The 51,793-nt window shown below is 70.8% G+C and carries 43 protein-coding genes, 1 tRNA gene and 3 pseudogenes; 25 read left to right on the top strand and 22 right to left on the bottom strand.

The features are described from left to right. The 4 genes from ACHFIV_RS18640 to ACHFIV_RS18625 all read right to left on the bottom strand — a co-directional run. Window positions 1–703 (bottom strand): ABC transporter transmembrane domain-containing protein (locus ACHFIV_RS18640; protein WP_398970026.1); only part of this gene is annotated, 703 nt, incomplete at its 3' end. Next, on the bottom strand, window positions 700–2,538 hold the full coding sequence (locus ACHFIV_RS18635) for an ABC transporter transmembrane domain-containing protein (RefSeq protein ID WP_398970024.1): 1,839 nt from the start codon (window positions 2,536–2,538) through the stop codon (window positions 700–702). The genes ACHFIV_RS18635 and ACHFIV_RS18640, both read right to left, overlap by 4 nt. 175 nt (window positions 2,539–2,713) lie before the next feature. Then, entirely contained in the window at window positions 2,714–5,656 is a 2,943-nt protein-coding gene (locus ACHFIV_RS18630) for an FAD-binding and (Fe-S)-binding domain-containing protein (RefSeq protein WP_398970022.1), read from the bottom strand. A gap of 46 nt (window positions 5,657–5,702) precedes the next feature. Next, the gene (locus tag ACHFIV_RS18625) at window positions 5,703–6,149 is read right to left on the bottom strand and encodes a MarR family winged helix-turn-helix transcriptional regulator (protein ID WP_398970020.1); all 447 of its coding nucleotides are present in this window, start codon (window positions 6,147–6,149) and stop codon (window positions 5,703–5,705) included. Between the two features lie 189 nt (window positions 6,150–6,338). Between ACHFIV_RS18625 and ACHFIV_RS18620 the strand changes: the two genes are divergently transcribed. Together ACHFIV_RS18620 and ACHFIV_RS18615 are read left to right on the top strand one after the other, a co-directional pair. Next, window positions 6,339–8,144, top strand: a complete 1,806-nt coding sequence (locus ACHFIV_RS18620; RefSeq protein WP_398970017.1) for an ABC transporter ATP-binding protein — start codon at window positions 6,339–6,341, stop codon at window positions 8,142–8,144. Between the two features lie 188 nt (window positions 8,145–8,332). After that, window positions 8,333–8,980, top strand: a complete 648-nt coding sequence (locus tag ACHFIV_RS18615; protein WP_398970016.1) for a hypothetical protein — start codon at window positions 8,333–8,335, stop codon at window positions 8,978–8,980. Between the two features lie 342 nt (window positions 8,981–9,322). Here ACHFIV_RS18615 and ACHFIV_RS18610 read toward each other — a convergent pair whose 3' ends face one another. After that, entirely contained in the window at window positions 9,323–10,399 is a 1,077-nt protein-coding gene (locus tag ACHFIV_RS18610; protein WP_398970013.1) for an NAD(P)-binding domain-containing protein, read from the bottom strand. A 74-nt stretch (window positions 10,400–10,473) separates the two neighbouring features. On the opposite strand from ACHFIV_RS18610, the gene ACHFIV_RS18605 reads away from it, so the two are divergent. Next, window positions 10,474–10,893 carry a YjbQ family protein gene (locus tag ACHFIV_RS18605; RefSeq protein WP_398970010.1) on the top strand — a complete coding sequence of 140 codons (420 nt, stop codon included), beginning with the start codon at window positions 10,474–10,476 and terminating at the stop codon, window positions 10,891–10,893. A 543-nt stretch (window positions 10,894–11,436) separates the two neighbouring features. Then, window positions 11,437–11,994 carry a hypothetical protein gene (locus ACHFIV_RS18600; RefSeq protein ID WP_398970008.1) on the top strand — a complete coding sequence of 186 codons (558 nt, stop codon included), beginning with the start codon at window positions 11,437–11,439 and terminating at the stop codon, window positions 11,992–11,994. Between the two features lie 1,035 nt (window positions 11,995–13,029). Here the strand turns inward: ACHFIV_RS18600 and ACHFIV_RS18590 are convergent. The 3 genes and pseudogenes from ACHFIV_RS18590 to ACHFIV_RS18580 all read right to left on the bottom strand — a co-directional run. Beyond that, window positions 13,030–13,251: pseudogene (locus tag ACHFIV_RS18590) on the bottom strand (MarR family transcriptional regulator); the annotation flags it as partial. Between the two features lie 270 nt (window positions 13,252–13,521). Beyond that, entirely contained in the window at window positions 13,522–14,877 is a 1,356-nt protein-coding gene (locus tag ACHFIV_RS18585) for a hypothetical protein (RefSeq protein ID WP_398970004.1), read from the bottom strand. Between the two features lie 55 nt (window positions 14,878–14,932). Then, a pseudogene (locus ACHFIV_RS18580) lies at window positions 14,933–15,193 on the bottom strand (helix-turn-helix transcriptional regulator); the annotation flags it as partial. A gap of 20 nt (window positions 15,194–15,213) precedes the next feature. Between ACHFIV_RS18580 and ACHFIV_RS18575 the strand changes: the two are divergent. Together ACHFIV_RS18575 and ACHFIV_RS18570 are read left to right on the top strand one after the other, a co-directional pair. Continuing rightward, window positions 15,214–15,525 carry a hypothetical protein gene (locus tag ACHFIV_RS18575; protein WP_398970002.1) on the top strand — a complete coding sequence of 104 codons (312 nt, stop codon included), beginning with the start codon at window positions 15,214–15,216 and terminating at the stop codon, window positions 15,523–15,525. A 141-nt stretch (window positions 15,526–15,666) separates the two neighbouring features. Next, window positions 15,667–18,918 (top strand): GH92 family glycosyl hydrolase, encoded by a 3,252-nt coding sequence (locus ACHFIV_RS18570; RefSeq protein ID WP_398969999.1) that lies wholly within the window; start codon window positions 15,667–15,669, stop codon window positions 18,916–18,918. Window positions 18,919–19,491: 573 nt separating this feature from the next. Here the strand turns inward: ACHFIV_RS18570 and ACHFIV_RS18565 are convergent. Further along, window positions 19,492–20,757, bottom strand: a complete 1,266-nt coding sequence (locus tag ACHFIV_RS18565; protein WP_398969996.1) for a DUF6357 family protein — start codon at window positions 20,755–20,757, stop codon at window positions 19,492–19,494. Between the two features lie 116 nt (window positions 20,758–20,873). Then, window positions 20,874–21,527: a hypothetical protein gene (locus tag ACHFIV_RS18560; RefSeq protein ID WP_398969995.1), complete on the bottom strand. Its 654-nt coding sequence runs from the start codon at window positions 21,525–21,527 to the stop codon at window positions 20,874–20,876. A 288-nt stretch (window positions 21,528–21,815) separates the two neighbouring features. Between ACHFIV_RS18560 and ACHFIV_RS18555 the strand changes: the two genes are divergently transcribed. Beyond that, window positions 21,816–22,226, top strand: coding sequence for an FKBP-type peptidyl-prolyl cis-trans isomerase (locus tag ACHFIV_RS18555; protein WP_398969992.1), 411 nt, complete (start codon window positions 21,816–21,818; stop codon window positions 22,224–22,226). A gap of 18 nt (window positions 22,227–22,244) precedes the next feature. Here ACHFIV_RS18555 and ACHFIV_RS18550 read toward each other — a convergent pair whose 3' ends face one another. The 5 genes from ACHFIV_RS18550 to ACHFIV_RS18530 form a co-directional block, all read right to left on the bottom strand. Then, window positions 22,245–22,685 carry a hypothetical protein gene (locus tag ACHFIV_RS18550; RefSeq protein ID WP_398969990.1) on the bottom strand — a complete coding sequence of 147 codons (441 nt, stop codon included), beginning with the start codon at window positions 22,683–22,685 and terminating at the stop codon, window positions 22,245–22,247. Between the two features lie 277 nt (window positions 22,686–22,962). Further along, window positions 22,963–24,183, bottom strand: a complete 1,221-nt coding sequence (locus ACHFIV_RS18545) for a metallophosphoesterase (RefSeq protein ID WP_398969987.1) — start codon at window positions 24,181–24,183, stop codon at window positions 22,963–22,965. Between the two features lie 252 nt (window positions 24,184–24,435). Continuing rightward, complete coding sequence (locus ACHFIV_RS18540) at window positions 24,436–25,332, bottom strand: sucrase ferredoxin (RefSeq protein ID WP_398969985.1); 897 nt, start codon at window positions 25,330–25,332, stop codon at window positions 24,436–24,438. A gap of 23 nt (window positions 25,333–25,355) precedes the next feature. Next, a complete protein-coding gene (locus ACHFIV_RS18535; RefSeq protein ID WP_398969982.1) occupies window positions 25,356–26,567 on the bottom strand; it encodes a cupin domain-containing protein in 1,212 nt (403 codons plus the stop codon). Between the two features lie 2 nt (window positions 26,568–26,569). After that, window positions 26,570–26,881, bottom strand: coding sequence for a hypothetical protein (locus tag ACHFIV_RS18530; RefSeq protein WP_398969980.1), 312 nt, complete (start codon window positions 26,879–26,881; stop codon window positions 26,570–26,572). 387 nt (window positions 26,882–27,268) lie between these two features. Here ACHFIV_RS18530 and ACHFIV_RS18525 point away from each other — a divergent pair, with 387 nt between their 5' ends. From ACHFIV_RS18525 to ACHFIV_RS18485, 9 genes are all read left to right on the top strand, one after another. Further along, entirely contained in the window at window positions 27,269–27,970 is a 702-nt protein-coding gene (locus ACHFIV_RS18525) for a hypothetical protein (protein WP_398969978.1), read from the top strand. A gap of 7 nt (window positions 27,971–27,977) precedes the next feature. Next, window positions 27,978–28,613 (top strand): MauE/DoxX family redox-associated membrane protein, encoded by a 636-nt coding sequence (locus ACHFIV_RS18520; protein ID WP_398969976.1) that lies wholly within the window; start codon window positions 27,978–27,980, stop codon window positions 28,611–28,613. After that, a complete protein-coding gene (locus ACHFIV_RS18515) occupies window positions 28,589–29,137 on the top strand; it encodes a hypothetical protein (RefSeq protein WP_398969973.1) in 549 nt (182 codons plus the stop codon). The genes ACHFIV_RS18520 and ACHFIV_RS18515 overlap by 25 nt, the downstream gene beginning before the upstream one ends. After that, window positions 29,134–30,051 carry a peptidoglycan-binding protein gene (locus ACHFIV_RS18510; RefSeq protein WP_398969970.1) on the top strand — a complete coding sequence of 306 codons (918 nt, stop codon included), beginning with the start codon at window positions 29,134–29,136 and terminating at the stop codon, window positions 30,049–30,051. Before ACHFIV_RS18515 ends, ACHFIV_RS18510 begins: the two co-directional genes overlap by 4 nt. Beyond that, window positions 30,052–30,243 carry a hypothetical protein gene (locus tag ACHFIV_RS18505; protein WP_398969967.1) on the top strand — a complete coding sequence of 64 codons (192 nt, stop codon included), beginning with the start codon at window positions 30,052–30,054 and terminating at the stop codon, window positions 30,241–30,243. A gap of 72 nt (window positions 30,244–30,315) precedes the next feature. Beyond that, window positions 30,316–30,819: a hypothetical protein gene (locus ACHFIV_RS18500; protein ID WP_398969964.1), complete on the top strand. Its 504-nt coding sequence runs from the start codon at window positions 30,316–30,318 to the stop codon at window positions 30,817–30,819. 258 nt (window positions 30,820–31,077) lie between these two features. After that, window positions 31,078–31,341, top strand: coding sequence for a hypothetical protein (locus ACHFIV_RS18495; protein ID WP_398969961.1), 264 nt, complete (start codon window positions 31,078–31,080; stop codon window positions 31,339–31,341). A 195-nt stretch (window positions 31,342–31,536) separates the two neighbouring features. Further along, complete coding sequence (locus tag ACHFIV_RS18490) at window positions 31,537–33,285, top strand: glycoside hydrolase domain-containing protein (RefSeq protein ID WP_398969959.1); 1,749 nt, start codon at window positions 31,537–31,539, stop codon at window positions 33,283–33,285. Between the two features lie 165 nt (window positions 33,286–33,450). Beyond that, a complete protein-coding gene (locus tag ACHFIV_RS18485; protein WP_398969956.1) occupies window positions 33,451–33,675 on the top strand; it encodes a hypothetical protein in 225 nt (74 codons plus the stop codon). A gap of 55 nt (window positions 33,676–33,730) precedes the next feature. On the opposite strand, the gene selD is transcribed toward ACHFIV_RS18485, so the two are convergent. Beyond that, complete coding sequence (gene selD / locus ACHFIV_RS18480; protein ID WP_398969954.1) at window positions 33,731–34,774, bottom strand: selenide, water dikinase SelD; 1,044 nt, start codon at window positions 34,772–34,774, stop codon at window positions 33,731–33,733. Window positions 34,775–34,830: 56 nt separating this feature from the next. Between selD and ACHFIV_RS18475 the strand changes: the two genes are divergently transcribed. From ACHFIV_RS18475 to selB, 3 genes are all read left to right on the top strand, one after another. After that, window positions 34,831–34,924: transfer RNA gene (locus tag ACHFIV_RS18475), tRNA-Sec, on the top strand. A gap of 23 nt (window positions 34,925–34,947) precedes the next feature. Beyond that, on the top strand, window positions 34,948–36,267 hold the full coding sequence (gene selA / locus ACHFIV_RS18470; protein ID WP_398969952.1) for an L-seryl-tRNA(Sec) selenium transferase: 1,320 nt from the start codon (window positions 34,948–34,950) through the stop codon (window positions 36,265–36,267). 2 nt (window positions 36,268–36,269) lie between these two features. After that, window positions 36,270–38,117, top strand: a complete 1,848-nt coding sequence (gene selB, locus ACHFIV_RS18465) for a selenocysteine-specific translation elongation factor (RefSeq protein ID WP_398969950.1) — start codon at window positions 36,270–36,272, stop codon at window positions 38,115–38,117. A gap of 88 nt (window positions 38,118–38,205) precedes the next feature. On the opposite strand, the gene ACHFIV_RS18460 is transcribed toward selB, so the two are convergent. Further along, window positions 38,206–38,376, bottom strand: a complete 171-nt coding sequence (locus tag ACHFIV_RS18460) for a hypothetical protein (RefSeq protein WP_398969948.1) — start codon at window positions 38,374–38,376, stop codon at window positions 38,206–38,208. A 167-nt stretch (window positions 38,377–38,543) separates the two neighbouring features. Between ACHFIV_RS18460 and ACHFIV_RS18455 the strand changes: the two genes are divergently transcribed. Together ACHFIV_RS18455 and ACHFIV_RS18450 are read left to right on the top strand one after the other, a co-directional pair. After that, window positions 38,544–38,984 carry an ATP-binding protein gene (locus ACHFIV_RS18455; RefSeq protein ID WP_398969945.1) on the top strand — a complete coding sequence of 147 codons (441 nt, stop codon included), beginning with the start codon at window positions 38,544–38,546 and terminating at the stop codon, window positions 38,982–38,984. A gap of 579 nt (window positions 38,985–39,563) precedes the next feature. Then, complete coding sequence (locus ACHFIV_RS18450; RefSeq protein ID WP_398969943.1) at window positions 39,564–40,991, top strand: non-reducing end alpha-L-arabinofuranosidase family hydrolase; 1,428 nt, start codon at window positions 39,564–39,566, stop codon at window positions 40,989–40,991. 242 nt (window positions 40,992–41,233) lie between these two features. Here ACHFIV_RS18450 and ACHFIV_RS18445 read toward each other — a convergent pair. After that, window positions 41,234–41,556: pseudogene (locus tag ACHFIV_RS18445) on the bottom strand (MerR family transcriptional regulator); the annotation flags it as partial. Window positions 41,557–42,406: 850 nt separating this feature from the next. Between ACHFIV_RS18445 and ACHFIV_RS18440 the strand changes: the two are divergent. Next, window positions 42,407–44,368, top strand: coding sequence for an acyl-CoA dehydrogenase family protein (locus ACHFIV_RS18440; protein WP_398969940.1), 1,962 nt, complete (start codon window positions 42,407–42,409; stop codon window positions 44,366–44,368). Window positions 44,369–44,636: 268 nt separating this feature from the next. Here the strand turns inward: ACHFIV_RS18440 and ACHFIV_RS18435 are convergent, their stop codons facing one another. The 4 genes from ACHFIV_RS18435 to ACHFIV_RS18420 all read right to left on the bottom strand — a co-directional run bounded on the left by ACHFIV_RS18435 (window position 44,637) and on the right by ACHFIV_RS18420 (window position 48,743). Next, complete coding sequence (locus tag ACHFIV_RS18435; protein ID WP_398969938.1) at window positions 44,637–44,828, bottom strand: DUF2795 domain-containing protein; 192 nt, start codon at window positions 44,826–44,828, stop codon at window positions 44,637–44,639. A 189-nt stretch (window positions 44,829–45,017) separates the two neighbouring features. Then, window positions 45,018–45,899, bottom strand: a complete 882-nt coding sequence (locus ACHFIV_RS18430; RefSeq protein ID WP_398969935.1) for a geranyl diphosphate 2-C-methyltransferase — start codon at window positions 45,897–45,899, stop codon at window positions 45,018–45,020. 16 nt (window positions 45,900–45,915) lie between these two features. Then, window positions 45,916–47,226: a family 2 encapsulin nanocompartment cargo protein terpene cyclase gene (locus tag ACHFIV_RS18425; RefSeq protein ID WP_398969932.1), complete on the bottom strand. Its 1,311-nt coding sequence runs from the start codon at window positions 47,224–47,226 to the stop codon at window positions 45,916–45,918. Window positions 47,227–47,330: 104 nt separating this feature from the next. Beyond that, window positions 47,331–48,743 (bottom strand): family 2B encapsulin nanocompartment shell protein, encoded by a 1,413-nt coding sequence (locus tag ACHFIV_RS18420; protein ID WP_398969929.1) that lies wholly within the window; start codon window positions 48,741–48,743, stop codon window positions 47,331–47,333. A 309-nt stretch (window positions 48,744–49,052) separates the two neighbouring features. Between ACHFIV_RS18420 and ACHFIV_RS18415 the strand changes: the two genes are divergently transcribed. The 3 genes from ACHFIV_RS18415 (at window position 49,053) to ectA (ending at window position 51,701) form a co-directional block, all read left to right on the top strand. Then, a complete protein-coding gene (locus ACHFIV_RS18415; RefSeq protein WP_398969926.1) occupies window positions 49,053–49,553 on the top strand; it encodes a hypothetical protein in 501 nt (166 codons plus the stop codon). Between the two features lie 467 nt (window positions 49,554–50,020). After that, entirely contained in the window at window positions 50,021–50,419 is a 399-nt protein-coding gene (locus ACHFIV_RS18410; RefSeq protein WP_398969923.1) for a hypothetical protein, read from the top strand. A 724-nt stretch (window positions 50,420–51,143) separates the two neighbouring features. Beyond that, window positions 51,144–51,701 carry a diaminobutyrate acetyltransferase gene (gene ectA, locus ACHFIV_RS18405; RefSeq protein ID WP_398969920.1) on the top strand — a complete coding sequence of 186 codons (558 nt, stop codon included), beginning with the start codon at window positions 51,144–51,146 and terminating at the stop codon, window positions 51,699–51,701. Window positions 51,702–51,793: the final 92 nt, after the last annotated feature.

Below are 51,793 nucleotides of genomic sequence, written 5' to 3'. Positions count from 1 at the left end.
ACTCCACGGTCCGTCCGGCGTCCACGGTCTCCGCGAGCACGGCGGCGACGGCCGCGTAACCGGCCGCCTCGGAACGGTAGGCGGAGGGCGCCCGCCGGAAGTACCAGCGGCAGCCGGCGACCAGCACGGGAAGCGCGATGAGTACCGCCAGAGCCAGCGGCGGGGCGGTGACGGTCAGCGCGCCGAGCAGCAGCCCGGCCCACACCACGCCGATCACCAGCTGCGGTACCGCCTCGCGCATCGCGTTGGCGAGGCGGTCGATGTCCGTCGTGATCCTGGACAGCAGGTCACCGGTACCGGCCCGCTCCAGGACGCCGGGAGGCAGCCCGACCGACCGCACGAGGAAGTCCTCCCGCAGATCGGCCAGCATCTCCTCCCCGAGCATGGCGCCGCGCAGCCGCATCGTCCGGGTGAACACCGTCTGCACGACCAGTGCCAGCGCGAACACGGCGGCCGTGCGTTCCAGATGGAGCTCGGTGACGCCGTTCGACAGGTCCTCGACCAGCCCGCCCAGCAGGTAGGGGCCGGTGATCGACGCGATCACCGCGACCGCGTTGACGGCGATCAGCACCGCGAAGGGCCTGCGGTGACGCCGCAGCAGAGCGCGTACGTACGCCCGTACGGTCGTCGGCGTACCGACCGGCAGGGTCGTCGCCGACTCCGGGGCGGCCGGATCGTACTCCGGTGGTGCCAGGCCGATCATGCTGTCTCCTCGACTTCCTCGACCGCCCGGACCTGCCGGAGGCCGTCGATCGCGGTGATCCCGTCCTGTCCGGGCGGCGCCACGGACTCGTCCTGGGTCTCTCGTGTCACGACCGCCCGGTACAGCGGTTCGTCCCGCAGCAGTTCGCGGTGCGTGCCCACCGCGACGACCGTGCCCCCGCGAAGGAGGACGACGCGGTCGGCGAGGTCCAGCAGCAGGGGGGAGGAGGCGAACGCCACTGTCGTACGTCCCCGGCGCAGCTCCTCGACACCGGCGGCGACCCTCGCCTCCGTGTGCGAGTCCACGGCGGACGTCGGCTCGTCGAGTACGAGCGTCCCCGGGTCGGTGACCAGCGAGCGGGCCAACGCGAGCCGCTGACGCTGGCCGCCGGACAACGACCTTCCGCGTTCGGTGATACGGGTGTTCATCGGGTCGCCGTCGGCGTCGACGGATGCCTGGGCCAGCGCGTCCAGCACGTCACCGCACCGGGCGGCGGCGAGCGCGTCCCCGACCGTCACGGCGCCGGAGGAGGGGACGTCCATCAGCTCCCGGAGCGTCCCGGAGAGCAACACCGGGTCCTTGTCCTGCACCAGTACCGCGGCCCGCGCCGTGTCGAGCGGCAGCTCGTCCAGCGGCACACCGCCGAGCAGCACCGAAGGGGCCGGTCCGGAGTCCTCTTCCGGCTCGGCGTGGCCACCGAGCCGTTCCGCCAGCCGCCCCGCCTCGTCGGGGTCCCCGCAGACCACGGCGGTGAACAGGCCCTGCGGAGCCATCAGGCCGGTCACCGGGTCGTAGAGGTCGCCCCGGGGCGTGGCGGTGTCCGCCGTCGGGGGACGCGTGGTGCGGCGCAGGGACAGCACCCGGACCGCGCGCTGGGCGGAGGGCCGGGAGAAGGAGTACGCCATGGCGATCTCCTCGACATTGCGCAGGGGGAACAGCATCAGGGTCGCCGCGCTGTACACGGTGACCAGCTGACCGACGTCGATCCGGCCGTCCCGGGCCAGTGCGGCGCCGTACCAGACCAGCGAGATCAGCAGCACCCCCGGCAGGAAGACCTGGATCGCGGAGATGAGCGCCCACATACGGGCACTGCGCACAGCGGCCTTGCGAACCTCCTGGGACGCACGCCGGTAGCGGTCGAGGAACAGCTCCTCGCCGCCGATGCCGCGGAGCACGCGCAGCCCGGCGACCGTGTCGGAGGCCAGTTCCGTGGCCCGGCCCGCCTTCTCGCGCTGCTGATCCGCCCGGCGGGTCGCCCGGGGGAGCAGCGGCAGGACGGCAAGTGCGAGTACGGGGGTCGCGATCGCGACCAGCACACCGAGTGAGGGCAGGTAGAGGACCAGCCCGACGCAGATCAGCACGAGGGCGGTCGCGGCGGCCACGAAACGTGACAGCGCCTCGACGAACCAGCCGATCTTCTCGACATCGCCCGTACTCACGGCCACCACTTCACCCGCCGCCACCCTCCGGGTCAGCGCGGAGCCCAGCTCGGCGGTCCTGCGAGCCAGGAGCTGCTGCACCCGTGCCGCGGCGGTGATCCAGTTGGTGACCGCCGTCCGGTGGAGCATGGTGTCGCCCACGGCGATGAGGACACCGAGGACGACCAGGAGGGCCCCGGCCATGGCGAGATCCCGGCCGGAGCGGTCGATGACGGCCTGCACCGCCAGGCCGACGGCCAGCGGGAGGCCCGCGATCGCACAGTGGTGGAGCAGCCCCCAGGACAGGGACTTCAGCTGGCCGGTGAGCTGACTGCGCCCGAGCCAGAACAGGAACCGGGGGCCTGACCGTACGTCGGGATCGCCGGGATCCGTATACGGAAGATCTCGAATCTGCATGACGTCCCAAGGATCGGAAGCAGAGATCCGTGGCGGATCTCGTGGCACAGTGGGGGGACCAAACCGTGCAAGGTTCGCTTCCTGACCCCGTCCGGGGCAACCGATTATTTCGGGGGGCGCCGGGGCCGTCGGCTCGTACGGGTGCCCGGGGCGCCGCCACGCCGGGGGCTTGAGATCAGAGGACGGGCCTCGTCGCCCGCTCGAGCTCGATGAGCGCCGAGCGGTAGCGGTGGCCGGTCGCCCGGTCCATCCCGATCTCGCACATCCGGTTCGCCGACAGATAGGCGTCGTACTCCCGGGAGTTGACCTCCGCGGCCTCCCTGGCGGTCGCCGAGTCGGTGAGCTCCTTGTGCAGCATGCCGCGGTCGCCCGCGAACCCGCAGCAGCCGTAGTCGTCCGGCACGACGACCTCCTCGGCGCAGGCCTCGGCCAGCGCGCGCAGCTCTGCCACGTCGCCCAGATGCTCCATCGAGCAGGTCGGGTGCAGGACGGCGGAACCCGTCCGGCGGAATACGGTCAGCGAGGGGAGCAGTTCGTCGGCGGCCCACACGAGCGAGTCGAGCACGGTCAGTTCCCGGTGCAGCGCCCTGTTCTCCTCGGTGAGGTACGGCACCACCTCGTGCGCGAGGCCCAGCGTGCACGACGACGCGTCGACGACCAGCGGCAGGACCCCACCGGCGGTCCAGCCCCAGGCGGCCTCCACGACGCGGTTGGCCATGACCGCGTTGGCGACGTCGTACCCCTTGGAGTGCCAGATCGTCGCGCAGCAGGTACCCGCGACGTCCTCCGGGATCCACACGGGGCTGCCGGCCCGCGCGGACAGGGAGACGACGGAATCGGCGAGCGACAAGGCCCCCTCGTCAGCCGGACCGGCGAAGATGCGGTTGACGCAGGCCGGGTAGTAGACCGCGCTCGCACCGGCCCGGGAGGTGGGCGGCAGGGTGCGGGGGGCGGCGCCGGGGATCTCCGGCAGCCACTCCGGCACGAGATCAGGGTGGACGGCCTTGCGGGCGAGCCGGGTCACGGTCCCGAGCAGCCGGTCACCGCCACGGCGGGTGACGGCGCCGGCCACCCCGACGGCGATCCGCGCCGAGGCCTCGACGACCCCGAAGTGCCGTGCGGTCAGCGCCGCGACCCGCTCCTCACGCGGGGAATGCCGATGATGGCGGAAGTCCCTCATCATGGCCCCGGTGTCGATGCCGACCGGACACGCCAGCTTGCAGGTGGAGTCGCCCGCGCAGGTCTCCACCGCGTCGTAGCCGTAATCGTCCAGCAGCCCCGCCTCCACCGGCGAACCGCCCGGCTGCCGCATCATCTCCCGGCGCAGCACGATCCTCTGACGCGGTGTGGTGGTGAGGTCCTCACTGGGACAGGTCGGTTCGCAGAACCCGCACTCGATGCACGGGTCGGCGACCGGCTCGACCCCGGGGATGGTCTTGAGCCCGCGCAGGTGTGCCCGCGGATCCCGGTCGAGGACGATCCGGGGGGCCAGGACGCCGTCCGGATCGATGGCCTTCTTCGTACGCCACATCAGGTCGGTGGCTGCGGCACCCCATTCCCGCTCGAGGAAGGGCGCGATGTTGCGGCCCGTGGCGTGCTCAGCCTTCAGCGACCCGTCGAACCGGTCGACGACGAGCGTGCAGAACTCCTCCATGAAGGCGGCGTACCGGTCGACGTCGGCCCGCCTCGCGGCGTCGAACGCGAGCAGGAAGTGCAGATTGCCGTGCGCCGCGTGGCCCGCGACAGCGGCGTCGAACCCGTGGACGGACTGGAGGGTGAGCAGGGCCTCGCAGGCCTCCGAGAGCCGGGAGGGCGGGACGGCGAAGTCCTCGGTGATCAGCGTCGTTCCCGAGGGGCGGGAGCCGCCGACAGCGGTCACGAACGCCTTGCGCGCCTTCCAGTACCCGGAGACGGTCGCGGCGTCCCGGGTGAACTCATTGGTGACGGAGACGGCCGGGGTCACCAGGTCCAGCCCCGCCACCACGGTAGCCGCGGCCTGCTCACAGGCCGCGAGCGCGTCCTGGTCCGGTGCGCGGAACTCCACCAGGAGGGCCGTGGTGCCCTGGGGGAGCGCCGCCCAGTCGGAGGGGACACCGTCGACCCGGACCGAGGCGCGCAGGGTGTTGCCGTCCATCAGCTCCACCGCGATCGCCCCCGCCTCGCTGAACAGCGGGACCGCCGCGGCCGCGGCCGTCAGCGAGGGGAAGAACAACAGCGCGGAGGAGACGTGGCGGTCCAGGGGCAGCGTCTCGAAGACCACCTCGGAGATGAAGCCGAACGTGCCCTCGGAGCCGACCATCAGGCCCCGCAGGATCTCGACCGGCGTCGATCCGTCGAGGAACGCGTCGAGGCGGTAGCCGTTGGTGTTCTTGATCTCGTACTTGGCGCGGATCCTGGCGGTGAGCCGCTCGTCCGCCTCGATCTCCGCCTTGAGGGCCAGAAGCTCGGCGCAGAGGCGGGGTTCGGCGCCCCGCAGCAGACCGTCCGCACCCGCCTCGCCCGTATCGACCACGGTGCCGCTGGGCAGGACGAAGGTCAGCGAGGAGACCGTGCGGTAGGAGTTCCTGTGAATTCCCGCGGTCATCCCGGAGGCGTTGTTCGCCACGACACCGCCGACGGTGCAGGCGATCGCGCTGGCAGGGTCGGGGCCCAGGATACGGCCGTGCCGGGCGAGGGCGGCATTGGCCCGCAGAACCGTGGTCCCGGGCCGGATACGGGCCCGGGTGCCGCCGTCCAGGACCTCGACGCCCGTCCAGTGCCGACGCACGTCGACGAGGATGTCCTCGCCCTGCGCCTGGCCGTTGAGGCTCGTCCCGGCGGCACGGAAGACCACGCTGCGGCCGTTGCCGTGCGCGTAGGAAAGGATCGCCGAGATGTCGTCCAGGTCCTCCGGGACCAGCACCACCTGGGGCAGGAAGCGGTAGGGGCTGGCATCGGAGGCATACCGCACGAGGTCGGAGACCCTCCACAGCACCTTCTCCGGACCGAGCAGAGCGGTCAGACCCGCCCGCAGATCCGCCGGCGTCCCCGACGCCATCCGGCCCGGCACCCGATCGGGGGACGGTGCGCGTTCCGTACGAGGCCGCAGGGCCTTCGGCTCCGGCTCCAGCAGCGGCATGTCAGGATCCCCTCGACGGTGTGGTGCGGTGGACGCACCGGGTGCCTCAGCAGCGGCGGCGCTCCGGCATTCCGTCGACCAGAGCGGTGAGCAGCCCGCCGAGCACCTCACGCTGCTCGGCGGTCAACGGAGCCAGGATCTCCTCCGCGGCGGCCTTCCGCGCGTCGCGCATCGAACGGAGCACGGCCCGCCCCTCCTCGGTGATCTCGATACGGACCACGCGGCGGTTGGCCGGATCGGGCGCGCGCCGCACCCGGCCACTCGCCTCCAGGCCGTCGACCAGCGTGGTCACCGCCCGTGGGACGACGTCCAGGCGCTCGGCGAGATCGGCCATCCGGGGTGGGGCCTCGCAGTGCGCGGTCGTGCGCAGCAGGCGGAACTGGGCCGGAGTGATGCCGATCGGCTCCAGCTGCCGGCTCTGGATGCGCTGGAGGCGGCGCGTGAGCCGCAGCAGCTGCTCGGCGAGCATGCCGTCGGAGTCGGGGGAGTCCATGGGGGAACTTTATCAGGACCTTGTTCATTGTGAACAGAGGTAACAATGAGCTAGGCTCACCAGGACCGGCTCGCCTGCCACCTTCCGGCAGCCCTGACCGCCTGCCGGGCCAGGGGTCCGGGTCACGTCGGCCGACGTGACCCGCCGCACCCCGAGCCGGTCTTCCGCCGCACACTCCCGAAGGAGCCCATGAAACCCGACGAACCCGCCTGGACACCTCCAGCAGCAGAAGCCGGGCAGCCACCCGCCGAGCTGCGCCGCATCTTCCGGCTCTTCCGGCCCTACCGCGGCAGGCTCACCGTCGTGGGACTGCTGGTCGGCGCCTCGTCCCTCGTATCGGTCGCCTCCCCGTTCCTGCTCCGCGAGATCCTGGACACCGCGATTCCGCAGGGCCGCACGGGCCTGCTCACGCTGCTCGCGCTCGGCATGATCCTCACCGCCGTGGTGACCAGCGTCTTCGGCGTTCTCCAGACACTGATCTCCACGACGGTCGGCCAGCGCGTCATGCACGACCTGCGCACCGCCGTCTACACCCAGCTGCAGCGGATGCCGCTCGCCTTCTTCACACGGACCCGCACGGGCGAGGTCCAGTCCCGCATCGCCAACGACATCGGGGGGATGCAGGCGACGGTCACCTCGACCGCGACCTCCCTGGTCTCCAACCTCACGTCCGTCATCGCCACCGTGGTCGCCATGCTCGCGCTGGACTGGCGGCTGACAGTGGTGTCGCTGCTCCTGCTGCCCGTCTTCGTCTGGATCAGCCGTCGCGTCGGCCGGGAGCGCAAGCGGATCACCACCCAGCGCCAGAAGCAGATGGCCGCGATGGCGGCCACGGTGACCGAGTCGCTCTCCGTCAGCGGCATCCTGCTCGGCCGGACCATGGGCCGCTCCGAGTCGCTCACCAAGGCCTTCTCCGAGGAATCGGAGCGCCTGGTCGGCCTCGAGGTGCGCTCCAACATGGCTGGGCGCTGGAGGATGTCGACCATCGGTATCGTGATGGCCGCCATGCCCGCCGTCATCTACTGGGCCGCGGGCCTCACCATGCAGTCGGGTGTCACGGCGGTCTCCCTCGGGACCCTGGTCGCGTTCGTCTCGCTCCAGCAGGGCCTGTTCCGGCCGGCCGTGAGTCTGCTCTCCACCGGCGTGCAGATGCAGACGTCCCTCGCCCTGTTCGCGCGCATCTTCGAGTACCTGGACCTCGAGGTGGACATCACCGAGCCCGAGAAGCCCGTCCGGCTGGACAGGATCCGCGGCGAGGTCGCCTTCGAGGACGTCACCTTCGGCTACGACACGACGAGCGGGCCGACCCTGAGCGGAATCGACGTGACGGTGCCCGCCGGGAACAGCCTCGCCGTCGTGGGGCCCACGGGATCGGGCAAGTCCACACTCAGCTACCTGGTGCCGCGGCTGTACGACGTCACGGCGGGACGAGTCACCATCGACGGCGTCGACGTGCGCGACCTGGACTTCGACACGCTGGCCCGGGCGGTGGGGGTGGTCTCCCAGGAGACCTACCTCTTCCACGCCTCGGTCGCCGAGAACCTCCGCTTCGCCAAACCGGACGCCACCGACGAGGAGATCGAGGCCGCGGCCCGGACCGCGCAGATCCACGATCACATCGCCGGGCTGCCCGACGGCTACGACACCCTCGTCGGCGAACGCGGGTACCGGTTCTCGGGTGGCGAGAAGCAGCGGCTGGCTATCGCCCGCACGATTCTGCGGGACCCGCCCGTGCTGATCCTCGACGAGGCGACGAGCGCCCTCGACACCCGTACGGAACACGCCGTGCAGCAAGCCATCGACACCCTGTCGAAGGGCCGCACCACTCTCACCATCGCGCACCGGCTCTCCACCGTCCGGGACGCTGACCAGATCGTCGTACTGGACGCAGGCCGTGTGGCCGAGCGCGGTACGCACGAGGAACTGCTCGCACAGGACGGACGCTATGCCGCTCTGATCCGCCGCGACAGCCATCCGGCCGCTGCCGCCACCTGAGTGACCCGAGAACTGAGCTGAGGACTGAGACCTGATAACTGAGGGACTCAGGACTGAGGGCTGGGACGACGGTGGAACCCGAGGTGTGATCCGGGAGTCCCGTGATCCCGGCCCGTGTCCGGTCGCTGAACCCTGCGGGTGCCGAGCTGGCTGCGGAGTTGCCCGGCGGTGCGGCATGATCGCCCCCCATGAGAGCACTGCGCGGGGCGGGACTCCCCGGATACCGGCCCCTGGACCATGCAGGCGGTCCCCCTGGGGACGCCTGGCTGAACGACGACGGCGATGTGCTGTCCGTGCACTACTTCGACCTGCCTCCGGACCTTCCGGCCGGCCTGGACGACGGCCCGGCGCTGCGGAGGACACTCACCCACCGGACGGCGCGGGCAGGCGGCGGACTCATCGAGGCGTCGGCGAAACGTCTGGGCGGACTGCCCGCACTGCGGCAGATACTCAAGCTGCCGCTGCCGCTGCCGCTGCCCCGGCAGCCCAGCGGGCAGGTGTTCATCGGCAGCTTCACGGTGCCCCGGAAGGGGTGCAGCACCGTGGTGAAGGTCCAGGCGCCCGAGCGTGGCATGACAGGCATGCGGGAAGCCGTGGTCATGGGTGAAGTCGGGCCCGAGGCGTACTTCCGTCCGCACCCCTACGCTCCCGACGTGCAGGGCGGCCTTCCCTTCCACGTGGCGGACCATGCCCAGTGGGACGCGAAGTTCCCGGAGCACCCGCTCAGCCGGGTGCGCCGTACGCTCGACGCGCTCACCGAGGCGGTCACCGTCGATCCGGCTTTCGCGGCCCTGCCGCCGTTCACCGGACCCGCCGTCGGTGATTCCAGGCTATGAGTGGGGGGCGGCCGGCAGCGCTCCCCGCTTCGTAGACCGTGGGGCGGCGTGCGCGCGCCCCGGTGCGCAGGCGGCCGGACAAGCCGCTCCGCGAAGCTGCGGACGTAGGCGAGCGAGGTGGCGGGGAGATCCGTGCGGGCGGGTGCGGGTGCGGGTGCGGGTGCGGGTGCATCGTGCATTTGCGGACACGCGCCGTCACGGCATGCAGTTCGGCAGTTCGTTGCGAGCGCGGGAATCCAATGTGTTCGTGGGGGAGTTGAGTGGCAGAGTGTGGAACGTCCGCGCGTCCGGACGAGCTGCCCTCCGCTCCGGGGGCCTTCGCGGACGCCTTTGCCGAGTCAGTCAGGCGGGCACGCGCTCCAGCAGCCGTGTGACCGAGCGGACCGCCGTCCGGCCGGCCCGGTTGGCGCCGATCGTGCTGGCGGACGGGCCGTAGCCGACGAGATGGACGCGAGGGTCCCGCACCGCCCGGGTGCCCTCGACGCGGTTGCCCCCGCCCGGCTCGCGGAGCCTGAGCGGTGACAGATGATCGACGGCTGCCCGGAAACCGGTCGCCCACAGGATCACATCGGCTTCCACCGCCCGGCCGTCGGGCCAGACCACCCCGTCCGGAGTGATCCGCTCGAACATGGGGAGCCGGTCGAGGATTCCCCGCTCGCGTGCGCGGCGGACGGCGTCGGTGACCGGCAGCCCGGTCACGCTCACCACACTCCGCGGCGGGAGCCCGCGGCGTACGCGCTCCTCCACCATGGCCACCGCGGCCCGCCCCTGCTCCTCGCCGAACGGGCCCTCCCGGAAGACCGGAGGGCGCCGCGTGACCCAGTACGTCTCTGCCGCCACGTCGGCGATCTCCATCAGATGCTGGGTGCCCGACGCCCCGCCGCCGACCACGACCACCCGCAGGCCGGTGAAGTCCGCCGGCCCCGGATAGTCCGCGGTGTGCAGTTGCCGGCCTCGGAAGGTCTCCTGACCCGGGTAGCGCGGCCAGAACGGCCGGTCCCAGGTGCCGGTCGCGTTGATCAAGGCCCGCGTGGCGTACGTGCCCTCGGAGGTCTCCACGAGCAGCAGGCCGCCTTCGCCGTCGCGCACCGCCTTCACCTCGACCGGGCGGTGCACCCGCAACCCGAACCGCTGCTCGTAGGCGTCGAAGTACTCACCGATCACCTTCGAGGAGGGCCGGTCGTCGTCGGCGCCCGTCAGCTCCATGCCGGGCAGGGAGTGCATGCCGTGCACCTTGCCGTAGGTGAGTGACGGCCAGCGGAACTGCCAGGCGCCGCCGGGCCGGGGCGCGTGGTCGAGAACGACGAAGTCCCGGTCGACCTCGAAGCCGGCGCGCACCAGATGGTGGGCGGTGGACAGTCCCGCCTGCCCCGCACCGATGACGATCACGTCCACCTTGCGGACCCCAAAGTTGTTCACATTTCTACCAACCGTTTCGGGCTCCCCGATCTTCCCGGGGGCGCGGTCCTCCCCGGCGGCGACAGAATGGGGCCATGTCCTCATTCACCACGCACCTGCTGAGCGTCACCACCGGACGGACCGAGACGGTCGCGGACCTGACAGCGGACTGTGAACAGTTCCTCACCCGGGTCGCCCACGGCGGAGACGGCCTGCTCAACGTCTTCGTGCCTCACGCGACCGCAGGGATCGCAATCCTCGAGACCGGAGCTGGCAGCGACGACGACCTCCTCACCGCACTGCAGACCCTGCTTCCCGCCGACGACCGCTGGCGCCATCGCCACGGAAGCCCGGGCCACGGCCGCGACCACGTACTCCCGGCACTCGTACCGCCGCACGCCACCTTGCCGGTGATCGGGGGGAGGCTGGAGCTGGGGACCTGGCAGTCCGTCTGCCTGGTCGACACGAACGTCGATAATGCGGACCGGCGGGTGCGGTTGTCGTTCCTCGGGTAGGGCTTCGTCTGTCGTCACTGTGGAAGCGATTTCCGGCCGCACCAAAAGAGACGCCGTCCGGATCGTCGATTGCCTCGGGGGAGGTTCGCGCGTTCCCTGGGGACGGGCCGTTCCTGGAGGGGGCGGCCAATTCTTCCTGGGCGCGGCGGGCGTCGATGCTTGCGATGACCCGGCCCAGCGGGTGCTCGAGCTAATTCTGTTCGGTCGGGCTCAGGTCCTTGGGGTGGACTCTTCCTGGGGCGTCCAGATCCGGGTCACCGGTTCACACAGGGCGCGTCCTTTGTCGGTGAGGGCCACAAGCAGGACCCGGCGGTCCTGGGGCGTTACCGTTCGACCAGCCCGGCGGCTCCCATACGAGTCAGCATCTTGGCCACGGTGGGTGCCTCAGCCCACAGCGCCACGACCTGGGCCCGGGAATGCGTGAACAGGGCTTCTACAACGCCCAGGCGATCGTCGACGGCCGTGCCCCGGGTCGCCGGACAACGTCCTGACAAAGTCGCCGAGCCCCACCCGAATACCAAGCAGCCCTCGAGAGGTACCACCATGACCCGCCGTCGACCGGTCCCCGGAACACCCTCCGGTCCTGCCTTCGCCACCATCGTTCTCGCCGTCCTGGCCGCCACGGTCACAGGATGCGGCGCCGACAAGGAGACCAGGGACTATTCCGTGCCGGGCACCCTCTGCGGCATACGGTTCGACACCAAGGAGCTCACGCCGTTCCTCCCGCCAGGGAAGAAGCTCTCCGTCAAGCCCGACGTCAACCCGTCGGCGACCTGGTGCGATGTGTCCGTGGACGGAAAGCTCGCCGTCAGAACGGTGCAGAAATGGTGGCAGGGCGGCCGTGACACGGCGTACTTCCTCCGCAGCCAGACCCTCGAGCGGGTGGAGAAGACCGCGGACGCGGGGCGGTACGTGTATTCCGACAACCAGGCCTTCGGCAAGACACAGGACTGCGTTGACGCGAAGTACAAGCAAGAGCTCTACACCGGAGTTCAGGCCTACGGTTCTGATCACGAGGACGCCGACGCCATGAAGCGTCTGATCGTCTCCTTCACCGAGACAGTCGAGAAGTCGGATGAGTGTGACAGGCTGGCGCCATGAGGGACAAGTCGCCCAACGCCGGTGATACGTCGGATGCCGTCGGCCCATGAAGGGCGGGCGTTCAACTCACCCCGCGAGTACGGGCTGCTGCTCTCCGAGAAGTGCACAGGCAGGAGCGCTGCCAGGCAGGACAGTTGTGGGCCGACCTGGTCCACAACTCCGTGGTGCCATTCGTGCGTGTAGAACCCCGCCCAGTCTTGCGCTCCAAATGGCACGCGTCGACCAGCAGCAGCGGTTCCCCTGTACTCCTCGTACACGTTGGACGGGCAACTGAGCGAGCCCCAGTTCTCGGCAGGGTGAGCGGTGTCGCGCGGCGATGTACGCCTGGGGGAGTCACCCGCGAGCAACTCCCGGTGACGCGCCCGTCGTGCTGAACGAGCGCGATGGCCACTGGGGAACGTTCGCCTGTCTTGCGAAGCCGGCCTTCGCCGCCGACCTCCGGTGGCGCCGCCGGAGCCTCGCCGGTGCACTCGGACGCAGGCAGCGGCCGTAGCCCACCTGCAAGGCCATGACCATGCCGGCACCGCGGGGACGCTACATGCGGTGTAGTGCCAGACCAGGGCAGTCCCGCCGGTGCGTTCCTCGGCCAGCAGGGCGCCGTCCCACCGGTAGGTCGTGGTCTCGGCTATCCGGTGGTCCGCGGCCAGACGCTGTTTGGCCAACCGCCGGCCCAGCGGATCGTAGAGGTAGCGCCAGCGCGCTCCTTGAGGGGTACGCACATCAGTGAGGCGATCCTCTGCGTCCCACTGGAAGTGCCAGGCGAGAACTGTGCCGCTCAACGTTCTTGTCCTGCGCAGCGTGACTCGGCCCTGCTCGTCGTATGTGTAACGGGTACGGCCGGCTCGGGTCACAGGGGTTCCCTCGTAGAGCCGCTCTCCTGTGGCCGCCTGGCCTGGAGCCCGAGCAGCCAGAGCAGTCTGGGATTGGTCGCCGGGGGCGTTGTAGGCGTATTGCTCGCTCCACCCGTCCGCCTGGGCTTCTTTGACTCATTTGAAGAGGGGTGGGGCGGTCACTGGCGGGCGGCCGGGCGGGGTGGCGCTCGGCGTGCTTCGCGCCGGCCTCGGTGACCGCGATGAGGCGAGCGCGGCGGTCCGTGCGGGAGGGGCGACGCTCGGCCAGGCCGCCCTTTTCGAGCGCGTCGACGGTGACGACCATCGTGGTCTTGTCCATGTCGCCGATCTCGGCGAGGGCGGCGGCCATGCGGGTGCGGAGGGCGTGGCTGGTGTGGTCGAGGAGGTAGGAGAGGTCGCGGGTGGGGGGGGCGAGTGGTGGACGGCGTGGTGGGCGTCAGGGAAGTCATGGGGCAAGGGTGGCGAGAACTGTTTGGTCCGTACTGTCTGCCAAACATCGGGTGTGGGGCGGGGTGGGCGGCGTCGTGCGCTCGGCGCTTTGGTCGGCCCGTGCCCGCCCGTTCCGCTCCCTGGGCGGGCCAGTCACCGGCGGGTGGCGGGGCGTTGCGGGGGTCGGCTGCCCGGCTCGTACAGGGCCGGCGCAGGGGTCGAGCCGGGCAGCCGGAGGGGGCGTGCGTCAGCTCGTCGAAGGGTTGACGGTGAGGGTGGCCGTGTTGTTCGTCAGATCGGGGTCGAAGGTGCGGACGGCGGGTTCGTAGGCTTCGTTGTAGACGGCGGCGCGGGCGGTGGCGTTCGGGATGACCTCGTCGATGTGGAGGGTGAAGGGGAAGGTGTGGGTGGCGGCCTTGCCGGATTCGGTGAGGTAGATGGGGGTGTTGCAGCGGTAGCGGGTCTCGGACTGGGACCAGCAGGCGTCGGGGGCGGAGGCGACCGAGGTGCCGGCGGGAACGTCGATGTCGACGGTCGCGGCGGCTTCGCCCGCGCCGAGGGAGGCGACCCAGGCGGGGCCCGCGTTGTGGACGGTGACGGTGGCGGGGACGGTGTCGCCGGCCGCGCCGGAGACGGTGGAGGCGGTCAGCCGGTAGTCGGCCTGGTTGACGGTCTTCACCGTGAAGCTGCGGTACGGCTGGAGCTCGTCGGAGGGGGCGGCGGCCGGGGTGAGGTTCAGCTCCGGGCCGGCGCCCGGGGTGAAGGCGCGGCCGGCGCGGGCCTCGGCGAGCGCCTGCTCGGAGTAGGGCTGCGCCGAATAGTCGACGCGGTCGAAGAGGGCCATGTCCTTTGTGCGGAACTTCAGCGGGAGGGATTGGTACGAGCCCGGGGTCGTCCGCTCGTCCAGGACGCAGAGGAACGTACGGCCGGTGACGGCGTTCGTGGACTCGCAGTTGGAGGGGACGGACATGCCGAGGCGGATGCCGCGGGAGGCGAAGACGGTGAGCAGGGTGCGGTCGGCGGTGCGGTTGCCCTGGTTGCCGAGGACGACGGAGGAGTCGAAGGGCTGGTCGGGTGCCATGCCGGTGCGGTACTCGGCCTGGGTGAGGCCGAGCGCGGGGCCGTCGTTGACGGCGACGTAGGTCTCGCCCGGGTGGGCGTTCATGCCGCCGGCCTGGGCGGTGTAGCGGACGTAGCCGTCGTTGCCGTCGGTGGCGCCCGGCTTGGTGGTCAGTCCGATCCGCGCGGCGGGGGCGTTGGCGCCGCCGGGGAGTTCGGGGGTGGTGCAGACGGCGGTGGTCTCGTTCTCCGGGCGGCAGTTCGCGGGCCAGGTGACCTCGGCGAACGAGGCGACTCCGGAGGCGTCGACGGTGAGCGTGCCGGCCGGGACGGTGGTCGCCGTGTTGTCGTGGCTGATCTGCACGGTCAGCGACTGCGACGGTGCGGGGGAGCCGTCCTCGGACGGGCCCGCGAGGGTGATCTCGTACGGGTCGGACCAGAGCCACAGGGCGTCGGATGCGGCCGCGGCGGGGGCCGCGGCCGGGCCGGTGACGGCGGCGAGCGCGCCGAGTGCGGCGGCAGAGGCGATGAGCGTCTTCTTCACGAAGATCAAGACAGCGGGAATCGGTGGATGGTTGTACGGGAGAGGAGGGCCGGTTTCAGGCCGCCGGGTCGGCCGTGCGGTCGTCGAGGATGTCCGAGCGGGCTATGAGGTGGCCGAGTTGGGCGCGGCTGCCGCTGCCGAGGGTGGCGGAGAGTGGGGCGATGTGGCCGCGGCAGGTGCGGACCGTCATGACGAGGCGGCGGGCGATCGCTTCGTCGACGTGGCCCTCGACGATGAGGTGGGCGATGGCCAGTTGGGTGCCGGTGATCCCGTCGGGGCGGGCCCCGTAGGGGGACTCCTCGTACCAGGGGGTGGCCTGGCGCGAGCGCCCAGGCGATGGCCGACACGATTCGCGCGACCGAACGCCGCAAGCAGCACCTCACCGCCGCCGGGGCCACCCCGTTGACCATGATTCCGGCCTCCGCGTGCGGATACCTGACGATGATCTACCTGGACCGGTACGGCGGCGTCGCCGTCCTTCTCGCCTTCGCTCTGCGACGTATCCACCTGCGGGCTGAGCCCGCCCCGACCCTCGTCGCCTACTCCCCGCTGCTCGCCGGTGCGTCCAGGGCAGGCAGGTCGCTTGTCGGCGCCCCCTCCGGAGAACCGATGCAGCGCGTCAGAAGTTGCCCCCGCTCACCCCAGTGACATACGGGGCGGTCGGGGGTTACGGTGCCAACGAACAGAGTGACAACGTTGTCAGTCGTGTCAGGACTCGAAGGGAAATACCCCATGCGGTTTGCTTTCAGACCGTTCCGTCCCCGTGCTTCAGGTATAACAGCCGGTCTGATGGCCGCCGTACTCGTGAGTGGCGGAGTGGTGGGCATCGCCCAGCCCGCCGCCGCCGCGGACGCGGAACCGATCGATCTGGTCAATCCGTTCGTCGGAACCCAGAACTTCGGCAACACCTTCCCCGGGGCGAGCGCGCCGTTCGGCATGGTGCAGGTCAGTCCGGACACCGGCGGCCAGGGCGGCTACGACTACAAGCAGGACTCGATCTACGGATTCAGCCAGACGCATTTGTCCGGCGTCGGCTGCGGCGTCATGGGCGAGCTGCCCATCATGCCGACCACGGGCGCGGTCGACTCCGTGGACCCGAACGCCTACCGCTCCCCGTACAGCCACGACGACGAGCAGGCCAGTCCCGGCTACTACCGGGTGGGGCTGAAGAAGTACGACGTCGACGCGGAACTCACCGCCACCGAGCGCACCGGGTGGCAGCGCTACACCTTCCCCTCCACCGGTTCGGCCAACGTCCTGTTCAACACGGGCAAGGCCAACCAGTCCGTGCTGGACTCCGAGGTGCACGTCGTCGGTGACCGCACCATCGAGGGCCGGGTGCACGCCGGGGGCTTCTGTGCCGGACACGACGAGCACACGGTGTACTTCAGCGCCACCTTCGACCGGCCCTTCAAGGCGTACGGCACGTGGGACGGCGCAGACCCCGAGCCCGGCACCCGCGACGCGGAGGGAGGCGGCCAGAAAGGCGCCTGGGTGACCTTCGACGCGACCACCGACCGGGACGCCGTCCTGAAGGTGGGGCTGTCCTACACCGGTGTGGAGGGCGCCCGTAAGAACCTGGCCGCGGAGACCAAGGAGTCCTTCGACTTCGACGCCACGCGTGCGGCGTTGCAGGACACCTGGAAGAAGCAGCTGGATTCCATCCGGGTCGGCGGAGGCGCGGAGGACCGGCAGAAGGCCTTCTACACCGCGCTCTACCACAGCCAGTTGCACCCGAACCTCGCCGGCGACGTCGACGGCATGTACCAGGGGTTCGACAACAAGACGCACACGGCGAAGGACTACACGCCGTATCAGAACTTCTCGCTCTGGGACACCTACCGGCCGCAGAACCAGCTTCTGCAGATGCTGGAGCCGAAGGTCGCCCGGGACGTCGCGCTGTCGGTCGTCGCGGCCGGCCGGGACGGCGGCTGGCTGCCCCGCTGGGCGCTCGCCAACAGCGAGACCAACATCATGACCGGCGACCCGGTCACGCCCTTCCTCGTAGAGGCCTGGTCGAAGGGTCTGCTCGCCGGACACGAGGCAGAGACCTACGCGTTGCTGAAGAAGAACGCGACCAGCACCCCGCCCGCCGACTCGCCGTACAACGGACGCTCGGGATCGGACCACTACACCGAGCGCGGCTACATCCCGTCAGGTCTCGAACTCGGCAAGGACTGCGCGGACAAGGGTGGCGACAACGACTGCAAGCACCCGGCGTCGGCGACGATGGAGTACTCCGCCGCCGATGCGTCGCTCGCGCTGATGGCGGACCGGCTCGGACACAAGTCGGACGCCAAGATGTTCGCCGCGCGCGGCCAGTGGTACCGGAACCTGTGGGACTCCTCGATCCAGCAGTTCCGGCCGCGGACGGCCGACGGCACCTGGCTCACGCCCTACGACCCGGTCGAGGCGGCGCACCAGTTCCATGAGGGCGGCGCGCACCAGTACCAGTGGCTGGTACCGCAGGACCCGGCCGGCCTCGTCAGCCTGATGGGCGGCCGGAGCGCCACCGAGAAGCGGCTCGACTCCTTCTTCGTCCACGACAAGCTGCTCACCGACCCGGCGGGCACCGCCCGGAATGACTGGATCTCGCAGCCGTACGACTACTACGGCAAGCCGACGTACAACCCGAACAACGAGCCGGACCTGCACGCCCCGTACATGTACAACTGGGTCGGTGCCCCGGCGAAGACCGCGACCGTGGTGCGTGCGGCGATGACGCTGTTCACCAACGGGCCGGACGGGATGACGGGAAACGACGACCTGGGCACCATGTCGGCCTGGTACGTCTTCTCCTCGCTCGGCCTCTACCCGACAATGAGCGGCGGCGACTTCCTGGCCGTGTCCAGCCCGCAGTTCGAATCGGCGACCGTCCGGATCGGCAGCTATCCCAAGGCGTCCGGCACCAAGGGCCAGGGCGGCACGCTGACGATCGAAGCACCCGGAGCGAGCGACACGAAGCGGTACGTGCAGAGCGTGGCCCTGAACGGCCGGGACGTACCCCAGACCTGGCTGAGCTGGAACAAGCTCGCGCACGGCGGAACCCTTGCCCACCGGCTCGGGACCTCCCCCTCCTCCTGGGGCACGGGCAAGGGCGCCCAGCCGCCTTCCGTCAACCAGGCATCCCCCGACAGCCGCAAGCACGTCGACGCGTCGCTGCGTCCCGCCTCGGCGGTCGTCCCCACGGGTGACGCCGCGCAGACCGCGAAGTTCACGCTGGACGTCCTCGGGCAGGCTCCCGGCAAGCTGAAGGTGTCGGTCACGGCGAAGGTGCCCAACGGCTGGAAGGCCACCACGGCACAGCGTTCACCCCTGGTGATCGATTCCGGTCACCTCCCGGTGCAGAAGACGGTGTCGCTCGACATCACCGTGCCGCCGGGCGTCGCCGCCGGGTCCTACCCGGTGGAGGTGAAGGTCGCGGGCCGAGGGGCGAACTCGCTCACCCGCAAGGCCACCGTCACGGTGGGAGCCGCCACGACCTGTGCGCGTGAGGCGAACGGGCAGTGCGCAGTGGACCTGCGCGCACACCTCGGCCACGACGGCACGGCGACGGTGGCGAACTCCGACGAGGGCGACTTCGACGGGCATGGCTGGAGCTATGACGGCGACCTGCTGCCCAAGGCGGGGCCGGTCACCTGGGGCGGGGTGACGTACGACGCGCCGGACCCCACCGGCACGGCGAACAACTTCCTCGAAGCAAGCGGGCAGGCACTCCTGCTGCCCGCCGGACAGCACAGCGCGCTGCGGCTGGTCGGCTCGGCGCACAACGGTCCTGTGACCACCATGCTGACCGTGCACTACACGGACGGCAGCAGCACGGAGGCACCGGTGACGTTCGGCGACTGGGCGGGCTCCGCGCCGAACGGCAGCACGGTCGTCCTCGACCTGCCGCACCGCATCAAGCGGGGCAGCGGTGTCGACGGGCCGTCCATTCGGCTCTTCGGTACGGCCGCCGAGCTCGATGGGAACAAGACGGTCCGTTCGGTCTCGCTGCCGGACGACTCCCGCGTCGAGATCTACGCTATGACGCTCGATTAGAGAAGGACGGCGGACCGCCGTGACCCAGCCGGCGGTCCGCCGTTCCGGATCGGTGCACCCCTCTCGTCAGCGCCCCTAAGCGAAGGCTGGGGTTCTGACGGTCCTCGCAACACTCACGATCTGTGGGAGTTGCGAGGACCGTGGGCGTTGAGCGTGCTGATCTTGCAGGGCTGCGGGAGCGTTCCTTGCGCGGCTGGATGTGGTGGGGAACGTGACCGTGGTGGCGCGTGAGCTGGGGGGTGAACCGGAACTCAGCATTCGGCTGGGCCCGTAAGGCCGGACTGCGTTCGCGGCGTCGGTGGCACCCACGGCGCGAGGAGTACGAGCGGCTTCGGGCCGCCGGTGTTGCACGCCGGATCGCGGCCCGGCAGGTCGGTGTGAACGAGCGCACGGCCAAGGACTGTTGGGCCACTCGTCTCCGTGCGCTGGTCGGTGCCCGTGGTGGTGCCCGCTGTGAACGGTGCGGATCACTCGTTCTCGCGGACGGGGTGGACGTAGACCACTTGGTGTCCGCATCTGCGACGGTCTGCGTTCGAGTTGCGGGTGCCACCGGGAGGGGCGGGCACCGGCGGACTACTTGGCGTCGCGCTGCCGGCGCGCGCGCTCGAACTCGGCGACATCCGACATCCAGGAGCCGTGCTGTTCGAGTGCGGCGCAACCGCCGCGGACGAAGCGGCTCACCAACTTCCGGTACCCGCCGATCCCGTCGACCAGGCCGTACTCGACCCGGTACTCCGGCTCCGACCCGCCGCCTTCACCCTGGTGCACCGTCGTGATCCGGGCTATGGAATCCGCGTAGAAGTGAAGTTGGATCCCCTCGCCCCTCTCCTCGTCCTCGATGGTGAACACTTCGTTGTCCGCGGCAGAGCGATCGCCGACGAACTCCCAGAACTCCGCGGTGGCAGTGCGGGGGCCGGTAGGGAGCCATTTCTTCTCGACGCCCTTGTCGTCGGTGAACGACAGGCCCGCCCTCCTCCCATTCCCGCTGGAGTCGGTGTGGTCGCCGGCAGCCTCGTCGTCGTCCTCCATGGGGGTGTTCCTGGAGTGTGCCGCGGCCTCCGAGCACATCAGGAAACTCACCGTACGCACCGCGTCATCGGCGAGTTCAGGGTGGGCGCGGCGCACCGCCGCGTCGACCGTCGTCGCCATCCGGTCCCAGTCGCGCTTGTCCGTGGCGCGCTTTCCCCGTCGCGGATCGCGGCTGATGCGCATCCCGGCGCACGCCTGCTCCGCGGTGGCGATCACCCGCGTGACGTCGGCCAGCAGTGCGGGCTCGACGGCATCGGGCTTCCGCTTCGGCACCGTCGCGCCGTGCAGGTACTGGCCCGTGTACTTCAGGACCGCGGTGTCCAGTGGACTGAGCACTACTCCGCGCTCGGCCCGACGGCGTTCCGCGTGGTACTTCTGAGCTCGTTCACCGTTGGACGTCTCCGTCGCCGCGCGCATCGCCGCCCAGACCTGGCCGCTCTCGAGCAGGTCGATGTCAGCCCCGTGGGCGATGAGCCGGCCCCTGTCCCACCGGATGCCCCGGAAGAGCGCGTCGACGTCTGCGGGCGCGGAGAGGAGGATCGGGTCCAGGAGCGCGACGGCGGCGTCCTCATCGAGCCGGCCCCGTGTTCCGGCGGCGTCGCACAGCGGAAGGACCGCACTCCACAGGAGCAGGTGCCTGGCCAGGTCCTCCCGGATCACCGCAAGATGGGCCTCACCGATCGAGAACGTGAACGTGCGGGGCTCATGATTGGCGTCGGCCCCGGCACCGAGCATCAGCTTCAGCTCACCGTGCTCGCGGACCACGTTCGGTATCCAGCCGCTCCCACGTGTGAAAACGATGTCTCTCATGGCCTCAGTCTTCCTCATCGGACGGGACGGACGAGTCCCGCCCGCACCGGTCGGACCGGCCGCTCGCCTCACGGCGAGCGTCACGACGGCGTCGTAGCCCTCTCACGAGTCATCTGTCACGACCACCGCTCGAATTCGACGTCGAGGCGCGTGTCGGTGCCCACCCGAACTTCGCCGTCGGCGGCCCCGGCCGGGGCGTCGACTCGCTCGAGGCCGAGGAACTCGATCAACCTGAGCAGTTCGGCTCGTTCGGCTCGGTCCTCTGCGAGACCACGCGAGTCGAAGAAGACGTAGCACCGGTTGCTCGGGTCCACGGTGCCCGAATCACCCCAGATCCGGGCGACTTCCTGGATTGCCGCGGCTTCGGTCGTGATCGTGGCGGCACGGGTGGCACCGCGGGTCTCCGGTGACGCCTCCAGGCCGGAGAGGTCCGAGAACCACTGGCCGAAGTGGTCGAGGCCGGCGTACCCGTTCTCGAAGAACAGCATCGCGCTCGGCAGGTAGCGATTGGCCCTGTCGACCTTGAGGTACTCGCACCGGCGTCGGTCCGCCCCTGCGATCCGGGCGATCACACCTTGACCGGGCATGAGCACCAGTCTTTGGCCCGCCGGTACGTCTTCGATGGTGTAGGTGTCGGCATCACGCCCCCGGAAGAACGCGGAGAACGCCACGTAGGCTTCCTGAGGGTCACCCACGGACACCTCCTGGTCGTTGCCGTCACCGACAACGAACGTGAACTGTTTCGGTCCGGGGTGGTAAGGGCGAGCCATCTGTGTGTCCTTCGTCCACGTGTGAATTCCCGCCAGAGTAGTCGCATCGGAGCAGACGGATCTGCCGCCGCATCGCCGGGGAAGTGCAGGTGCGGGCGAGGTGGCCTCATGGCAGCATCTCGTCGGCGCGGGGCGTCCGTCGACGACAGAACGGGTCTTCGCTTCCAGGCCTCGGGACGCGCCTCGGACACGGGCGTTGCCGTAGCGTGATCACCTGCCGCCGCATGGAAGGTCCATGTGTCCGGTCGGCCCGTGCCAGGGGTTCCGGTGGCGAGCGAGGGGACCGTGATGAGCGAACTGACGAAGCCCGGCATCGAGGTTCCGGAGGGGCCTGTGCCCACGGAGCTGACGATCCGGGACCTCGTGGTCGGCGATGGACCCGAGGCACAGCCGGGCAGGGTCGTCCAGGTTCACTACGTAGGGGTCACGTTCGCGTCCGGTAGGGAGTTCGATTCCTCCTGGGAGCGGGACCGGCCGTTCAAGTTCGCCGTGGGCGGGGGCAAGGTCATCAAGGGCTGGGACCGCGGGGTGAGGGGAATGAAGGTCGGCGGCCGGCGCGAGATCATCGTTCCCCCGCGTCTCGGCTACGGCAGGCAGTCACCGTCTTCGTTGATCCCGGCGGGCTCGACGCTGATCTTCGTCGTGGACCTGCTCACGGTGGTGGGCGGGCCCGCCGGATCGAGGCCCGGCCCGACCTGAGTCCGGCGCCGATGGCGGTCAGCGGCGGCCGGCGGTCAGGATGACGAGGAACTGACCGCCGCCCGGCTCGATGCCGGCGGTCACCGGCAGTCCCGGTACCAGTCGGGAGAAACGGTCCACCAGCCAATCCGCCGCCTCTTGGGCGTCCCGCCTGGTCGGACAACGGCCCACCATCTCGCGGCCCCCCTTGCGCTCCAGCCTCCCGGCGACGGTGATCAGCGGTGCGGGTTCGACCACGTACAGGCGGTCCGGCCAGGCGATGTCCACCTTGACCGCGCCCTTGCGGGTGTTGCATCCGCGGTGCGCCAGGCGCTCCGCGACCTTGGCCTTCCGGTCGGCGGTCCGGCTGTCGACGCTGGGCCCCCGCGGGTCGTTCACCGACTCGCCGGGGTCGACCGCTTCGTCACACACCCAGCATCGCCAGCCGTCGCGCTCGGCCACATCATCAAGGAGACTCATCCGAGTAAACTAGCCTGCCCGGCCGTGGCCCCGCGCACCCAGGGCCCGGGCACGGTGTGACCCCGGCCAGTGGTACCGCACGCTTGGCGGCCGGTGTCACGTAAGCCCTGACCCGGGTACACGCACCCGTCAACACGACTGCGGAATCCACGACCGAGAAGTCGTCCGCCGTTGCCGACGCCGTGCCATGAGGAATGGCAACTTCATGGGCGGCCACTCCGGCGGGCGCGGACGCGTCCGGACAGGCCCAGGGCGGACGTGCGGTCTGCCCTCCGCCTCAGGGTGAGGTGGACCGCTGCGGGGAGCGGAGCACGAGCAGGGTGATCTCGCTGGGCGCGAAGACGCGGAAGGGCGGGCCCCAGAAGCCGGTGCCGCGGCTCGTGTAGAGAAGGGTGCGGGTGCCGTGGTGGCTGAGCCCGGCGAGGGCCGGCTGGTCGAGGCGGACCAGGTGGTGGAAGGGCCAGATCTGGCCGCCGTGGGTGTGGCCGGAGAGCTGGAGGTCGATGCCGTGGGCTGCCGCGCGGTCGATGAACGCGGGCTGATGGGCGAGGAGGAGGACGGGGAGGTCCGAGTCGGCGCCGTCAAGGGCTCCGGCGAGGTGGGCGCGGTGGCCCGCCAGTCCGGAGGACTCGGCGGTGACGTCGTCGACTCCGGCGACCACGAGGGTGTCACCACCGCGTTCGAGCAGCAGGTGGCGGTTGCGCAGAGGCTCCCAGCCCAGCTCCGCCATCAGGTCGACCCAGCCCTGGGCCTCGCTGTAGTACTCGTGGTTACCGGTGACGTAGACGCGGGCCCGAGTCGCTTGCACGGTGCCCAGTGGGGCCGCCTGGGCACGACGGCGTCCTGCCGTGCCGTCCGCGATGTCGCCGGTGTGGCAGACCAGGTCGGCCTCCAGGGTGTTCACCCGCTCGCAGACCCGTGCCGACCAGCGGGCGCGGTCGAGCGGACCGTAGTGGGTGTCGGTGATCAGGACGACCCGGGTCCCGTCCAGCCCGGCCCCCAAGCGCGGTAGCGGCACGTCGAGACGGCGCACGCGCGGGACACGTCGGGCCTCGGCGTACCCCCAGACGAGCAGCACGACGGTCACGCCGATGACGGCCCAGGTGACGGTGCGCGCCCGGTCCTGGCCGTCACCGACGCCGGCCACGGCCAGGGCGGGCCGCAGGAGGACGCCGAGCAGAACGGACCAGGTGAACAGGACCCAGACGCAGCCCAGCAGCGTGTCCCCGACGATCGCCGCCCGGTCCAGCTGGCGCCGTCCGTGGCCGCGCACCATCGCGAGCGGCATGCCGATCAGGCCGAGGGCGAACAGCGCGGTGCCGGCCAGTGCGACGGGGAGCGGCCAGCGCTGACCGGTGTGCAGGAGAACCCAGCACGGAACGGTCCACAGCAAGACGGGGGCGACCAGAGGGATGTAGCGCATCAGGCGCTGCACCCGGCTCCGTGGCGCCCCCTGCGCCTCACCGGCTGTGGATCGGGTGTTGCTGGTCTCGGTCACGCTTCCCCCTCCTGAGGCTCTGTCCGGCGGATCAAGCCCGTCACGGAGCCGGGGCGGTGGTCGCAGCACGGTCCTCGTACCGGCCGTCCGCCCGTGGCCCCGACATGCAGCCGCCGCCCGTGCCCCTATTCTGCTCCGGTCCGACTGCCGGAGCCTCCCTGGACGGCTCATTGTCCGCTGCCGCCCGATGAGCTGCCGCACCCGGGCAGCCCGCCGGCGCACCGGATGCCGGACGCAGCCGGAAAGGCGCGCTCAGCGGTCGCGGATCGACGTCACCTCATAGACGGGGGCTGAACTGTTCGCCGGTCCGCGGCAGGTCAGCCGGTGCGGGGGAGTGCGCCGGCCCCATACCTCGACGTCGTACTCCCTCACGTGTGGCCCCCGGCTGCTGACGCGGACGTGCCAGCCGTCCTTGCCGAGGACCGTCGCCGTGGCCGTGTAGTCGTGCCTGCCTGCCGGACCGTAGCGCCCGATCACCGCGGCCACCGCTGCCTGCTGCGGTGGATGGAGGGTGGTGTAGCCCCGCAAGTGGTCCGCACGGATGCGGTCGGCAAGGTGCTCCTCGACCACGGCGACGGCCGATCGGGCGTCCAGATTGCCGTAGTAGACGCCATCGGGTACGACGACGACATTGGCGGCGAACCTGTCACCGCCCACGTGCGTGCACTCCCACACCCGGTCGGGCCAGCGCGCACTGAGGGCCGCTCCCACCGGCCGCCCGCGCACCGCGCAGCAGGCATCGTGCATACCGTGGGCGCACACCAGGACGACGGGGGAGCGGCCCGGTTCCCCCGGGGAGTCCAGGGCGGCAACGATCCGGACCAGATCCTGGTCGCGGTGCCAGACGCCCCACTGCTGACGCAGTACTCCGGAGCCGTCGTGGCGCAGTACCGCCCACCGGCCGCTCCCCTCCGGGCGGCGGCGTCCGTGCCGCCTGATCAGGAGCACCCGGGCCCGGCTCGCCCGGGCTGCGGAGAACACGAGAGCCTTGGTCTCCGGATCGAGGGCGACGCCGTCGAAACCGTTCGCGGGCCAGCTGCTCCGGTACTCGATGAGCACCCAGACCGAGCCGTACGGGGCTGTGCCGGCGAACGCGTCGTCGCGCGCCCGGGCGGCGTCCGCGCAGAAGAACCGTTCCGGCGGAGTCACCGGACCGCCGGCACCGGGCGGACTCACCGGTCCGCGGGCACCAGCACGCCCGCTCGCAGCAGCCGTCCGGCGAGTGCGAGGCCGAGGTCCCCGGCGGTGCGGACACGGCCGTCGAGCAGCCGGGCCACGGCAACGACGTCGGTCGCCGGGAAGTCGAGGTAACCCACGCGGGTGGACAACCGGGCCCCCTCCAGTCGTGGCTCCAGCGCCTTCCGCAACCGCACCGGTGACATCGGGCCGAGACCGTCCAACGCGTTGAGCTGGGACAACGGCCCCAGAGGTGCCGGGCGGCCCTGCGACCTGCGGGCGCGATGGAACAGCGGAGCAGGGTCGGCCTCGGCGACCGCGGCCAGCAGTCGCTTGCGGACCAGGCCCATCACGCCGTCCGGGCCGTCCGGGCCGTCGATCCCCAGGGGAAGGGCGCGGCGCATCGAAGCGTCGTCGCCCAGCGCCGCGAGGGCTGCCCGGGTCAGCTGCTCGGCCAGCGCGTAGCGGGTCCAGGTGTGTACCCCGAGAGTCAGGTGGATGGAGACGCGCCCCTGAGCCTGAGCGGAGTGCAACCAGCCGCGCGGCAGATAGAGCACATCGCCCGGACGGAGCACCGTGTCCATGTGGGGCGTGCTGTGCGCGGCCTGGTCGGCCACCGCCGAACGGTGATCGGTCCATGGCTGATCGCGCAGTGGATCCGGCAGTACGGGCTCGTGGACGACCCATCGCTTCGACCCCTCGATCTGGAGGACGAAGACGTCGTGCACGTCGTAGTGGGCGTCGAAACCGCGGTTCTGCGGCGGGGTGACGTAGGCGTTCGCCTGCACGGGGTGCCCCAGCTCCGCACTCAGTCCGGAGACCAGGCCCGCCACAGGCTCCCAGGTGCGGTGCAGCGCCTGCAGGACGAGCGTCGCCCCATCCGAGAAGGCACGCCACAGGGCGGTGTCGTCGAGCTGGTCGGCGACGGTTGCTCCGACCCCGGCGGGTGCGGTGAAGGACGACGAGGGAAGTGTGGAGCCGTCCTTGGCGACGCGGAGGAAAGGCGTACGCAGCCCGCGGCGCGAGATCAGCTCGTCCACGGCGGACGCGGAGAAGACGTCGGAGAAATCGCTGGCCTCTCGCGTCAGTGAGGCTGTCCGTGCCCAGACGTCACGAGCGAAGTCCTCCCGGCTGAGCCTGGTCAGGCGGGATTCCAGGAGCCCGGCGCCCTGACATGAGCCGGACTCCTGGATCCGGGTCCGGGACATGCTCAAGAGCGGCTGCCGGCGTCATCCGCTCCGCCGTCGGCTCCGCCGTCGTGGACGCCGGGGGTGCCCGCAGCTCCGCCGTCGGCGGGTCCTTCGGCTCCGCCGTCGGCTCCGCTGTCCGCTCCGCCGTCCGCTCCGCCGTCCGCTCCGCCGTCGTGGACGCCGGGGGTGCCTGCTGCTCCGCCGTCGGCGGGTCCTTCGGCTCCGCTGTCCGCTCCGCCGTCGGCTCCGCCGTCGTGGACGCCGGGGGTGCCCGCGGCTCCGCCGTCCGCGGGTCCCTCGTGTTCGTTCGCGTCGTGCTCAGGGTGGGTCATCATTCCTCCTGGGTTCGCACCATGGGGACGATGGTTTTCCGCTTTCCGGAAACCAGGTGCCGAGACGTTGATATGCACCATTTGATCCGTAATCACCGTATCTGCGTGGCGGGGAAACATCGATTCGAGCGACCGGGAAGGCCTCCGAATGCCGAACGGCCGGAGCGGAGGCGAAGCCTCCGTCAGGGGGCCGGGCGGGACACGGCCTGGCGCGCGCTCCGATCATGCGCGCCGGGTGATCGCGGGTAGGCGCGAACGGCGGGGGACGCCTCGATCCCGCGATCCTGCCTGAGGAGTCGCCCGAATGATTGACAGGGGCATGACTGTTGTCTAGTTTCCTCAGCGGTCGCGGTGTCACACCTGACCCCCGACCACGGGAGGATGCACATGGCCGCATCGTTCGTGACCCACCGCGCACTCGACGGCGGGACGTACCACCTCGAGGGCGGCCTCGACCTCCATGCGCCGTGCACGTCGGCCGTCGAGGTGGTGGCCGGCGGAAGGCTGGTCGAATTCACCTCCGGGCCGGCCTCTCTCGGGGACGATGTCGCCGCGTCCCTGGGTATCGGATCACCCGAGTCCGAGCTCACCTTCCGGAAGGGCACGTTGCGCGTCTTCCAGTCGGTCGAACGCGAGCCGCGCTCGGGACTCGTGGAGCGGCCGTCGCTCGTCGTGTGGCGTGGAGAGCGCCACTCACTCGTGACCCGGTTGTACGGCCTGGGTGTGACCGCGGTGCTCGGGCTTCTCCGGTCGGTGCGTATCGCGGAGAGCGAGCACGGGCTCACCCTCCAGCCGGACCCCTCGGCCGGAAGCAGCTTCGCTCGTCCCGCGACGGTGATCAAGGAGCTGCCCGGCCTCGGGCTGCTGGAGCTGTCCCGGCGCACGAGGGAACACACCGCCCAGCTCCCGCCCTGGAAGGGGGTGGCGGTCGCCTCGGGAGAGCTGTTCCGCGACACGCTCTCCGACGGCAGTCCGTTCTTCGTCCTCTCCTCCGCCGAGATCTGGGCCACGCTGGTGCCACTCGCGTCGACGCCGGTCGACCGAGTGCCCGAACTCGTGGGGCGGCTCACGATGCGGCACACCGGGTGAACCGCCGGTGACCGGGTTCTACGGAGGGCTGACCGCCTCCGTCGTCATCCTGACCCTCCTTGTGGGTGCGGGCTCCCATGCCGCCGGCCCGGCTGCCCTGGGTGAAGCGCTGTGGGAGCACGGCGTGCTGGGCCCCCGGATACGCCGACTGGCGGCCGTCGTACTGCCGGTGGCGGAGGGTGCCCTGGGAGCGACCGGCGCGATCGCGCTCCTGACGGGTCACCAGCGATGGCTGCAGGCCGTACTCGGCCTCGCGGCAGCCCTGTTCGGCCTCTACGCCGGCTACACGCGGCACGTCCTCGGTCTCGGCCGCGGGGGGCCGTGCGGCTGTTCCGGCCAGGATGTGCCCCTGAGCCACTGGGTGACCCGGCGGGCCGTGACCCTCGCCGTACTCGCCATGACCGGTGCCGCCGTCGTCGGAGCCGGCCCCGCGCGGCTCTCCACGACGGAGCTGATCACGCTGACGCTCGCAGCGTCCACCTGCACCGCGCTGCTGTGGGTCCTGCCCGCCGCCATGCACGAGCCGTCCGCATCGCCCGCCCATCCGCCGACCAGGTCCTCTGCTCCGCAGCAGCCACGGACCACCGTGCACCGGACCGCCGAAGGAGTGCCGACGCGATGGACTTCACCACCAGCGCCCTGATTGCCTCGTGGGCGGCGATCGCGCTGCTCGCGCTGGTCGTATCGGGGCTGATCAGGCAGGTTCACCAGCTCTCACGGACGCAACCGCACCGCCCTGGGCGGGTGGGTATCGCCCCCGGCGCGCAGGCTCCCGGCCTCGACGCGGCCCTGCCCGGTCCGGCGGGGCTCGACGGCCTCCTGGCACCGGGCCGCGCCGCGCTGCTGCTCTTCCTCGACGCGGACTGCCGCACCTGCGGCCAGGTGCTCGCCGAGGCAGGCGCCTGGACCGTACGCCAGGAGGAGGCGGGCACCCCGCAGGTGCTCGGGCTCTACGCGGGCGCCGGTCCGCGGGCCGACGAGGGCGCCGTCCCGGTCAGGGACCACCGCCCGGAGCTGTTCACGGCCTACGACATACCCGCCACCCCCTACGCGGTGGCCATCGACCCGGAACGCCGGGTCGTGCGTTCCGAGCCGCTCGGTTCACCGACCGCGCTGCTGCGGTTGCTCGACGACATCGCACCCTCGACGCCGAGGAGCCGGCCGTGATCTCACTGGACGACGTGCCCACACTGCGCCGCGCCGGAACCGGTGGCCGCCGTTCCCGGGCCGGGCGCGGCGCCCGGCCGCCCTTCGCGCCGTCCAGGCGCACCGTGCTGCAGGCGGCGACCGCCGTGGGCTTCGCCGCGCTCGGAGTCTTCTCCGCGGCCCGGGAGGCGTACGCCGACGGATACGACATCTGGACCGGCGCGTGCCCGAGCTACGCCGAGGGCCACAACTGCTCACCGGGCTGCGGGCCCAGCACCGTCTACGCCGACGCGTGCGTGACATCGGGGACGAACACCGGCTTCCACCGGACGGACGGAGTCACCTGGACCCTGCGGCCCAACCAGTGCTACGCCGGTACCTACGACGGCTGGCTGTGGCGCTACAGCGCCGCCTGCGGCACCTGTGGCTGCGGGATCGAGCGGCGCTGCCATGACGGGTACCGCAACACCGGCTCCGGCTGGGTGAAGTCCATCTGCCGCCGGACCACCGACTGCGACTGCCCCGGCTCCGTCAGCTGGCCGGCCGTCGGCCGCGGCGCCACCGGGCCCGACGTCCACGCCGTCCAGCATCTGCTCACCCACCACGGCCGTCCTACGGAGGCCGACGGCATCTTCGGGCCGGACACCGAGGCGCAGGTCGAGGCGTTCCAGTCGGCCAAGGGCCTCAGCCCCACGGGCAGCGTCAGCGCGGCCACCTGGCCGGTCCTGGTGGTCACCGTGCGCCAGGGAGACATCAACGACGCCGTACGGGGAGCGCAGCGCCAGCTCACCAAGCACGGATCCGCACTGACCGTCGACGGCAACTTCGGTTCGCTCACCCGGCAGGCCGTCCTCGCGTTCCAGTCCCTGCACGGCCTGACCGCCGACGGCGTGGCCGGCCCGAACACGTGGCTCACACTGACCGGGACGGTCTAGATGGGGGAGTCCGTCCGTCCTGCGGACCGGCCGGGCGGCGCCCGCGCCGTCGCGCGGGCGCTGCTCACCGATCCCGTTCTGCCCGTGGCGGCCCTGGGGATCGCGCTGATCGCCGCCGTCCTCCATGCCCCCGTACTGACCTGGGCGATCACCGGAGGTCTGGCCGGCTACTCGCTCTCGGGCTCCGTCTGAACGCGTAACAGCGCGTTCGCGCTGGCCTCGCCAGGTTGGCGGGCAACGTACAGACAGGCGCTGGTCCTCGGCGTGTTCACCTGCGGTCTGCTGGCCGGCGGGGTGGTGACGGCCGGGGTGCTGTGGCTGCTCTCCGGTCTCTTCACACCGCTCCCGGCCGGTGTGCGGCAAGGGCTGGTCGTGACCGTGGCGTTGCTCGCCGCCCTGCGCGACGCGGGCCGGATGCCGCTGCGGCTGCCGCAGAACGCCCGGCAGATCCCGCAGGACGTGCTGCGCCGTCACCTGGCGCGCGGCGCGCTGCAGTTCGGCTTCGAGCTCGGTACGGGCGTGCGCACCTACGTCTCCGCGAGCGCGCCGTACGCCCTGGTGGTCGCGGTACTCCTGTCCGGGGGCTCCTACGCGCCCGCCCTGGCCGCCGGGCTGGGCTTCGGGGCGGGCCGGGCACTCACCCCGGCTCTGCGCAGGCTCTCCGGAGACGGGGAGCGCTGGGACGGCCGACTCGCGGGGCGGCTGAGCGGCATGACCGTGGTGTGCTCCGTCCTGATCGCCGCTGCCGCCTCAGGGGTTCCGCAGTAGAGTCCCGGCCGGCGCACCCCGGACCCGCCGGCGCACCCCGGACCCGCCGGCACACCCCGGACCCCGGCGGGGGCTGCAACTCCCCTTGTAAGTAAACGAGTTGTGCCGGAGGTCTGGTCCTGTGGCGAATGGTGACGGTGTGGACACACTGCGGCGAGGGGGGCAGACTCGCCTCAGCCCTCTAGCGGGGAAACGGAAGGCACTCACGACGGAGGCGCCATGTCGAGGCGTACGAGCCGACTCGCTCCCGTGTTTGTCATGATCATGCCAGTCGGAGCCGGCGGAGTGCCGCCCACCACCGGCCCGGCTCAACCCGACGGGTGCCGCCGCACCTGGGGCCGCGCCCTCTACGGTGACGCCGCCGATCCGGTCGGTGGCCTGCCGCCCTGCGCGCCGGCCCAGGGCGCTCGCCCGCACGGCGTCGGAGGCATCTCCGGCACCGGCTGTCCCGGCCGCGACGACCACACCCACGTGGACGGACGCACCAACCGCTCCTGGTCCGAGTCCCCCCGCGGCGTCTGACCGGCCGACCTCCACGCCCCGCACCGACCCGCCTCTTTCGGGCCGGCCACCGGCACCCCGGGACGGGCCCGCCGTCCCGGGGTGCGCGGCCGATCCGGCTCAGGCGTCGGGCAGGCGCCACTCGCGGCCGGACCGGAGCAGACCTGCCGCGCCGTTCGCCCGCACTCTCCCCCCGTTTCGATCAGGAGTGAACCGATGTCGTCCTGGATCCCCTGGCGCGCCCGCGCCGGAACAGCCGTGCTCGCGGTGCTCGCCGGAATCGGCGCGTTCGCCGTCCCCGGCCCAGCCCTGGCGGACACCCCACCCGAGAACTTGCGGGGCGTCACCTACCACGGCTACCGCATCGAGGTGCCCGCCGACTGGGAGGTGGTCGATCTGGCCGAGAACCCCCGCGCCTGCCTCCGGTTCGACAGACCCGCCGTCTACCTGGGCGAGCCGGGCGAGCAGAACGACTGCCCCGCCGAAGTCGTCGGCCGCTCGGCGGGCGTCGTCGTGGAACCCATCACCGCCCGGTCCGCCGGACGGGTGACGGCGGCGACCGCGCGGACCCTGCGCGGCACGGCCGTCGCCCCGTCCGCCGGGTCCGGCGACGACACCATCCAGATCGCGGTCGAGGACGCCGGTGTCCTCGTGACCGCCGCCCACACGCCAAGGACGGAGGGTCTCGTACGCGGTGTACTCGCCTCCGCCGAGCTCACCGAGGGCGCCGAGCGCACCGAGCTGCCCGCCGCCCCACGGCGGGGGGACACCACCCCCCTGGCAGCGGCCGGGCCGCAACCCGGCACCTACCTGGGCAAGGGCTTCGACGCCTGCACCGCGCCCTCGCAGGCCGCCATGAACGCCTGGCAGGCGAGCTCGCCGTACAGCGCGGTCGGCGTCTACATCAGCGGTTCCTTCCGCGGCTGCGCCCAGCCGAACCTGACGGCGAGCTGGGTGTCCAGCCAGACCGCCAACGGATGGCGCCTGTTCCCCATCGACGTCGGCCGTCAGGCACCGTGCACCAGCTACTCGCTGAGGATGTCCGCCGATCCGGCCACCGCCAGGTCCCAGGGCGTCACCGCCGCGGCCGGTGCCCTCGCCGCCGCGTCCGGTCTCGGCATCCCGGCGGGCAGCGCCCTCTACAGCGACATCGAGGCCTACACCTCCACGGCCTCCTGCAAGGCGGCCGTGCTGTCCTACCTGTCCGGCTGGACCGAACGGCTGCACAGCAGCGGCTACCTGTCGGGTTTCTACTCCAGTGCCGCTTCCGGTATCAAGGACGCCGCGAGCGAGTACGGCAACAGCGCCTACACGCGGGTCGACCACCTCTTCTACGCGTGGTGGAACGGCGCCGCCGACACCGGCACCGGCTCCTACGTACCGTCCTCCTACTGGTCCGGTCACCAGCGGATCCACCAGTACGCGGGCGAGGTCACCGAGTCCTACGGCGGCTACTCGATCAACATCGACCGCGACTACCTGGACGTCGGCAACGGCTCCACACCCACTCCCACCTGCACCGGTGCGGCCCTCGACTTCACCGCGTACACCACCGTCCGGAGCGGCTCGACCGGAGACCGGGTCAAGGCCGCCCAGTGCCTGCTGAAGGCCGCCGGATTCGACCCGGGCACCCCCGACGGGATCTTCGGGCCCGACACGACCGCAGCCGCCCGGAACTTCCAGGCCGGCAGAGGACTCACGGCGGACGGCGCAGTCGGCGCGAAGACCTGGACGGCCCTGCTGTCCCGGGGACCTGCCCCGACCGTCCAGAGCGGCTCCACGGGGGAGGCCGTCACCCGGCTGCAGCGCGCCCTGACCGCCGCACTCGGCCGGACGGTCTCCATCGACGGCGTCTTCGGTCCGGGTACCGCCCAGGCCGCACGCGACTACCAGTCCTCGCGTGGACTGGGCGCCGACGGCATCGTCGGCCCCGCGACCTGGGGCGCCCTCCAGGCCGGGAAGTGAGCGGACGGACAAACCGGAAAGAGAGGCGGTGGCCGTGGGACGACTCGCACGTGTCATCACCCTGTTCACCGCGTTGGCGGGGCTTCTCCGGTCGGCGACGCGGGCTTCGAGCACGGCGGTGACATCCCCGGCCACGGCAGTCACGAAGCCGGGACGGACATCGACGTGTGGCCCGCCCGCACGGACTCCGCCCAGTGCACCGCGGGGCGGATCACCTGGCAGTCGAGCACGTACGACCGCGCTGCCACCCGCAGACTCGTGCAGGAGATCCGCGCGAAGGCGCCCGGCCACGTCCAGCCGGTCTTCCTCAACGATCCGCAGCTGATCTCGGAGGGGCTGACCACGAGCTACCCGAACCACGACAACCACCTCCACATCCGCTACCGGTAGCGAACCGGCCGCGGGCCCCGGGCCCCGCCCGTGGACCCGCGGCCTTCCCCGGAGCTCAGCGGATCACCAGTGTGGTGCCGGCCACCGCGGGGACCAGTTCCCCGATGACCGGATGTCCGGGCAGCTCCCCGGCGACCAGCAGCCCGCCGGACGTCTGCGCGTCGGCCAGCAGACTCAGCCGGTCCTCACCCGCCCGTCCCGCGTCGAGGTGCGGACGGACCCATTCGAGATTGCGCAGGGTGCCCCCGCTGACGTACCCGGCCCGCAGGGACTCGGCAGCGCCGTCGAGCACGGGGACGGCGGCGGCGTCCACCACAGCGGTGACGCCGCTGGCCCTGGCCAGCTTGTGCAGATGGCCGAGCAGCCCGAATCCGGTCACGTCGGTGGCGCACACGGCGCCGGCCTCCAGGGCGGCCGCAGAAGCCCTGTCATTGAGCGCCACCATGCCGGCGACGGCGTGAGCGAACACCTCGCCGGTCCTCTTGTGGCGGTTGTTGAGTATCCCGACGCCCAGCGGTTTGGTCAGGGTCAGCGGCACGCCCGGCCGGCCGGCGTCGTTGCGCAGCAGCCGCTTCGGATCCACCAGGCCGGTCACTGACATGCCGTAGAGCGGTTCCGGGCTGTCGATGCTGTGCCCACCGCCGACGAAACAGCCTGCGGTACGCGCCACGTCGAGCGCACCCGCCAGGACCTCCCGGGCCAGCTCAGCGGGCAGTACGTCACGGGGCCAGCCCAGCAGGTTCAGCCCGACGACGGGCCGGCCGCCCATCGCGTAGACGTCGGACAGCGCGTTGGCCGCGGCGATCCGTCCCCAGTCACGGGCGTCGTCGACGACGGGCGTGAAGAAGTCCGCCGTCGACACCAGTGCGGTGCCGTCACCGGTGAGCACCACCGCGGCGTCGTCGCCGTCGTCGAGCCCGACCAGCAGCCGGTCCTCGTCACCACCCGGTCCCTGTCCGGTGCTCATCGGCGGCAGCAGACCCGCGACCATCGCCTCCAGTTCCCCCGGAGGGATCTTGCAGGCACAGCCGCCGCCGCGCGCGTACCGGGTCAGCCGCACGGGGGCGGCCGGGCCGGCGGCGGGCCCAACAGTCGTCATACGCCGATCATTTCACCTCTTGCCCCAGCAGTGTGCGGGGACCACAATCTTGCTCCGGAGGCGTTGGGCGGGCTGGTGCCCCTCCCGATCTTCAAAATCGGTGTGGTCCGGCAACCGGGCCAGGCGGGTTCGATTCCCGTCCGCCTCCGCTGACTTCGATCGGGGTGGCGCGGGTGGCGGACGAGACGGAGGAGCCCCCGGCGGACATCCGGAGGACGGTGCCGAGCACCACGGTGCTCCTCGGTGACCCCCGGCTGCGCGAGGCGTCCGCACGGCTGGGCAGACCCCTCGTCAAGGCCGCGGTCGTCACCGCCCAGCAGCTCGTACGCGACGGACGGACCGCCCCGGACGACGCGGTCGACGCCGCTCTCGCCGCGCTCCCCGCGCACAAGCCCGGGCCCGTCCCCGTGCACAACGCCACCGGCGTCGTCCTGCACACCAACCTGGGACGGGCCCCGCTGTCGCGGTCCGCACAGGAGGCGATGGCGACGGCAAGCGGCTACACGGACGTCGAACTGGACCTGAGCACCGGCAGACGGGCACAGCGCGGCCGCAGCGCCATGGCGGCCCTGCGGGAAGCGGTGCCGGCCGCCGAGGACGTGCACGTGGTCAACAACGGAGCCGCCGCCCTGGCGCTGGCGGCGGTGACACTCGCCCCGGGGCGCGACATCCTGCTCAGCCGGGGCGAGTTCGTGGAGATAGGCGACGGCTTCCGGATACCCGAACTGCTGGCCTCCTGCGGCGCCCGGATACGCGAGGTCGGCACCACCAACCGGACCCGGCTCGGCGACTACGCGGACGCCGCAGGCCAGGACACCGGCTTCATCCTCAAGGTCCACCCGTCGAACTTCACGGTGAGCGGGTTCACCGGAGGCGTGGAAGCCGGGGAACTGGCGTCCCTGGGCCTGCCCGTCGTCGTCGACATCGGCTCCGGCCTCCTCGCTCCCGACCCGGTACTGCCGGACGAGCCCGACGCGGCCACGGCCTTGCGCGCCGGGGCCACCCTGGTCACCGCCAGCGGGGACAAGCTGCTCGGCGGGCCGCAGGCGGGGCTGGTCCTCGGCCGGGCCGACGTCGTGGAACGGATGCGCCGCCATCCGATGGCCCGCGCCCTGCGCGTGGACAAGTTCACCCTGGCCGCACTGGAGGCGACCCTGCGCGGTCCTGAGCCGCCCGTGCACACAGCGGTGCACCTTCCGCTGCCGCGACTGCGCCTCCGCACGCTGCGCATGGCCGAGGTCCTCGCGCGCCGAGGTCTGGACGCGCGCAGGGTGCCCCACGAGTCGGTGGTCGGAGGGGGCGGCGCGCCCGGAATCGTTCTGCCGTCCTGTGCGCTCAGCCTCCCCGCCGGCCTGGCCCTGCCGCTGCGCACCGGCGAACCCGCCGTACTCGGGCGGGTGTCGCGCGGCAGGCTGCTGCTCGACCTCCGCTGCGTACCCGAGGCGTGCGACAGTGACATCCTCGCCGCTGTGCTGCGCGCGGCGGGACGGTGACCATGCGGGTCATCGCGACGGCCGGGCACGTCGACCACGGCAAGAGCACGCTGATCCACGCACTGACCGGCACCCATCCCGACCGGCTGGCGGAGGAGCGGCGCCGGGGCCTGACCATCGACCTCGGTTTCGCGTGGACGGATCTGCCGTCAGGTGAACGGCTGGCCTTCGTCGACGTACCCGGACACGAGCGGTTCGTGCCCACCATGCTGGCCGGCGTGGGACCCGTACCCGCAGTGCTGTTCGTCGTCGCGGCCGACGAGGGATGGAAGCCCCAGTCCGCCGAACACCTCGCTGCCGTGGACGCCCTCGGCGTACGGCACGGACTGCTCGTCATCACCCGCTGCGACATGGCCGACCCCGGTCCCGCCACGGCGCGGGCACGGGAACGGATACGGTCCAGCACCCTCGGCAGCGTCGAGGCCGTGGCCGTCAGTGCCCGCACCGGTGCCGGCCTCGCCGATCTGCGCACCGCTCTCGACCGGCTGGCCGCCCGGCTGCCGGACGGGAACGCGGACTCCCCGGTCCGGCTGTGGATCGACCGGTCCTTCACGGTGCGCGGCAGCGGGCTGGTGGTCACCGGCACCCTCGGGGCGGGGCGGATCCGCAGGGGGGACACCCTCGTGGCCTCCCGCTCCGGGAGCCCCGTGCGCGTCAGGGCCCTCCACACCCTCGGCGAGGAGACCGCCCTCGTACGGGCCACCGCCAGGGTCGCCGTCAACCTGCGGGGCCTCGACAAAGAGTTGACGGGCCGTGGTGACGCCCTGCTCACCCCCGGCAGCTTCCTCCCCTGCCTGACCTGCGACGTGCGCGTACACGGAGGGACACCCGCCGGGGAGCTGCCCCGCACCGCTGTCGCCCACATCGGCTCGGCGGCCGTGCCCGTACGCGTACGGCCGCTCGGCCCGGAGATCATCCGGCTCACCTTCCCGGCACCCCTGCCGCTGCGCATCGGCGACCGCGCGGTGCTGCGCGATCCCGGCCTGCGCCGGGTGCTCGCCGGTCTGACGGTGCTCGACCCCCAGCCACCGGAACTGCGGCGCCGCGGCTCGGCGGCCCGGCGGGCCGCCGAGCTGGGCGACGCCCGCGGCGGTCCCGACGAGGCGTCCGAGCTGCGGCGCCGACTGCTGGTCACGCGCGGTGAGTTGACCGCCATGGGGATAGCCGTCCGGACCGCACCGGTCGTGGGCGACTGGCTTGCCGACCCCGCCCACTGGGTCACCCTGCGCGCCCGGCTGGCCGAACTGGTGGCGGCGTACCTCACCGAACAGCCCACCGAGGACGGCATACCGGTGGAGGCCGCCCGGCGTCGTCTGGGGCTGCCGGCCGTTTCCCTCGTGGAAGCACTGGTCAGGCCGCCCCTGTGTGTGCGCCGCGGGCGCGTGACCAGCGGGCCCGCGGCACAGCCGGCACCGGTGGCGGACGCGGTGCGCCGGCTCACCGCCGAACTCGACGGGCGGCCCTTCGCCGCCCCCCACGCCCAGCGGCTCGCCGAACTCGGCTTCGGCCGCCGCGAGCTCGCCACGGCGGTCCGCCACGGGACGGTACTGCGGCTCGCCGAGCACGTGGTGCTGCTGCCGGACGCCCCCCGACTGGCAGCCGACCGCCTGAGCGGACTCGGCCAGCCGTTCACCGTGGGAGCGGCGAGCCGCGCCCTGGACACCAGCCGACGCGTCACCGTGCCCCTGCTGGAGCACTGCGACGGTCAGGGCATCACCCGACTGCTGCCCGACAAGCGCCGCCGGTGCGCTCCGCGCAGCCGGCCGGCTGCGGTCACCGCACCGCACCCGGCGTGTACGGATCTTGAGGAGACCGTCGCCTCCGAGGACGGGAAGGCGGAACGGCCCTGACCCGGATCGATCCGGGTCAGGGCCGTTCCGCCCGGTACGGGCGACGGACCCGCTGAGCGCTCACCGCGCCGGGCCGGCCGCCGGGGTCTCAGCGTCTGCGGGAGGGGCGGCCTGCACCGATTCCCGCGACGTGCAGGGCCAGAAGTGTCAGGCCGAGAAGCATGAGGTTCACGGAGGAGAAGACATCGTTGGTGGCGATGTCCGCCGCGTTGATCAGGAAAGCGATGACGAACAGGACGGCCGCTGCTATGCCGAGCATGAGGTGCTCCTCTCGAAGGGGTGAGGTGCGTGTGCCCGGACATCCCCCGGACAGACCTCGTTTCCACCACGGCTTCGGGACGCCGGGCGGGCCGTGTGCCGGGATTGCCGGGGTGTGCCGCGAAAGCGAGGGTAAGCGGGTGAGGAGAGTCGAGTGAGGGAGGGCCGATGACGAAGGACACGTCGCTGCGCGCGATGGGCTGGGCGCAGTCGTTCCCGGTGTCACAGGGGGTGCGGGCCGGCCGCCGGTGGACACGGGAACACCTGGTGTCCCTTGAGTGGACGAAGGACGCGCCCGAGACGGTGGACGCGATACTGCTCACTGTCTCCGAGCTGATCACCAACGCGCACGTGCACGCACACAGCGACGCCCAACTGGTCCTCACCTGGGACAGCCACTGCCTGCACGTGAGTGTCCATGACGCCGACCCCCTGCCCCCCGCCAAACGGCCCGAGGACCTCACGACGACCGGGGGGCGCGGACTCGCCATCGTCGACGCGCTGGCGGACGGCTGGGCCACGCATCCGCAGGCGTCGGGCAAGACCGTCACGGCCTGCTTCGTACCACCAGGTGCCCCGAAGCCCCGGCACGGCGGGGACATCAGCTGAGCCCCGGGTGGAAGTGATCCCGGGCGGGAGGACCGGAGGCGCCTGTGCGGCGCCCTCCGGCGCGTCGGGGGCCGCACAGGCGCGAAAGTTCGGATGTCGCTCGGAAATCATCCACCGGTGACGGTGCGGGGCCGCACGGGGACCTTCGGTGCGGTCGGCCGTGTGAAGGCCCGACCTTTGCAGTCGACCCCCCGTTGGCGGGCTGACCTGCGCTTTGCATTCGGCGAGTCTGCTGAATGTTTCGGCATCTCCCGCGAATCATGCGAGAAGTATTGACGCTGTTCGCGCGGTCTCTATCATTCAGTTTGCTCGACACCTCGACCCTTGTTCGATATTGCGAACAAGTGGAGGTGTATCACCCGCGCGGCAGACCCTGTGGGCCGCGCCACCGGAACGCCGAGTCGCGAGGAGTATGCCGGTGCACGTGTATGTCATGAGCCCATCAAACTCCAGGTGCGGCTGCTCGTCGCGACGGTGGCCGCGGTGCCCGCGGACCGGTGCGAAGCGCACCACTTCGACAGTCCGGGCAGCTTCTGACGAGGCGTCCGGAACCGCCCACTCACGGTTTGGGAAGTCCCCATGCACAGAGAAAACTTCAGCCGCAGACACCTGTCTGTGGTACTCACCGCCGCGGTCGCCGTCCTGGTGGCACTGGCGGCGATGCTCGTCGCCCACCCGGCTCAGGCGGCCGCCAGCGGTGCCCTGCGCGGTGTCGGTTCGGGCCGGTGTCTCGATGTGCCGGACGCCAGCCAGGCCAACGGCGCGTATCTGCAGATCCACGACTGCTGGAGCGGGGCGAACCAGCAGTGGACCTCGACGGACAGCAACCAGCTGACCGTGTACGGCAACAAGTGCCTGGACGTCCCGGGCCATGCCACCACGCCGGGCACCCGGGTGCAGATATGGGCCTGTTCCGGTGGTGCGAACCAGCAGTGGCGGGTGAACACCGACGGCACGATCGTCGGCGTGGAGTCCGGCCTGTGCCTGGAGGTCACGGGCGCAGGCACCGCCAACGGCACGGCGGTGTCGATCTGGACGTGCAACGGCGGCAGCAACCAGAAGTGGACCGGCCTGCCCGGGACGTCGAACCCGCCGACGGGCCCGTGCGCTCTTCCTTCGACGTACCGGTGGACGTCGACGGGTGTCCTGGCGCAGCCGGCGAACGGATGGGGCGCGCTCAAGGACTTCACCAGCGTGATGCACAACGGCAAGCACCTGGTCTACGCGTCGAACGTGTCGGGTTCCTCGTACGGCTCGATGATGTTCAGTCCCTTCACGAACTGGTCGGACATGGCGTCGGCCGGTCAGACCGGAATGAGCCAGGCCGCCGTCGCGCCGACGCTCTTCTACTTCGCACCGAAGAACATCTGGGTGCTGGCCTACCAGTGGGGTGCCTCGGCCTTCGTCTACCGCACGTCCACCAACCCCGCAAACGCCAACGGCTGGTCCTCGCCGCAGCCGCTGTTCACCGGAAGCATCACCGGGTCCGGGACGGGGCCGATCGACCAGACCCTGATCGGTGACGGACAGAACATGTACCTGTTCTTCGCCGGTGACAACGGCAAGATCTACCGGGCGAGCATGCCGATCGGGAACTTCCCGGGCAGTTTCGGCTCGTCGTACACGACGATCATGAGCGACACGACCAACAACCTGTTCGAGGGGGTGCAGGTCTACAAGGTGCAGGGCCAGAACCAGTACCTGATGATCGTCGAGGCGATGGGTGCGAACGGGCGCTACTTCCGTTCGTTCACGGCCTCCAGCCTCAGCGGCTCGTGGACCCCGCAGGCCGCCAGCGAGAGCAACCCCTTCGCGGGCAAGGCCAACAGCGGCGCCACGTGGACCAACGACATCAGCCACGGTGACCTGGTCCGCAGCAACCCCGACCAGACGATGACCGTGGACCCCTGCAACCTGCAGTTCCTCTATCAGGGCAAGTCCCCGAACGCGGGGGGCCCTTACGACCAGCTGCCGTGGCGGCCCGGTGTCCTCACCCTGCAGCGCTGAACCCGGCGATCCACGGCTGAGCGCAACGCGGTTCGGCCCGCCGCCGGTGCGCAGGTGTGCGCTCGGCGGGCCGGGTGACTCCACCGGCTGACCGATACGCGTCGGAGGAACCCCGGTCGTACGTCGGCTGGGGTTCCTGCCCTGCGGCCGCATGGCGCTCGGGGGCGTGCCCGCCCCGGGGCGCGGTCCACGTGGTCCGGGGCCGGGGGAGGGGAACGGGCTTCAGTGGTCCTGAGCCGTGTCGCGGGGTGTGCCGGTGTGGTGCGGCGGTACTCGGCGTCGATACGCTGCGCTTCCTGGAGATGGTCCCCGAGGATGATGATGCGGCAGGCGGCCTCGATGGGAGCGCCCTGGTCGACGAGTTCCCGGGCGCGCGCGGCGATGCGCAGCTGGTAGCGGGAGTAGCGGCGGTGGCCGCCGGGGGAGCGCAGCGGGGTGATCAGGCGGGCTTCGCCGATGGCGCGCGGGGAACCCTGGGCGGTACCGAGCATCTCGGCGGCCGGCCCATGGTGTAGGCGGGGTAGTCGTCGTCATCGAGACGGCCGTAGGAGTCGTCCGCTGTCACGTGGCCTCTCCGTCGGACGCGTGGAGGGGCCCTGGTGCCGTTGGCACCAGGGCCCCGAAGGAACTGCTACACCATCTGCCGGCCTGTCAGTGACGCGCCGGCCTTCTGTTTCCGCGTGCCGGGCCCGAAGGCTGCCGGGGGTGCGGGGATCGCGGTTGCCTGACCGGAGACCACCTCACTTCGATGTTCTGCGGTACCCGGGCTCATGGTCCGCCCGGGCGATCCTGATGGCGTGGCGCCTGGCTCCTCCGTTTCTTCCCTCTGGGGTCACGCACGTGCCCTGTTGCCGTACTCCCGGTGCGCGCGTCCGCAGCCGACGCCTTCACCGGGGAACTGCTCACCTACTTCGCTGCTGGGTACTTCGCACTGCGTCCGGTACTGCTTCGCGGCGGCCCCTGATCACTGCGGGCCACCCGGTCCGGTCGTCAGTCCCGTCGCCGTCCCGCGACAACCCTGGCTTCGGAACTCCACCACCGAACCGTCCTGCGTACTGCGGCAATCCGTACTGCTGCCCGGCAGTTCGTCTCTGCCGGGCCCTGCTGTCCTTCTGGCTACGTGAGAAACCATAACCACACCGCCCCCGGATGTCTACTCTGTCCACGATAGATTTCTGTGTCTGCGGTGGTGAGGTAATCGACCCCGAATCCCGACGCGCGGCGAGGGGCGGGAAGGGGCGGGAAGGACTGCCGGGACGAGGAGGCCAGCGCGGCAGCCGGACGCCACCCCTGGTGGCCACGGGGGAGAAGGTCCCGGATCGGGGGCGGCGCCCGGAGGGTGAAGTCCGCCCTCATCCGGCCTCGAGAGCCCCGGTCGACCGCTTGATCATCCCCGGGCGGGGTAGCGAAGTGGCATGGCCACTGACAACACATCCACTGCCGCGAGCGGTTACGTGCAGCCCGAGGTCGACGTCCAGGCACTGACCGAGGTGCTCGACGGCGAATACGCCGAGATCCGCGACCTCGTCCGGACGAACCTGGTGACATACGCCTCCGTACTCGAGGAGGCCGACGAGCTCGGCCTCGACGCGTTTCGCGAGCGGGTGCGTGAGCTCGTGGTCGAGATGGCCGCGACAGGCCAGACCGGCATGGGATTCCCACGTGAGTACGGCGGGGGCGGCGACATCGGGGCTTCGATCGCCGCGTTCGAGACACTCGCCTTCGGTGATCTGTCGGTGCTGGTGAAGGTCGGTGTGCAGTTCGGACTCTTCGGCGGCGCGATCCTGCACCTGGGCACCCGACGCCACCACGACGCCGTCCTGCCGGACCTGATCACCGGGCGGCTGATGGGATGCTTCGCCATGACCGAGACCGGGCACGGTTCCAACGTCCAGGCGCTCGGCACCGTCGCGAGGTACGACGCCGGGAGCCAGGAGTTCGTCATCACCACTCAGGGCGACCGGGCGAGCAAGGACTACATCGGCAACGCGGCCCGCCACGCCGAGCTTGCGGTCGTCTTCGCGCAGCTGGAGGTGGACGGGAAGTCCGAGGGCGTGCACGCGTTCGTCGTGCCGATCCGGGCAGGCGGCGAGGTGGCTCCAGGCGTCCGCATCGAGGACGACGGCCGCAAGATGGGCCTCAACGGAGTGGACAACGGCCGCATCCGGTTCGACGGCGTGCGCGTGCCACGCGAGGCGCTGCTCAACCGGTTCGCCGACGTCACCGCCGAAGGTGTCTACGAGAGCCCGATCGAGAACCCCGACCGACGCTTCTTCACCATGCTCGGCACGCTGGTGCAGGGCCGGGTCAGCGTCGGGGGCGCCGGCGTCAACGCAGCCAAGGTCGCCCTCACCATCGCGACCAAGTACGCCGTGCGGCGCCGGCAGTTCCGGGCGGCCCCGGACGGGGAGGAGCAACTGCTTCTGGACTACGGCCTGCACCAGCGCCGTCTGCTGCCGCTCATCGCACGTACGTACGCGTTGCACTTCGCGCAGGACGCCGTGCGCACGCAGCTCCACGAAGTCTTCTCCGGCATCGAGGACGACGCACACGCGCGGCGCCGGCTGGAGTCACGGGCCGCCGGAACCAAGGCGCTCGGCACCTGGCACGCCACCCGGGTCATCCAGGAGTGCCGCGAGGCGTGCGGCGGCGCCGGTTATCTCGCAGTCAACCGGTTCGCCGCCCTCAAGGCCGACAGCGACATCTTCACCACGTTCGAGGGCGACAACCACGTCCTGATGCAGCTGGTGGCCAAGGGCCTGCTCACCCACTACGCGAGCGAGTTCGAGGACCTGGACCAGCTCGGCATGGTCCGCCACGTCACCGGCCTCGCCGTCGAGACGGTCATCGAGAAGACGTCGGCCCACAAGCTCCTCGAGCGGGTACGCGACCTGCTGCCCGGTGGCGACGAGTGGGACCAGGAAGCCGGACTCCGCGACACGGAGTACCAGCTCGCCATGCTCCGCTACCGCGAGGAGCACATGCTCGCCGGTGTGGCACGACGGCTCAAGCGCGGGATCGACCAGAAGCGCAACCCCGGTGTCGTCTTCTCGCAGGTGCAGGACCACGTGATCGCCGTCGCCCACGCGCACGTCGAGCGGCTGGTGCTGGAGGCGTTCGTCGACAAGGTGCGTGCCCTGCCGGAGAGCGGGAACAAGGCCGCCCTGAGTCTGCTCTGCGACCTGTTCGCCCTGTCGACGATCGAGGCGGACCGGGCCTGGTTCATGGAGCACGGCCGCCTCACCGTCCAGCGTTCGAAGGCCATCAGCCGAGAGGTGAACGACCTCTGCCGCAAGGTGAGGCCACTCGCGGTCAGTCTGGTCGATGCCTGGAGTGTCCCGCCGGAGATGCTGCGCGCGCCGGACCTGGTGGGCTGACCCCCGACCGGAGCGGCCGGGGTCCCGCCCGGGGGCGGCGCCGGACCGTCCGCCCCGGGAGCGGCGCGAACCCCTCCCGAGGGCGTGCTGGGGCCCACCGCCGTGCGCGCGACCGGACGGCGGGGTGACGGCGCGGGGCCGGAAGTCCGGGGAGGAACCGAGGCCGGGCGGTGTCCGGGCGTCGGACGGCGAGGTGCCGGGCGTCTGCCGGGGCCGGAGACTGCGCCCCGTAAGGGGCCACCGACACGACGCCGTCATCCGTCCGCGTTCACGAGTCGTGCGCCACGGCCTTGTTGATCGCTGCGGGCGAGTCGTACTCCTGGTCGGGAAGGGCTTCCAGCGCCTCCATGGTCTGCTCGTCGGCGCCGTTCTTCTTGGCCTGGCCCAGTACGGCCTCCTTGCCGGCGGGATAGTCCATGCCACTGAGGCACTTCTGCAAGTCGATCGGGTTCACAGTCATGGCGCGATGCCTACCCGTGCACGTCGTCGCCGCCCCGGCGGTGGTCGCATTTCACTCCCGTGGATGAGCCGTGGTGAGCAGGCGTCCACGGGTGTGCGCGAGCACGCCCGGGTCATGCGCCCCGCCTTCGGCGCCGCACGGTCACGGGGAGGGCCCGCCCGCGGCGCGGGCCTCCCCGTCGGCAGGACGTCAGACGCGGTCGGCCGCGATGAGCACGTACTGGAAGGACCCGTCCTTGTAGGAGTTGATGAACGCGTCCTCGATGCCGGTGACCAGTGAGGACGTGGCCCGCAGCTCCCAGTAGGGCAGGGTCTCGGGGGTGAGGTCGATGACGGCCTGGGGCACGAGGCGGTTGTCGGCCATGGCGCGCAGGTACTCACGCCGGGAGTGGATGTTGCATTCGAAGTGCGCGTTGATCTGCGAGACCCACTTCGAGGGCTGGCCGTACCGAGGGTTCCAGCAGCCCGTGATCGTCACGTAGCGGCCGCCGACCCTGAGGACGCGGGAGTGCTCGGCGAAGAGGTCGTGCAGGTCGACGTACATGCTCGACTCGTTGTTCCACGAGGCCGCCGCCGACCCGGTTCCGAAAGGCGTGGCGAGCATGTTGCACACGCGGGCGCGGACATGGTCCTGGATGCTGAGCTCGCGGGCACGGTTGTTGGCGAAGTCGGCCTGCTTGGCCGACAGCGTGACACCTTCGACCGTGCACCCGAAGCGCTGGTGCGCCATCACCATGGAGCCGCCACGGCCGCAGCCGGCGTCCACCAGGGTGTCCTGGCCGCCGATCTCACCGAGATGCCCCAGGAGGAACTCGGCCTGTGCCGACTCGAGTCGGTGGAGCTCCGCGATCAGCTTCTTCTCGCTCGTGCCGTCCTCGGGGTCCCCGAGTGCGGTGTGGTCCACCTCACCGATTCCGTAGTGATGGTGGTAGAGGCCGTCGACATCGCCGAGGCGCAGGTTCACGGGCCTGGCCTCTCCGTCCCAGTAACGGGCGATGTCCCCCTGGTAGGGCGTCGTCGGGTGGGGGATGCGCAGGGGAGCGGAGGTGGCGGTGCGGTCGGTGTTGATCACAGATGAGTCCGTTCTCTTACCAGAAGTCGGGCAGGCTGTAGCGATAGGTGTTGGTCCGGTGCCAGTAGTGGTTGCCGTCGACCCACGCGGCCACGCCCCGCAGGAAGCGGTGCACAGCAGGGGCCGGACAGGCGGCGGCCAGCGCCGAGGCCGCGGTCTCGAAGTCGTGCATCAGGTCGTTGTGGACCTCGACCGCCTTCAGATAGGCGTCCCGGTCGGAAAGGCCCTCGCGTTCGGCGATCACGACGGGCAGGTTCAGATGCCGGCCCGGGGAGTCGAGTTCCTTGGTGTACGAGTACAGGTCGTTCACGATGGTCGTCGCGTTCCCCGCGAGAGCGATGACCTTCTGCATGGCGGCCTGGGCGTGCAGGTCCGCCGGGAGTTCGTAGCCTCCGACGGTGTCGGTGATGGTGGGGCACGGGCGGAAGTTGTTGAACTGGCGCATCGCCAGGTACTCCCACACCTCAGGCACGCGGTCCAGCTGCGCCCAGGCCGCCTCGGCGAGGTACCCCATGTGCAACCGGGCCATGTCGTGCCGCAGCCGGTCGGCCTGGGAGGGGCTGGCCGCCCGTACGAAGTACTCCATGGCGGAGCGGTAGGCGCGCCGGGGTGCGTCGGCGTGGAGCGACTTCTCCCACTGCGCCTGGTACTCCCGCGTGGTGTGCAGGGGGTCGAGGGCGGTGTGCGCCAGCAGAAGGCGTTCGCCGAGGCCGACGGGCGAACCTCCGTGATCCTCGCAGTAGCAGTCGTCCACCGCGTTCTCGGCCACCATCAGGCGTGTGGCGAGCATCAGGTGGTCGACCGTAGGTGCGTCCGGATGGCAGCCGACCATGTAGCGGCCCACGGAGAAACCGTCGAACTCCTCCTCCCAGTCCTCGGGATACAGGCTGACCTCGTCCAGTGCCCAGGACTTGATCCTTCGGCTGACCTCCTCGACCCGCGCCGGGTCGGGCTCGGGCACCGGATGGTGGTAGAGGCCCGGTACCGGCGTGCCGTCCACCGAACCCCCCGCCGGATCCGAGGACGCCGACGGGTTCCCCCGCAGGATCAGGCGCAGGCCGGCTGTCCCCAGGCCGCTGGGGCCGCGGAGGACCCGCTCCAGCCCGCTGCCCGGTGCCGACACCGCTCCTGCCGGGGTGCCGACAGGAGGCGGGGCGGGCGCGGAAATCGCAGGTGGCGCAGGCAGCGAAGGCGAACAGGGCGAGCCGCCTGCGGCGATGCCGACGTCGCACGCGCGGGCAGCGGCGGAAGCGAGCACGTGCGTCCCGAGGTGGGCAGCGGCCTCCGGCAGGCTCGACTGCGGCGGTGGCGGTGCGGGTTCGGGCATCCATGGCTCCTTGGTGGGTGGGCTGCTGTCCCTGGGCCTTCAGGGACGCGCGCCTCCCCGGGTGGCCTCTCGGGGGGCGCGCCAGGCGTCCGGGGCTGCGCCCGCTAACTGGGCCAGCGTCCGATCTGCACGTTCTCCAGCACGCCGACCGCGTCCGGTACGAGAATGGCGGCGGAGTAGTACGTACTGACGAGGTAGGACGTGATCGCCTTCTCGTCGAGGCCCATGAAGCGGACGGACAGGCCCGGTTCGTACTCGTCCGGCAGTCCGGTCTGGCGCAGGCCGATGACTCCCTGGCTCTCCTCGCCGGTACGCATGACGAGGATCGAGCTGGTCCTCTCCCGTGTGACGGGGATCTTGTTGCAGGGCAGGATCGGGACCCCGCGCCAGGCCGGGACCTGCTGGCCGCCGACGTCCACGTGGTCCGGGTAGAGCCCACGCGCGTTGAACTCCCGGCCGATCGCCGCGATCGTCCGGGGGTGCGCGAGGAAGAACTTCGAACCCCGGCGTCGGCAGAGCAGTTCGTCCATGTCGTCCGGGGTCGGCGGGCCGGAGTGTGTCTGGATGCGCTGCTTGAAGTCGGCGTTGTGGAGGAGGCCGAACTCCCGGTTGTTGATCAGCTCGTGCTCCTGGCGCTCGCGCAACGCCTCGATGGTGAGCCTGAGTTGCTCCTGCGTCTGGTTCATCGGCCCGTTGTAGAGGTCGGCGACCCTCGTGTGGACCCGCAGGATCGTCTGTGCGACCGAGAGTTCGTACTCGCGCGGTCGGAGTTCGTAGTCGACGAACGCGCCGGGCAACTCGTGCTCGCCCGTGTGGCCGGCCGACATCGCGATCTCCGCCTCACCGCGGTGGTTCTGCCGTCGGCGGGTGAGCGAGGAGAACTCCTCGAGGTGGCCGCGGAGGCTCGGCGCAGTGGACGTCACAGCCGCGAAGTCGCCTCGTGACAGGGTGAGGAGCGTGCCCGGGGTCTCGGCGGTGACCGTGTTCTCCCACCTGGCGTCCTCGTCGAGCAGGGCGTGTTCTCCGAAGCGGTCGCCGTCGGCGAGTACGTCGAGAGCGACCTCGTCACCGAATTTGCCGACGGAGGTCTGGCTGACGCGGCCGTGGGCGATCAGGTGGAGCTCGTCGGCGGGCGCCCCGCGTTCGACCAGTGTCTCACCGGCGCGGAAGTCACGCTGAACGCACCGGTCGGCGATGGCAGTCAGCACCTCCAGGTCGTCGAAGCCGCGCAGCAGCGCCAGTTCGCCGAGTTCACGGGGGATCACCCGCACGTCCGCGCCGTCCTGGACGAACTCCACCCTTCCGTCGCCGACGGTGTAGGTCAGGCGGCGGTTGACGCGGTAGGCCCCACCCTGTGCCTCCACCCACGGGAGCATGCGCAGCAGCCAGCGAGACGTGATCTCCTGCATCTGCGGGGCGGACTTGGTGGTGTCGGCGAGTTGGCGGGCAGCCGCCGTGCCCAGACTGGATTGCCGGGGCAGCGCCAGCCGTGCTTCCGGGCTCGGGTCAAGAGTCATCGGGCAAGCTCTCCTCGGTCGGGGCGGTGACGCGCGTATGCGGACAGCACAGGGCAACAGGAGGGAAAAGTGGGATATGAACGGGAACCCGTCCAGATACAGAGGGACAGTAATGTGCGCTTCGGCCCCCGGGCCAAGAGAAGCCGCCGACTTTAACTCGATACGATGATCGCGGCCGCACGATGTTTGCCCGGGTACCGGCGTGATTCAGCCGCGCCCGGCGACGCGTCCCGGGAAGTGGCCGATTCGGCTACGCGGGGCAGTGCCGGCACCCGGGGCAAGTGCCGCCGTGGTACCCAGGGGGCCCACATGACTGACTGCTATCCCTACCGCGTCCTGACGAGGACCGGCCACCTGGCGTTGATCTGGCGCCCTGGAGAGGGGGACGACCCCGACACCTTCGCCGTCGACGGCGCGGGGGCACTTCTCGTGTTCCACGATCCGCAGACGCTCCGGACATACTGCGAGCGCAAGCGCTGGGAGCTCATCCGGGACGGTGCGGCCGAACTCGATCCGGCCGCCGTGCGCCAGTGGGTCGGCCGACCCGAGGTCTGCCCGGTTCCGTCGGGATTCCTCCTGGACGCATGGAACTTCTTCGAGGACCTCGCGTGGAGCCTGACGTCCGGTCCCTCCCTCGCGCCCCAAGGACCGGTCCACGACAGCGCGTACGAGAAGTTCTTCGGAGGGGACGTTCCCGGGCCGGCCGACGACGGGGCCTGGACGGACGAGGAGGCCGCAGCCGTACGGGACTTTCTCACCACAGGGCTGGAGCTCTGGGAACACGCCGTGCGCGGGGCCGCCGCCCGCTGATCGCATCCAGTCGTCCGCACCCCGGTGCGACCGCCACCCGGATTGTTGAGGTTGTCTCTGGTCGGCCTTACGTTCCTGGGACGGGAGGGTCGAGCCCTTCGTATGGTTGGGCCACCCGGGGGTGCCGGGTATGGCTTCTAGTTGGCTTCCATCCGTGGCTGCACGGGCTTGGCTGCCCGGCGCCCCACGACAACCCAGCCGCCAATTTGGGAAGTGCGACAAAGATCGCTGCGTAAGGCCATGCCGGCGAGGTCGTCTGCGGCAGACCTGCACGCACGATCGTCTGGAGCACAGTTTGCCGGGAGCCGGTGAGGGCCGCAGGGCCTTGTGGGCTGTCAGGCCGTCCGGCATGATCGCGAGCATGATGACCAACCGAAAGGCCCATGCCGCGTAGACGGCCCGGCGCGCTTCGCGCCGAAGATTTGGTCCCGCCCGTTTGGAGCCCTTGGACCTATCGCATTCCAGGGTTGTCCGAGCGCACCTGCGCCGAGATTCAGCGCACGGAGCGTGAGCACGGTGACTCCTGGGCCGGGCTGTGGGACGGCTTGTGGGACGGGGCTGTGGAAGCCGCGCTCAGGCACTACCGGGCGTTCCTGCGACAGCCTGGCCGCTACCTGGACCTGTGCTTCCCAGCCTCTCCCCATCCGGAGTCCTCGCTCGTCGACGTGGCGAACGCCCGGGACATTCTGCAAGAAGCGTTGCGTTCGCTTCCGCAGCCGTCCCGCGCCGAACTCGGGCGAGTGGTGGCGTGTCTGGACGCAGAGTTCCGCCGCCGGACCTTGCCCGACCCACACGCCTACCGGCGCCTGCGGTGGCATGGCGAATGGTGGCACCGACGTCTCTACGACGGTGAATTCCGGTGGTGAGGGGCCTGCAGCCGAGCTCTTCTTGCCTCAACTCCGATGAGGCCGGGCGGAAATCGACCAAACTCCCACGAAGCGCCGTGCTGGGTCATGGCACGAGGGGAGCCGGATGGGTTGGACAGAAAGCAGGCATGAGCGTCGGTAAACCGCAAGCCGGTGCTCCGATGGCTGCATTCTCGCCGGTGGACTGATGTGGAATTCTCCGCTACAGGTGCCCCTGTTGCCTTTTCCCGGGCCGCACCCGGACGCGGCCCGACGGAGGCCAGAACCTGCACAAGGAAAACACTCACCCATTCGGCGGAGGCTGCGCCTCGAGGGAGCGAAAACGGGAAGTGTCCGCCGACGGGCGGGGCGACGCGTCGACGGGTTGCCGATCGCCGAGGTCACCTCGACAGGAGGGCCCAAGCTGGCGGGCCCCCGGCTCCAGGCCGTCCGTCCCAAGGAAATGCGCCGCACCCGCACTTCAGGCCGGCGCGTACACGAACGATCTCCTGTGGCCCGGGACAAGGCCCCGACCTATCATGAATCGGCAGAGCTCCTGGAAGGAAAAGACTTGAAATCGTTGACGCGCGGAACTGTTGTCCTGGATTCGAATAAGGAAAGGCACATCACCCGCAACGTATTCGGTGGCTGATCGTCGTTCCGCGCTCGGTCAGGGGAGCTGCGAACGGCTTCTCGCGGGGACACTCCCGCCCTGTGCACTGCCGTGAGACGGAGGTGTGGACCCATGGTGAGGCCGATGGAGCACCTGGAAGAGCCGACGGTCGAGGACGGGGCTTCGATGTGGCGCATCGCGCGTGACTCGCGCGTGCTGGACGTGAACTCCTCGTACAGCTACCTGCTGTGGTGCCGTGACTTCGCGGCGACCTCCGTGGTCGCCCGCGACGAACAGGGCACGGCCGTCGCCTTCGCGACGGGCTACATCCGTCCCCAACTGCCCGGCACACTCGTGATCTGGCAGATCGCCGTCGACGCGGACCGGCGCGGCCGTGGCCTGGCCGGGGGAATGCTGGATCACCTCGCCACGCGCCTGCGGTCCCGAGGCGTCCTCGAGCGCCTGGAGACGACGATCAGCGCAGCGAACAAGGCGTCACACCAGCTGTTCCTCTCGTTCGCCGAGCGACACGGGGCGCGAGTGGAACGTCAGCCGCTGTTCCCCGCACGCCTCTTCCCTGACGCACACGAGTCCGAACTCCTGTACCGCATCGGGCCACTCACCCACCCGCCCGTCCCGTCGCCGGAAGCCCAGCACCTGGACACCCGCCACGCTAGGAGCGCGTCATGAAGCCCACCATCCCGTCCGCCCTGAGTGTCTTCGAGAGCCTTGAGTCGGAAGTACGCAGCTACTGCCGGGGTTGGCCCGCGGTGTTCGACCGT

It is taken from the genome of Streptomyces sp. ALB3 (genome assembly GCF_044385685.1).
Classification (GTDB): Bacteria; Actinomycetota; Actinomycetes; order Streptomycetales; family Streptomycetaceae; genus Streptomyces.
The sequence above is the reverse complement of the archived record's forward strand: the minus strand, read 5'-3'. Positions and strand labels throughout refer to the sequence as shown.

Excerpts from the sequence above, each read along its gene's own strand:
- ACHFIV_RS18635 (WP_398970024.1), bottom strand. The coding sequence starts at position 2,538 with ATGCAGATTCGAGATCTTCCGTATACGGATCCCGGCGATCCCGACGTA.
- ACHFIV_RS18630 (WP_398970022.1), bottom strand. The coding sequence starts at position 5,656 with ATGCCGCTGCTGGAGCCGGAGCCGAAGGCCCTGCGGCCTCGTACGGAA.
- ACHFIV_RS18625 (WP_398970020.1), bottom strand. The coding sequence starts at position 6,149 with ATGGACTCCCCCGACTCCGACGGCATGCTCGCCGAGCAGCTGCTGCGG.
- ACHFIV_RS18620 (WP_398970017.1), top strand. The coding sequence starts at position 6,339 with ATGAAACCCGACGAACCCGCCTGGACACCTCCAGCAGCAGAAGCCGGG.
- ACHFIV_RS18615 (WP_398970016.1), top strand. The coding sequence starts at position 8,333 with ATGAGAGCACTGCGCGGGGCGGGACTCCCCGGATACCGGCCCCTGGAC.
- ACHFIV_RS18605 (WP_398970010.1), top strand. The coding sequence starts at position 10,474 with ATGTCCTCATTCACCACGCACCTGCTGAGCGTCACCACCGGACGGACC.
- ACHFIV_RS18600 (WP_398970008.1), top strand. The coding sequence starts at position 11,437 with ATGACCCGCCGTCGACCGGTCCCCGGAACACCCTCCGGTCCTGCCTTC.
- ACHFIV_RS18575 (WP_398970002.1), top strand. The coding sequence starts at position 15,214 with ATGGCCGACACGATTCGCGCGACCGAACGCCGCAAGCAGCACCTCACC.
- ACHFIV_RS18570 (WP_398969999.1), top strand. The coding sequence starts at position 15,667 with ATGGCCGCCGTACTCGTGAGTGGCGGAGTGGTGGGCATCGCCCAGCCC.
- ACHFIV_RS18565 (WP_398969996.1), bottom strand. The coding sequence starts at position 20,757 with ATGAGAGACATCGTTTTCACACGTGGGAGCGGCTGGATACCGAACGTG.
- ACHFIV_RS18560 (WP_398969995.1), bottom strand. The coding sequence starts at position 21,527 with ATGGCTCGCCCTTACCACCCCGGACCGAAACAGTTCACGTTCGTTGTC.
- ACHFIV_RS18555 (WP_398969992.1), top strand. The coding sequence starts at position 21,816 with ATGAGCGAACTGACGAAGCCCGGCATCGAGGTTCCGGAGGGGCCTGTG.
- ACHFIV_RS18550 (WP_398969990.1), bottom strand. The coding sequence starts at position 22,685 with ATGAGTCTCCTTGATGATGTGGCCGAGCGCGACGGCTGGCGATGCTGG.
- ACHFIV_RS18535 (WP_398969982.1), bottom strand. The coding sequence starts at position 26,567 with ATGTCCCGGACCCGGATCCAGGAGTCCGGCTCATGTCAGGGCGCCGGG.
- ACHFIV_RS18530 (WP_398969980.1), bottom strand. The coding sequence starts at position 26,881 with ATGACCCACCCTGAGCACGACGCGAACGAACACGAGGGACCCGCGGAC.
- ACHFIV_RS18525 (WP_398969978.1), top strand. The coding sequence starts at position 27,269 with ATGGCCGCATCGTTCGTGACCCACCGCGCACTCGACGGCGGGACGTAC.
- ACHFIV_RS18515 (WP_398969973.1), top strand. The coding sequence starts at position 28,589 with ATGGACTTCACCACCAGCGCCCTGATTGCCTCGTGGGCGGCGATCGCG.
- ACHFIV_RS18505 (WP_398969967.1), top strand. The coding sequence starts at position 30,052 with ATGGGGGAGTCCGTCCGTCCTGCGGACCGGCCGGGCGGCGCCCGCGCC.
- ACHFIV_RS18495 (WP_398969961.1), top strand. The coding sequence starts at position 31,078 with ATGATCATGCCAGTCGGAGCCGGCGGAGTGCCGCCCACCACCGGCCCG.
- ACHFIV_RS18490 (WP_398969959.1), top strand. The coding sequence starts at position 31,537 with ATGTCGTCCTGGATCCCCTGGCGCGCCCGCGCCGGAACAGCCGTGCTC.
- selD (WP_398969954.1), bottom strand. The coding sequence starts at position 34,774 with ATGACGACTGTTGGGCCCGCCGCCGGCCCGGCCGCCCCCGTGCGGCTG.
- selB (WP_398969950.1), top strand. The coding sequence starts at position 36,270 with ATGCGGGTCATCGCGACGGCCGGGCACGTCGACCACGGCAAGAGCACG.
- ACHFIV_RS18460 (WP_398969948.1), bottom strand. The coding sequence starts at position 38,376 with ATGCTCGGCATAGCAGCGGCCGTCCTGTTCGTCATCGCTTTCCTGATC.
- ACHFIV_RS18455 (WP_398969945.1), top strand. The coding sequence starts at position 38,544 with ATGACGAAGGACACGTCGCTGCGCGCGATGGGCTGGGCGCAGTCGTTC.
- ACHFIV_RS18450 (WP_398969943.1), top strand. The coding sequence starts at position 39,564 with ATGCACAGAGAAAACTTCAGCCGCAGACACCTGTCTGTGGTACTCACC.
- ACHFIV_RS18440 (WP_398969940.1), top strand. The coding sequence starts at position 42,407 with ATGGCCACTGACAACACATCCACTGCCGCGAGCGGTTACGTGCAGCCC.
- ACHFIV_RS18435 (WP_398969938.1), bottom strand. The coding sequence starts at position 44,828 with ATGACTGTGAACCCGATCGACTTGCAGAAGTGCCTCAGTGGCATGGAC.
- ACHFIV_RS18425 (WP_398969932.1), bottom strand. The coding sequence starts at position 47,226 with ATGCCCGAACCCGCACCGCCACCGCCGCAGTCGAGCCTGCCGGAGGCC.
- ACHFIV_RS18420 (WP_398969929.1), bottom strand. The coding sequence starts at position 48,743 with ATGACTCTTGACCCGAGCCCGGAAGCACGGCTGGCGCTGCCCCGGCAA.
- ACHFIV_RS18415 (WP_398969926.1), top strand. The coding sequence starts at position 49,053 with ATGACTGACTGCTATCCCTACCGCGTCCTGACGAGGACCGGCCACCTG.
- ectA (WP_398969920.1), top strand. The coding sequence starts at position 51,144 with ATGGTGAGGCCGATGGAGCACCTGGAAGAGCCGACGGTCGAGGACGGG.